Source organism: Ochrobactrum soli, from assembly GCF_003664555.1.
Taxonomy (GTDB): domain Bacteria; phylum Pseudomonadota; class Alphaproteobacteria; order Rhizobiales; family Rhizobiaceae; genus Brucella; species Brucella teleogrylli.
Genome location: NZ_RCHH01000004.1, coordinates 1 through 57,671, shown reverse-complemented (window position 1 = coordinate 57,671; position 57,671 = coordinate 1). Strand labels below are relative to the sequence as shown.

The window sequence follows — 57,671 nt, the reverse complement described above, 5'->3', positions numbered from 1 at the left end:
TGTCCGACCTTGCTTGACGGTAATTGGCAGTATCTGGCTGCTAAAGCGGCCATCTGCGATTGCTGCTGCCGCTCGACGGTGCGATTCAACCGCGAAAGAATCCTGCTTTGCCCGATCGATGCCTGACCGTTCGGCAATATTCTCAGCGGTCATGCCCATTTGACCGTGACCGAAAGGATCGGTCAGAGCCCCCACCATCATATCGATCGCGGTCACATCGCCCATCTTCTGACCGTTGCGTGCCTGCGTCAGTAAATGGCCAGAGCGGCTCATGCTCTCCGCACCGCCAGCAAGCACGATATCGGCTTTGCCAAGCTCAATCTGTTCGGCAGCGGAAACGACCGCCTGAAGGCCCGAACCGCACAAGCGGTTCAAAGTCAACGCAGGCGACGTGTGAGGAACCCCAGCACGAACCGCAACGACGCGCGAAATATACATATCTTCCGGTCTGGTGTGAATGACATTGCCGAAGACTGTCTGCTCAACCTGATCGGGCTCGATGCCAGCACGCGCGATCGCTTCGCGCGCCACTGCGGCTCCCAGTTCACACGGAGGAATACCTGCAAGAGAGCCACCAAAATCTCCGATTGGCGTGCGAACCCCGGAAGCAATAACCACTGAACGTTTCATGTTGGTCTTCCTTAAACCTTGTCAGCCATTTCAGGCAAAGCCTGGAACAAATCAGCCACCAGCCCATAATCAGCAACCTGGAAGATCGGCGCTTCTTCATCCTTGTTGATGGCGACGATGACGCGGCTGTCCTTCATGCCAGCCAGATGCTGGATCGCGCCGGAAATACCGACGGCGATGTAAAGCTCCGGTGCAACCACCTTGCCGGTCTGGCCGACCTGCCAGTCATTTGGCGCATAGCCCGCATCGACTGCCGCACGGCTGGCGCCAACCGCCGCACCGAGCTTGTCGGCAACCGGAAGGATCACCTCCTGGAACTTTTCAGCCGAACCAAGTGCACGACCGCCTGAGATGATGATCTTGGCCGAGGTCAGTTCCGGACGATCCGAAGCCGACAGCGCATTGCCAACAAAGCTCGACAGCGCCGGATCGGCAGGCACCGTTGCGTTCTCGACGGCAGCCGAACCGCCCTCGCCCGTTGCGGAGAAGGAGGCCGTGCGAACGGTGATCACCTTCTTGGCGTCGGTAGACTGCACTGTCTGGATTGCGTTGCCCGCATAGATCGGACGCTTGAACGTATCCGCTGACACCACTTCCATGATTTCGGACAACTGCATCACATCGAGAAGCGCTGCAACGCGCGGCAGGATGTTCTTGGCCGAGGTCGTCGCCGGAGCGATGATCGTGTCGTAATTGGCGGCCAGTTCCACGATGAGCGCTGCCGTTGGCTCGGCCAGACGGTTTTCCAGCGCATCGCTTTCAGCCAGCAGAACCTTGCGCACGCCTTTGAGCTTGGCGGCTGCATCGGCTGCAGATTTTGCACCCTTGCCTGCAACCAGAATATCGACATCGCCGCCGATCTGGGCAGCTGCCGTCAGCGCCTTTGCCGTCTGGTCCGAAAGGGTTGCATTGTCATGTTCGGCAATAAGAAGAATAGCCATTTATCTCGTCCCTTCCGATTTATTACAGCACGCCATCGGCTTTGAGTTTTTCAACCAGTTCAGAGACCGAACCGACCTTGACGCCAGCCTTGCGACCACCCGGCTCTTCGGTCTTCAGCACCTTGAGGCGCGGTGCAATATCGGCGCCGAAATCGGCAGGCGACTTCTCGTCCAGCGGCTTCTTCTTCGCCTTCATGATATTGGGCAACGACGCATAACGCGGCTGGTTCAAACGAAGATCAACCGTGACAATCGCCGGAAGCTTCACATCGATGGTCTGCAGACCGCCATCCACTTCGCGCGTGACCTTGGCCGAACCATCAGCCAGTTCCACCTTGGAGGCAAAGGTTGCCTGGCTCCAGTTCAAGAGCGCCGACAGCATCTGGCCGGTCTGGTTGGCATCGTCGTCGATTGCCTGCTTGCCGAGGAAGACGAGGTCCGGCTGTTCAGCCTCGACAACGCCCTTCAACACCTTGGCGACGCCGAGTGGCTCGACCGTCTCGTCGGTCTTGACCAGAATGGCGCGGTCCGCACCCATGGCGAGCGCCGTGCGCAGCGTTTCCTGCGCCTGTGCCGGACCAACCGAAACAGCCACGATCTCCGTTACCTTGCCCGCTTCCTTCAGACGGATCGCCTCTTCAACCGCAATCTCGTCAAAAGGGTTCATCGACATCTTGACGTTGGCAAGCTCAACGCCCGAACCGTCTCCCTTCACACGGATCTTTACGTTGTAATCGACAACCCGTTTTACTGCGACAAGGACTTTCATTCCTGACTCCTTCGAATTTTGCTGCCCCAATTGCATCGGTGCCAGACATAATCGCAGCCAACTGGATGGCTCCCGTCGATGCGTACATCGCGTTATGGTCTGGTTGATAAGAACTGGGGCAAATCACATTAAAAATCGATGATTTCTGCGGCTTTGGCTGCGAGTGCAAAGGGCCCCTCGCGCCAGGAATAGCCAAGCTGCATGGCGGTATCGATTGCACCAGCGTCCGACGCAATCTCGGACAGATGTGTCTCGCAGTAGCGCACCAGCTTGCGCAACACCGAACGCGCATAGTTCCCAACCGGACCTTGTTTGCTAAGCAGGTCATGCAATTCCGTAGGCAACGGCACCGGGCGAGTGGCGCGATAAAGCATTTTGTCAGTATCGAGCACTTCGAACTGCCCATCGGCGGTCTTGCGGTAGAACCCGCCGCCCGCCTTGCGCCCAAACGACCCTTTTGCCAGCAATTCAATGATGAGCGGATTGCCCGGCAGATTATAGTCCTGCAAGGCATCATCTTTCGGCAGCGCCTGCATCAAACCGCCCCATATGGTTGGCACGAGGTCAATGCCAATCAGATCGAGCAACCCGAAAACACCGGTATTTGGAACTCCGAGTACCGTCTGCACAGCGTCGGCAGTTTCGATATCCAGTCCAAAACGACAAGCTTCCGTGACCGACACCGCTATCCAGAAACAGCCGATACGGTTGGCTATGAAGCCTGGCGTGTCATGGCAATCAATCGGTGTTTTGCCCAGCAATAATCTGGCCGCTTGATGCAACTGATCGCGCAGGTCAGGATCAGCCTGATCGTCGACAACAACTTCCAGAAGCGGCATCAGTCGTGGCGGATTGAAGAAATGCGTGATGGCAAAGCGGCGTGCAAGACTGCTTTCCATATCAGCAACCAGATCATGACGCGGGATGGTTGATGTGTTCGAAGAGAGAATTGCCGACGGTTTCAGATGGGGTGCAATTTTCCGGAACAACTCGCGTTTAATGTCGAGTTTTTCCACCACCGCCTCAATGACCCAGTCTGCATCCTGTAACCGGGCGAAATGATCGTCAATATTGCCGGGGCGTATTCGGGCTGCAGCCTCCGGCGTCGTAAACCCGCCCAATTTAAGCTGGCGGGAAATCCCGGTTTCCGCCGGTTCGATACGGTTGACGCCACGGGCAATATCCAGCAGTTCAACGGCAATACCGGCATCGGCAAACTGCGCTGCAATACCCGCCCCCATTGCGCCGGCTCCGATGATCCCGACTTTCTTTATTCCGGTTGTCTCGGCACCCGCGACTTTTGCTATCAGATTCTGCATGACGTGATCTCAGTCCAGCCGTACATCGATGAGCACCGGCCCATCCTTGGCCAGAGCTTTGGTCAAGGCTAAATCCAGCTCGCTATTGGTGGTCACTGTCACCGCCTCGACGCCAAAGCCCCGTGCAATCGATACCCAGTCAATTTCCGGCCGGACCAAGCTCATCATGTCGAGCGCTGTCGGGCCGGGTTCGGCACCAACCTTGGCATATTCTCCGAGCAGAATGGCGTAGGAGCGATTGTCGAGCAGCAATGTGGTGACGGGCAAGTTTTCGCGGGCCTGCGTCCACAATGCCTGGACCGTATAGGCGGCGGAACCGTCAGCCTGCAAAGCGATGACCCGTCGTCCCTTGTCGCCGACCGCTTCCGCCCCGATGGCAGCGCCCGTTGCGAGCGGCAGTCCTCCCCCGATTGCACCGCCTGTCACAGTCAACCAATCACACGGAGCAGCCAATGGCATGACCGCAGCAAAACCGCCTCCTGAGGTCAGCGCCTCATTGACGATGATGCTGTTTTCCGGAATCTGACGCGCTACAATCTGGGCCAGAGTATCCGGCGTTACCGGACCATCCACCGGCACTTCGATCTCTCCATTCTGGATGGCGATGTCGCTTTCACGAGCCCCAAGCGCTGTGGCCAAAGCAGTCAACGCACCCTTCGCGTCCTGATGAGCGGTCGTCAGAGTCAGAACCTCGGCATCGGCGCGATGCAGCAGGCTCGGCAGACCGGGATAGCGGAAGAAGCCCACTGGCGGCGGACAATTGACCAGCACGACCAGATCATAAGGATCAAGACACCGTAGCGCTTCCGTTACCACATAAGGCACGACTGGCAGCACCAACCGCCCTTTACCCTTCGGCATGTTGGAAATGGTTGAACTTCCCATCAATTCAGCGCCGGTTTGGTCGGCAATGCCCTTGAGTAAGGGATGCAACTCTTCGACCACCGCCGGATTACCGAGGATGATGACCGCCTTGCGGCCAGATTTCAGAGCTTCGGCAACTTGCGTCACGACTGCCGGGTCCATTGGAGACGGCCCTTCTATACCCCCAAGTTCCGCCGTTACGCCGCCTTCGCTCCATGACACGTCTGCGGGCAACACCAGAGACGCGATCTGGCCATAGCCAAAAGAGGCCTCTTTCAGACCAGCCATAGCATCGGCACCGATTGATGCCGGTTTTGTGCCGAAGCGGTGCCATTCTGAACTGCCCCCTACGAGCGCTTCCACATCGGCAGTCAACGGACTGTCATGCGCAACATGATCTGTTGCATGATCGCCGACAATATTGAGCATGCCGCTGCCAGCACGACGCGCATTATGAACATTGGCAATGCCATTGGCATAACCTGGACCGCAATGCAGCAGTGTTACCGCCGGGCGCTGCGTGACGCGGAAATAGCCGTCGGCCATCCCGGTCACCACATTCTCCTGCAAACCCAGCACACAGCGGATACCGGGTATCCGATCAAGCGCCGCGACAAAATGCATTTCACTCGTGCCGGGATTGGCAAAGCAGGTATCTACCTTGGCAGCAACAAGACTATGGACGAGCGCTTCCGCTCCAGTGAGATGCGGTCTGTTCATAATGTTTCCAGTCGGACTTGAGTGAACATGGCCGCCATACGCCGACGGCGGCCAACGGCTTCATTCTAACGATGTTCTATGATGAGGGCGTCCACAGCGATGGCGCTGTCGGATCCCAGCATCAACGGATTGACGTCTAGTTCGAGCAAATTATGCCGATGATCGCCAGCATAGGCCGCAATGGCCATGACAGCATCAATAACCGGCTCCAGTTGCACCTTTGGCTTGCCGCGAAAACCGTCGAGAAGCGCAAAGCTCTTCAGTCCGCGTAGTGCATTTTCAACGTCTGCACGACTGACCGGTAACAGCAATGGTGTGGCGTCCTTCAACAGCTCCACCAGAATACCGCCTGCACCGATGACGAGAACCAGCCCAAACAGCGGGTCGCGTTTGACGCCGACGATCAGTTCAGCAAGTGGGGCCGCTTGCATCGGTTCCATCAGAAATGTCGTAAGCTCGATTGAAGCATCGTGCTGTTTGACCGATGCGACCATGCGCTCGGCTGCAGCGATGGCATCATTTCGGCTACGAATGTTGAGAGCAACACCGCCAACTTCTGTCTTATGCGCCAGCTGATCGTGCAGAACCTTCAGAACCATCGGGGTGTCGAAGGTTTCCGGCAGTTCGCGGATCGTCTCAATGGTCAAAATGTTGCCGTTCGGCACATTCAACCCATAGGAGCTCAATCGCCGCTTGGATTCCGCTTCATTCACTGTCACGCCGTTTGAAGGCAAGGCGGTGACTGCAAACGGGACTTTGGGTTCCAGGGCAGCATCGCCCTGCCGCCGGTCGCACCCAACCATTTTGCAATAATTCGCCCATTTCGCGACAACCTGCGCAGCATCATGCAGACCATTCAGAGGGACTATCCCTTGCGCGATCAGCGCTTCGGCATCTTCTGGCGGTATGCTTTCCGTATTCACCGATGCATGAAATACCGGCTTATCCGCAATCTTGCCAGCTGCAGCCAGAGCTCGGTCCATAGCCTGATGCGCGGATTTATCCTTGTAGGGCGATCCGACCGGCGGATAATCGATCACCAGCATGGCCGCATCGTAATCACCGTTCAGCATGGTGGTGAACATGGGTGTCAGCAGTTCTTCGCTGCCCCAATAGCCTGCTGTGAAATCGAGCGGGTTGGACACATGACCAAAATCAGGCAATGTCGGCTTGATGATAGCTTTCTGTTGCTGACTTGGCTGTGGCAATTGCAGGCCAGCAAAGGAACAATAATCCGCAGCCAGGCCATTATCGCCGCCGGAACTGGAAAACACGGTGATGCGCTCGCCTTCAAGCGGTGCGGCAATCGAAGCAAGCTTCATCATTTCGAGGAATTGCGGGACCGTATCGGTCTCGATCACGCCGAGACGGGCAAACAATGCTTCATAATATTCATTTTGCCCGGCCAGCGAACTCGTATGGCTGGCGGCCATCACCGCACCAAGTTCTGAACGCCCGGAACGGCAGACGATGACCGGAATGCGCTTTGCACGCGCCCGCAAGGCGGCCTGCGAGAACGCGGCCACATCACGTATGCCTTCCATAAACAGACCCAAACAGGTCACGTTCGGGTCATCGATGAGGTAATCAATATAGTCTTCAAAGCCGAGAACGGCCTGGTTGCCCGCGCTGATCAGATAGGAATAAGGCACCGAACGACCGTTGGAAACCAGATGCCCGGTGACGTTGCCACTCTGGGAAATGACCGCCGCGCCGCGACTGTTCTGCAACTTCGGGTAAAGTGCTGGCCAGATCGAGCCATGATTGACGTAATTGACGAGGCCATAACAATTCGGGCCGACCACCGCCATGTCGCCTGCAGCTTCGACAAAAGCCAGATTGCGTTCAAAACCCGCTGCGCCAATTTCGGAAAAGCCGGAAGCATAGCAAACGACACCACCCGCCTTCATGGCCGACAGTTCATGCAATGCGGTGATGGTCGCATCGGCATTGACGGCCAGAAATACCGCATCAGGCGAAACAGGCAGATCGGCAATCGACGGAATGCATTTATATCCGGCGATTTCGCTGCGTTTGGGATTCACCACATAGACATCGCCAGCATAATCCTGCTGACGCAGGGTTTTCAATGTTGCCTCGACCTGACCACCACCAATGAAGGCCATGGCGCGGGGCGCAAGAAGACGCGCAAAATTCTCTCGCAGCGTAGGGCTGATACGGCCCTCCTCCACGCTCGTACTCACCTGTAGCATATTCCTCTGCCTCTTAACTTAAGGCACTGCCAGCCCAGGGGGCTCAAACTTCCACGGCAGCGCTCGTTCCAGCTTGACTGGTAAGAGGTGCAGACGTCGGGAAATTCTCCACATCGAAATTGGGCAGCAGCGGATGATCGGCGGGATTTTCGCCAAACAGATCGCACAGCCATTTGCGGATGATGATACAGCAATCCTCGGCCGAATAGGCCTCTTCCATGACCCAGCCGTGCCATAGCCCGTCCGCCAGTTGCGTAAGAGCGATGGCCGCCAGGCGGACATCAATTTCCATATTCTTTTCTGCCGCGACCTTGGCAAGCCGACGTCCGAGAAACGCGCGGTATTTGCCCCATAGTTCGCGATGTAATGCCATGATCTCTGGAACAATCCAGGCGGCACTGTTGTAGTGAATATGAACCTGTTGATATCCGCGCCCGTGAAAAAATGGCCCGCAGGCAACAAAGTATAGCGTATCGAAATTCCCGGTCTTCACCGATGATACAAGGTGCCGGTAATAATCGTCCCCATTTTGAAGGTAATAGCGATGTGCTGCGGTCAGCAGATCTTCCTTGCTGTCAAAATAGTGGTTTATCAATCCACGTGAAAAACCAGATTCTTCACTGATCGTGTTGATCGTCGAATTCAGATAGCCATGTTTGACTATTGAATTCAGCGTCGCAAGGATCAGATCCTGTCGTCTGATTTCGTTGGTTTGCCTCTTTTTGACAGCTTTCCGCATTCTTTACCTTCTCGAAGGCCGATGACTAACGGCGACACTTATTATTGATACGGTCTCAACAGATCCTTTGCGATAATATCCTGATGGACCTCGGACGTACCTTCCCAGATACGTTCGATACGCGCATCTCGCCAGAAACGCTGGATGGGGAATTCTTCCATGACGCCCATGCCACCAAAGATTTGCACGGCATCATCCGCAACCCGGAACACCATTTCCGAGCACCAGTAATTCACCATCGACGCTTCAGTGCGGTTCATCGTCTGATTCTCAATTTTCCACGCGGCTTCTTTCACCATAAGATCACCGAGCTTTATATCAACCGCCATATTGGCAACCTTGAAACCGACCCCCTGGAATTCACCAATTGTTTTGCCAAACGCCTTGCGGGTTCCGGCCCACTCCTTGGTCATTTCGAAGATGCGTTCAGAACGACCGACACAATGGGCGGCCAAAGCAACCCGACCATCGTAGAGCCACTCATTGGCAGTATCGAAGCCCTTGCCCTCTTCGCCCAGAATATCATCGCTATGAACACGAACATCTTCGAGATAGACCATCGTCGGATTATAGCCACGGGTGACGATCGACTTCATCGGCTCTACACGCAGTCCCGGCAGGGTTTTGTCGAGCAGAAACGCCGTAAAACGCTTGCGTGGTCCGCGTGGTGTTTCATCCACGCCGGTAACGGCAATGAGAACGATGAAATCTGCGATATCGGCGTGAGAGATAAACTGTTTCACCCCGTTGATAACCCAGTGATCCCCATCGCGCACGGCCTTGGTCGTGATGCCGCGTGCGTCAGACCCCGCACCGGGTTCCGTGAGCGCGAAGGCATCCTTGCGTTCGCCTCGGATAGCTGGCTTCAGATATTTTTCAATCTGGTCGCCCTTGCATTTGAAGAGGATGCCGGTAACGCCACGGTTCATGCACATGGTGAGCGCGGCGCTCGATTTACCAAGCACGCGTTCAGCCTGCATCTTGGTCTGCTTGTCGAGACCCGGGCCACCCCATTCTTCCGGCAGATTCATCCCGGCGAAGCCCGCCTGGATCGATTTTTGCTGAATTTCCTGTTTGATTTCTTCAGGAACGTAGCGAAGTTCCTCAACGAGATTCTCGTGCGGATAAAGTTCGCGCTTGCAGAACTCTTCCAGTGAATCGATGAGCGCCTGTTGTTCGAAACTTAATGCAAAATCCATGGTGTTCCCCCTTTACGCGCCGATGAAATTCGGTGCGCGGCGCTCATTGGCAGCAGCCAGGCCTTCTTTATGATCTTGGGTCTGTGCGCAGACCTTGCCCGCCGCTACTTCTTCCAGCTGCTGATCGGATAGGCTGCGCGTATGAGCGCTGTTCAGCAATTTCTTGGTCTGCGCGATGGCGACAGTCGGCCCGCTCGCCAGTTGCCGGGCGAAGGCCAGCGTGTCCTGCCACAGATTGTCAGAGCTGCTGACGTGGCTGACGAGCCGATTTTGAAGCGCAATCTGGGCGGTCCATAATTCACCTGTATAAGCAAAACGCTTTGCCGCCTCGAGACCGATCACGCGCGGCATCAACCAGGTTCCGCCGCAGTCCGGGTTGTAGCCGACATTGGTATAGGAACAGATGAACTTGGCCTTTTCCGATGCGTAGCGAAAATCGCACGCCAAAGCCATATCAAGACCGGCACCAACGGCTGCACCGTCGATCATGGCGATAACGGGCTTGGGCATTTCATGGACTTGCTGAACCAGTCGCAGCGACTCCTCGACCCAGTTCATGTCCGGCCAATCCGTTCTGCCCGCCGCCCATTCCTTCACGTCTGCACCGGCTGAAAAGGCGCCACCGCGTCCGGCCAGAATAAGGGTGCGGAGCGTTTGATCAGCCGCCGCCTCCTTTAGTGCCTTGCGCAGTTCTATGGTGATCCCCATACCGAGCGCATTGCGCGCCTCCGGCCGGTTGAGCGCAATAACGCCCACCGCGTCATGACGTTCAATTTCAAGAAATTTGTACATAGCTCTCCCTTTCTGCCCGGCCACAAGGGTTGGGCAGTCTCAATTGTCATTCAGTTATCGGTTCAGCGTCCGCGCCAGCGCGGCGGTCGTTTTTCGAGGAAGGCTTTTTGGCCTTCGATCATATCCTCCGAGGACAGCATAGCGGCAAAGGTGGACAGCTCCGGATTATCGCCAGCTCGCAATTTCATGGCGTCGCGGTCTGACATGCCATCCACGGCACGCAACGCTTCTTTCAACGCTTGTTGTGCCAGCGGTGCAGATTCCGCAATTTTCCGGGCTATTTCCAATGCCATCGGCATAAGATTTTCTCGTGACGCGGTGCGATAAACCAAACCCCAACGCTGCGCATCCTGCGCGCTCATGGGGTCGCCGGTCCAGATCATCCCGGTTGCCACATAATAGGGAATACGGCGTGGCAGACGTTGCAGCCCCCCGCCATCGGGCAGCAGTCCCCGCTCAAGCTCGGGCAACTGGATGAAGGCGTCATCCGCCATCAACAGAATGTCGCAAGCCAACGATATTTCGAGACCACCGCCAATGGCCGGGGCGTTGATAGCGGCGATCAGCGGTTTTCTGAGTGACCACAGCGTCGTTATACCGCCGAAACCGCCCTCTTTTGCGCCTTCGGTGCTTGCACCACTGTTCTGATCCGTTCCTTCCTTGAAATCATAGCCAGCTGAAAAGGCACGCTCTGACCCGCTGGACACAATACCGACACGCAGGTCGGGATCACCTTGCAAATAGAGCGCTGCCTTCTCCAGATTGCGGCTTAGACTGCGGCAGATCGCATTGACCTTTGGCTTGACCATACGAATCTCAAGTACGGATCCGTGTCTCTCAAGGTGGACAAAGCCATCCATTTCTCGGTTAAGTTCTGCAATCATATCAACCACCGTTCTTTGCTGCCCGCTGGCTGTAAATGTGCAGCAGAAGCGGTGGTAGCGATGTGACAATCAGCATGAGTGTTGAAACCGCCGCCAATGTAGGATCGAGATCATCGCGCAGCGTGGAGAAGGTAACGCGCGGCAATGTCGACATGGGCCCCGATGCCACCATCAGCGAGATAATCAATTCGTCGAAAGAGATCAGGAAAGACAGCAGCATCGAGGTTGCGACCGAAAGCTTGAGCTGAGGCAAAGTCACAGTCAGAAAGGCTTTGAGCCGATTGGCACCGAGACTGCGTGCCACCATTTCCTGCGATGAGTCATAACTGCTGAAACCGGCCAGCATGGTCAGGATCACAAACGGCATCGCAACCACGGAATGGCCGAGGATCATGCCCCAAATGGTGTTCAACAGCATTCCGATCTTTGCATAGACAAAGAAAATGCCGACAGCGATCAGGATCGAGGGCACTGCCAGCGGCGCAACCAGCACCGTCTTCAAAAGACCCTGAACGGCGATGCGTCCCTGATTAAGAGCGTAGGATGCCGCCACGCCGGTGACAGTCGCAACGATCATGGTCCCGAATGCGACCCGCAGCGACACCCAGAGCGAGCTGATCCACTTTTCCTGACCGAAAAATGAAGCATACCAGCGTGTGGACCAGCCTGCTGGCGGGAAAACCAGTGATGTCGTTGAACTGAACGAAACCGGAATGACGATCAGGGTCGGAACGATCAGGAAAAACAGCACCAGTCCGACGAGAATGTAGAGCCAGAGACGTGCACGGTGAGAAACGTGAGCTTCCATCATACCACCTATCGATCCGACGACAGCCGGCGCACCAACACCAGACTGATCCACAAGCAAAGAGCCGTCATTGCCAGCAGCAACACCGCAAGGGCAGCCGCAGGACCCCATGTCGGGTAAAGCGAGATCATCTCCTCAATGCGCTGCGCAATCATCTTTACCTTGCCACCGCCGAGCAGTGCGGGCGTGATGTAAAAGCCGAGGCACATGACGAACACCATTATGGCGCCAGCGACCAATCCGGGCATCGAAAGCGGAAGGAAGATGCGCAGGAACGCGTGCGTTGGTGACGACCCCACATTGGCGGCAGCACGCATCAGATTGGCGTCGATGGCCTTCATCGATGCATAAAGCGGCAGCACCAGAAACGGGATCATGATATGCACCATACCGATGACAACGCCGGTGGTGTTGTTGACCAATGCCAGCGGCTGGTTGATCAAGCCAAGGCCTTGCAATGTCTTATTGACCACGCCGTTGCGCTGCAAAATGATAAGCCATGAAAAGGTGCGCACCAGCCCGGAGGTCCAGAAGGGCACCAGCACTGCCAACATCAGTAGCCCCGCCCATTTGGGGGACAGGATCGACATCAGATAGGCAACCGGATAGCCAAGCAGCAGGCAGATAACGGTGACGATGAGCGCGATCTTGAACGTATTGAGAAACATCTCGATGTAGACAGGTTCCGAAAAGAACAATCGGAAATTTCCGAGACCATGTTCTCCATTGATGTCGACAAAAGACATCGAAAGCAACCACAACAGCGGCGCCACCATCAAGATGCCAACAATAGCGAGTGCAGGGATGGTGAGGCGCACCATCGACCAGCTTTCGTATTTTTTTTCGCGGTTCAGCGCACGGCGGTTTTCATCCAGTTCCGCTTGCGTCACTGGTTTGGGGGCTGCAACAGGAAACGAGACAACAGCTTTTGTCATCATCAAGCCTCCGCGCGTACAAGCCGCGCGTCCGCCCGTTCCAGACGCAACGCCACGCGTTCACCAACCCTTGGCACTGCCCGCAGATTTTCCGAGCGGTTGGCAATGCGTGTGAATACCTTATGGCCACCATCCAGCATGACCTCGAAAAGCAGGCATTCACCCTGGTAGATGGCCGTGACGACCTGACCCGAAAACAGGTTTGCTCCCGAAGCGCGCGCCGCCGCTTCGTCTGTGGCAAAACGCAGGCGCTCGGGGCGCATGCTCAGCAACATGTCGTCGTGCAGTTCGCCAACATCATCCGACAAATTCACGTCCTGGTCGCCATAGCTGACACCTGCGTTAGTGCGCCGGAGCGGCAGAAAACTGGTTTCACCAATGAATTCCGCAACAAAACGGCTTTCCGGGTGTTCATAAAGATCGGTCGGCGACGCGATCTGGGCCAGTTTGCCCTTCGAAAATACGGCAATCCGGTCCGACATTGTGAGCGCTTCACGCTGATCATGCGTGACAGAAATGGTCGTCATGTCCAGCCGGTCATGCAGTTTGCGGATTTCGATCTGCATCGTTTCCCGCAGTTGCTTGTCGAGCGCGGACAAGGGTTCATCCATCAGCAGAATGCGCGGTTCGAACACGATGGCGCGCGCTAGCGCTATACGCTGGCGTTGTCCCCCAGACAGTTCGGTGATCTTACGCTCGCCATAGCCACCGAGTTGCACCAGATCGAGTACTTTCTTGACCCGTTCCTCGATTTCGGCTCGACCGATCTTACGCAAACGCAACGGATAAGCGACATTCTCGAATACCGACATATGCGGGAACAGGGCATAGTTCTGAAAAACCATGCCGATATTGCGCTTATGGGGCGGAAGATGCACGATTTCCTGTGTACCAATCTTGATCGAACCATCCGTCGGACGGGAAAAGCCCGCAATCATCATCAGAAGGCTTGTTTTTCCTGACCCGGAGGGGCCGAGCAATGTGAGAAATTCACCGGCTTTAATCGCCAGCGATACGTCGTCAACCGCCCGGACCGTGCCGTAATGTTTGGACAGTGCTTGGATCGTAACCGGCAAAGCCGTCGTCGAGGAGTGTTTCATCTCTGCTTTCCATCAGCGCACAACAGGACACCGCAGCATTGTCAGCTACAGACTGTAATCTTGGGCTCCATGAAGAAAATTCCGGGTTGGAGGCCGAAGCCTCCAACCTTCCAGAACCAGCTATTGCATCATAGCCTTGTCCCACATGGTCTGCGCCTTTTCGTGATTTTCGGCCCAGTACGGCATGTTGGTGATGAGCTGCTTCTTGAGATTCTCAGTGCTCGTGACAATGCTCGCCGCCTTGTCGGCGGGTACAAGCCCTTGTTTGAAGGCATCCTGATTCATCGGCCCATAGGCGATATAATTTGGCAGGTTCGCCTGATATTTTGGATCGAGCAGATGGTTGACCAGGCGCATTGCACCTTCCGGATTGGGTGAATTTTTGGGAATGACCAGGCATTCCACATCCATCACCGCGTCGTCAAGCTTATAGGTATAAGGTGCGCCTTCCTTGATGGCGGCATCTATGCGGGCTGCCCAGATCGATAACATATCGACCTCTTCGGACGTTGCGAGCTGGGTCGCCTGCGCGCCCGTGGCCCATTGAACACTGATATTCGGTTTCAGCGTAGACCATTTGGCCATCGCCCTCTCCATATCAATGGGATAAATCTTGTCCTTGGCCACGCCATCGGCCATCAGGGCAATTTCCATATTTGTCGCTGGCGAATTTCCCGAGATAGCGCGGCTGCCGGGGAATTTTTCCGTATCGAAGAAGTCGGCCCAGTTTTGTGGCCCCTTGTCACCATAAACGTTTTTGTTATAGGCAAGGACCGACGTATAGGCGGTGAATCCTACCCAATATTTTGAGCGCAGGTGTTCCGGGATTCCAGCCGCATTGGGAATTTTTGAATAATCGAGCGGAACCAGAAGCTCTTCTTTACCGGCCAGATCACACAGACCACCATAGAGTTCGGCCACATCGATATCGACCGCATTTGCACGCACCTTGGTACGGATATCGCGGATACCACCAGCCAGTACATAATCGACAACGGTCATGCCATGGTCTTGGGGCAAGTGGTCAAGAATGGCCTTTCGCACGCCTTCCTGATAGGCGCCGCCGTAGGACGCATAACTGACCTTTTCTTCAGCCCCAGCCGAACCGGCTGCCATGGCAAGCACTGCACCCAGTATGAATGTCTTTTTCATTGTTCCTCCTCCCTATGCGGCCCACTAGCCGCGTTTTTTTGCATGCAACAACCGGCAAAGGTACTTCCTCCAAAGCACCTTATTCGGCATTCCGCTGACAAAAGTCAGTTGGAAAATGCGTGTAACCCCCTTGTCATGGCAAGGCGGCAATCACTGACAATACGCTCGATAAGCTCCTGACAGCTCGGAACATCCTTGATCAACCCAAGCGTCTGACTTGCCCAGACCAGACCGCTATCCAGTTCGCCAGTTGTCAGCGCGTGGCGACCTCGCTCTCCGGAAACCAGCGATCGAACATCTGTAAACTCCGCACCGCCCGGCCGACCTTCGATAGCGACGACTTCATCGGAGATTGCATTCTTCAAAACACGACCGGTGTTTCTGAACGTTCGAAAGATCAAATTGGTGTCGCGTTCACCGGCGTTGACCAGCGCCTGTTTGATGTTTTCATGAATGGGAGCTTCTTTGGTGGCACAAAAGCGCGTCCCCATGTTCACGCCCTCGGCACCGAGCATGAAAGCTGCCGCCATGCCTTCGCCAGTGCCGATACCGCCCGAGGCGATCAATGGAATTTTGACCTGCGCCGCTGCAGTGGCAAAAAGGACCAAACCGCCAACATCATCCTCACCCGGATGCCCCGCCGCTTCAAATCCATCGATGGAAATGGCATCCACACCAGCCCGTTCCGCTGACAGCGCATGACGTACAGCCGTACATTTGTGAACGACAACCGCACCAGCCGCCTTTATTTTCTCGATGAACTCTTTTGGACTGCGTCCCGCCGTCTCTATCACCTTCACACCCGACTGTAGCGCCGCATCAAGATATTCTTCATAAGGTGGAGGCGCTGTCGTGGGGAGTATCGTGAGATTGACCCCAAATGGTTTATCGGTCATCTGCCGGCAGCGAGCGATCTCTTCGCTTAGCGCTTTGGGACTAGGTTGCGTCAGTGCTGTCAAGATTCCAAGGCCGCCCGCATTCGATACAGCTGATGCAAGTTCGGCACGACCAACCCATTGCATTCCGCCTTGAATGATCGGGTATTTCGTTTTCAATAGCTCGGTTACTCGGGTCTTCACGCCCCACTCCCTGCTGCAATCAAACCTGATGATTAGATACTGAAATTCGTCGCGGATGAAGTCAAACAAAAAATTTGCTGAACGTCCAACTTTTTATTAACATGCAGATATAACACGATGATTTTAGTCGGAGCCCCATAAAGAGGGCCAATTGGAGGGGGAACATCATGAAACTGCAAAAGATCACGCCATATCAAGGACGTAGTCTAAATCACCGCCCAGTATCTTCGAATTCACCACCCCCGGAGCAGCACGCAGGAGCCCCGAATCCCGTGTCGCCGACGGCTGGTCTGATAGTTCGGGCGTGGTCTCCAGAGCAGCAACCTGTCGCGGTCATGGCGCGTCCACATGTATGATGTACCGACCGCGACAACCCTTCCCCATCTTGAACACTGTCCTTGCGAGTATTTTCAGGTCGCGACTGACCTTGAGGGGGCCGCATGATCCCACTGCGTTTCCTTGGCGCTGCCGTTCTATGCACAAGCAGTCTTGCTTTTACCCTGAATGATACGACGACCAAGTTTCTCATCAGCGACTATGATGTGTCATCGATCATTTTGATCCGCAGCCTGATGGCATTGCCGATTCTTTACCTGTTTCATGTGCGGACAACCGGGCGAAGCAAAATATGGTCGGCCAGAATTGGGCTCCATGCGCTGCGGGGAGCCTTTGGCTTGATTGCCGCCTATTTATACATCGCTTCCCTGAAAACTCTGACTGTGGCTGAGGCGACAGTCATTCTCTTTATGACACCCGTCATTATCACTGCGATGTCCCGTTTTCTGCTCAAGGAGAATGTCAGTTTTCGCACATGGCTGTCGATCTGTTTCTGTTTCCTTGGCGTGGTTGTGGCGATCAATCCACGGGCATCCAACTTCAATTACGCTATGGGGCTGGCTGGGACAGCGAGCGTGTTTTACGCCATCAATGCGATCAGTTCGCGTTGGATTCCGTCCGAAGATAACCTGTGGACGATCTCGTTTTTTGGCGCGTTCTTTTCGGCGCTATTTGTCGCCCCGTTCGCCATAGAGCATTGGCGTGGACTGCAAGTCCCACACCTTGCCCAGTTTGGGGCTGCGGCGGCATTCTCCAGCATGGGCATAGGTTTAAGCGCCATTGCCTACCGCATGACATCACCTGCCCTCCTCGCCCCCTTCGGTTATTCGGGGCTGATCTGGTCGATTACGGTCACCTGGCTGTTCTGGGGCATTCATCCCAGTCTCAATGCCATTCTCGGCACGTTCATTATTCTAGGCAGCGTCACATTGACCATCAAAACCAGCCGCATCGATCCACAACCCAATCCGCAGAACTGTATCAAGGGATCCACAAATGACGACCCCAATCCTTGTCGATATGAATAGAGCAACCGGCATCAGCACCGTCACATTCAACCGCCCTGAAAAATACAACGCTATCGATGAGGCGATGGCAGCGGCCTTTCATGAGGCCGTGCAAGCCATAGCATCGGACAAGGGCATACGTTGCGTCGTTCTCAAAGGCGCGGGCAAAGCGTTTATGGCAGGTGGAGATGTCGCGGCTTTTGCAGCCGACCCTGATCGGGCTGATCTTGTCTTGCAGCGCATATTGCGCCACATGCACCCAGCTTTGTTAATCCTGCAGCAATTGCCAGTGCCTGTCATCGCGGCAATACACGGACCGGCAGCTGGCGCCGGATTGAGCATGGTTCTATCGGCAGACTATGCCATCTGCAGTCAATCAGCAGAGTTCATTCTTGCTTATGATCGACTGGCGACGGTGCCCGATTGCGGCGGCAGCTGGTATCTTCGGCAAAAGCTGGGGCCGCGTGCTGCTTTTGCCCTTATGCTCAAGGGTGGCAAACTCAATGCCAGTCAGGCCAAAGCAGTTGGGATCGTCAACGACGTGGTTGAGGATAGCAGTTACCAGGAACAGCTTTCTGCCCTGATACAAAAAATTGCCTCTGGCCCAACACGAGCCTTTGGACTGTTCAAGCAATTGCTGGCCGCGGATCTTTCGTTGGCGGCTCAACTTGAGGCAGAAAAGGCAGCCTTCATGGAAGCCACTTATACGCATGATTTCCGGGCTGCCATCCACAACTTCCCGAACAAGCAACCGGTTCAATTTCTCGGATACTGAAACGAGATCGTGTCCGACGGGAACCGTTGTATTCAACGTCACCCTGCAAAACCTAACAATTACCAGAGAGGGAAATATCGTGCTCCAATCCGACCAGAACACCAATTACATCGTAAAGACTGACATTTATATCGATGGCGCTTGGGTCGAACCTTTCGGAACCGACACCATTGCCGTCGTCAACCCCGCCAATGAGCAGCCTTATGCAACCATTTCGGCAGGCTCAACTCAGGATGTTGATCGAGCGGTCACAGCCGCCCGTAGGGCATTCTCTTCCTGGAGTGAAACCCCGGTTGAGGAGCGCGCCCGCTTCTTGCGCAAGATCGCAGAAATATATGAGGCGCGTCTCGAAGATATGGCCAAAGCCATTTCGCTTGAAATGGGTGCGCCTATCACCATGGCCCGTGATCAACAGGCCGCTGCAGGCTTGTATCACCTCAACGCGTTCATCCAGGCGCTGGAAAACTTCGATTTTGAAGAAAAGCGAACAGATAATTCCGGCGAGATCATCGTGCGCGAACCAATCGGCGTCTGCGGTCTGATTACCCCATGGAATTGGCCAATGAACCAGATTGCTTTGAAAGTTATTCCAGCGATCGCGGTCGGATGCACGGTAGTTTTGAAACCCTCCGAAATAGCGCCCATGTCTGCAATGCTCTTTGCCGAATTTCTCCATGAGGCAGGGCTTCCAAAAGGCGTTTTCAACCTTGTCAACGGCGAAGGTTTGGTCGTGGGCGAAGCCATGTCACGTCACGCGGACATCGACATGATGTCATTCACCGGCTCGACCCGTGCGGGCACAGCCGTCGCGCGCGGCGCGGCAGATACAGTCAAACGTGTCTCACTTGAGCTCGGAGGCAAATCCCCCAATTTGATTTTCGCGGATAGCGACATTGAAAGCGCGGTAGAGCGCGCCATTGCGGAGTGCTTCAACAATACCGGTCAATCCTGCAATGCCCCCACCCGATTGCTGGTCGAGAACTCGGTTTACGATCAGGTCGTGCAGCTCGCCGCTCGTGCCGCTGATCAGATGCTGGTCGGTGATCCGGCTCTCGAAGGAGATCATATCGGCCCGCTATCATCGAAAGTGCATTTCGACAAAATTCAAGGTCTGATCCAAGCAGGCATTGATGAGGGTGCACGTCTGGTTGCAGGTGGCCTCGGTCATCCGAAAGGATTTAACGCCGGCAACTACGTCCGCCCGACCATATTTGCGGATGTACAGAACGATATGACGATTGCGCGCGAAGAGATATTTGGTCCGGTGTTGGTCATCATTCCGTTTGCCGATGAACAGGAGGCTATCGCTATCGCGAATGATACACCATACGGTTTATCCGCTTATGTCCAAACCGGATCTGTTGAGCGCGCCAAACGCCTTGGGCGGAAGCTCCGCGCCGGCATGGTGCAGATCAACGGCTCATCGCTTGGTTCCGGCAGCCCGTTCGGCGGATACAAGCAATCCGGCAACGGCCGTGAAGGTGGGAAATGGGGGCTGGAAGACTTTACGGAAGTTAAGGTAATCTCCGGCTAAAGGCACGCGAAAAACGCCAAGCGCGGCGAGTTCAATCTATGTTGGAAATTAATCCACTCGACTGACATCATGAAGCTAACTGATTGATGATAGTGCGTTCTCGCCGCGCTCCAAATTTTTGAACAAAAGCTGAACTGTTTATTTTACCGTCATAAGTGTTGAGCAGCCCTGCCCACTTGACGATGTTTCGCGGCAATGATCGCGCGAATTTTTACGTCCGCCCACAGCGGCCCGTGATAAGGGTATCCAATTTTTTGCACCGCGCATCTGCAGTTGCTTCCAGAAAGGCAGTATCGCTTTGCGCTTTTCATTCCGCTCCCTGTGAAAAGATTTTGAGAAATTATCGGCATTAAAGACTCATTATTGCATTACAAAAATTATCCGCTATCATATTTCAATCGAAGTAATCGCATAACAATTAAATGGGAAAATGACAGTGCCAGTGATTGCGGAACTGATCGAGCTAATTGGTGCTGAGGCGGTAATCGTCGACGCTGCCGAAATGGTGCATGCCACCGAAGACTGGCGCGGTCGATATAGTGGCAAGGCGCTTTGCGTTGCGCGTCCGGCGAATACGGAACAGGTTGCGGCCATCGTTGCCTGCTGTAATCGCCACGACGTTCCCGTATTGCCGCAGGGCGGCAATACGGGTCTGGTCGGCGGGTCCGTACCGGCAAAGGATGGCCCGGCACCGGTAATCATCAGCCTGGAACGCATGCGCCGCATCCGCAATGTCGACCCCGTCAATAATACGATGGAAGTCGATGCAGGCTGCGTGCTCGCCAATATCCATACCGCCGCAACCGACGCCGGACGCTACTATCCGGTCAGCCTTGGAGCGGAAGGCTCGTGCCAGATCGGCGGCACCATCGCCACCAATGCGGGTGGCACGTCGGTTCTGCGTTATGGCAATACCCGCGAAAACATTCTCGGGCTGGAGGCCGTCTTGCCAGATGGTTCGGTCTGGTCCGATCTCAAGGCCCTGCGCAAGAACAATTCGGGCTACGATCTGAAGCATCTCTTCATCGGTTCCGAAGGCACGCTCGGAATCATCACCGCCGCCGTATTGAAATTGCATCCGCAACCCATCCGCCATGTGGTGGCATGGGCCGGGCTGCCCAGCGCCCATTCCGCCGTCAAGCTTCTGACCACCGTGCAGGAACGCTACGGCGCCAAGCTTTCCGGCTATGAACTGATGAACCGCCTCCAGCTCGATCTGGTGGTGGCAAACGTTCCGCAGCGCCGTTCGCCGGTCGATACGGAACATGACTGGCATTTGCTGATCGAACTGTCCGACAGTGGCGGCGAAGACGATCTCGACGCTGCGCTGGAAAACCTGCTGGGACAGGCTTTCGAGGATGGCCTTATCGAAAATGCCGTGATCGCCAGCAGCGAGTCCCAGCGCGCCGCGATGTGGGAAGTGCGCCATAGCGTTTCGGAAGCCAATAAGAAGGCGGGCGTCGGCCTGACCACCGACTGCGCCGTACCGGTTGCCGCGACCGCCGAATTCATCGACCGCGCCAGCGCCGCCGTGCTTGATCTCGCACCCGATGCGTCACTCGTCATTGTGGGGCATCTCGGCGACGGCAATGTCCATTTCATTCCGTTCTTTACCTTCGACGACTGGAAAGGGCTGGAAGACCGCGATGCGCTCGCAGCCAATATCCGCCATGCCGTCAACGATGCATCCTTTGCGCTGGGCGGCACATTCAGCGCCGAACATGGCGTCGGACAGGTCTCGCTCAAGGAAATGGAGCGTTACAAGACAACCACCGATCTGGCCCTGATGCGGGCTGTGAAGTCCGCCATTGATCCAAAAGGATTGTTCAATCCTGGCCGTCTCATACCGGCAGCACGGACGGAATATTGAAATCGAAAGCATTTCCAGCAGAAGCGTGAAGCGGCTTTGCGTCGGATAATGCGAAAAAACAATGAGTTAGAGCCGACCGTTGGTTGGTTCAGCATTTTTGAAAGGGAACGAACATGATAATCAAGAATACCACCTGGTCACGCCGCCAGTTTCTGAAAACCACCGCAGCAGGTGCAGTCGCTCTGGCCGCCCCTGCGATCTGGACGCCGTCGCAGGCCCAGAACAAGCGCATCGTCGTGCGCGATGACGGTGGCATCTACACCAAGGCTTACGGTGCCGTTTTCTACCGTCCGTTCCAGGAAGCAACCGGCATCGAAGTCGTGGGTGTTCAGGCCAATGCGGAGCCAACCGCGCAGATCCGTTCAATGGTCGATGCCGGGTCCTATACCTGGGACATGGCGAAGATCAGCGAACCGGCCATCCTCATGCTCACTGCGGGAGACAAGAAGTATCTCGAAAAGCATGGTCTCGAAAGCGAAGCCGTCATCGCCAGCCTGCCGAAGCAGTATCTGTCGGAATACGGCGTAGGCAACAATGTTTACACCACCGTTCTTGCCTATCGTACTGATGCTTTCGAGGGACGCGAAGCGCCCAAATCCTGGGCCGACTTCTTCAATCTGGAAAAGATTGAAGGCCGTCGTGCACTGCGCAAGCACCCGTTCGACACCATTGAACAGGCCCTGATGGCTGACGGCGTGGCCAATGCCGATGTCTATCCTTGCGATCTCGACCGCGCCTTCAAGTCGCTCGACCGCATCAAGAAGGACGTTTCGGTATTCTGGACCAGCGGTGCGCAGGTCGAGCAGATGCTGATCTCCGGCGAAGTGGACATGATCCCGACCTGGGTTTCGCGCGCGCAGTCGGCGCAGTCGGGCGGCGCTCCGGTTGAAATCGTCTGGGACCAGAACATATGGGGCCTCGACAACTGGGCTATCCTCGCCGGAACGCCGAATGCCGACGCCTGCCGCGAATTCATCAAATTCGCTTCCGATCCGAAGCGTCAGGCGCAGCTGGTTGAATATTTCGCCGCTGGCGTTACCCAGCCGGAAGCCTTCGACATCATCGATCCGAAAGTCGCGCAAAACTGCCCGACCTTCCCTGATCACATCAAGAACGGCGTCAAGATCAATGCCCAGTATTGGTATGACAATCAGGACAAGGCCATCGAACGCTATAATAGCTGGCTCCTGAGCTAACCGGAGCAGCAGGCCCGGCATCAGCCGGGCCTGTCACTTCGAGCAGATACGATGTTCGTTCAAACAAAAATTTAGAGCGCCGATCCGGTTCAAGCCGATCGAAACGCGCTCTGGCCCAGCGGAATTGCCATGTCTTCATCCAGCCTAACCATCCAGAAACTCGCCAAGCGCTATGGCGACTTCATCGCACTTGCCGAAACGGACCTTCTCGTCCCGGAAGGCGAGTTCCTGACCCTGCTTGGCCCTTCGGGATCGGGCAAGACAACCCTTCTCAGCCTGATTGCAGGTCTCGCCCGGCCGGATAACGGCGCGGTTCTGATCGGCAATGAGGACGTGACCTACAGCGCGCCGCATCTGCGCGACATCGGCGTGGTTTTCCAGAACTACGCCCTGTTTCCGCATATGACTATTCTGGAGAACATCGCCTTTCCGCTGAAGATGCGCAAAGTGGCTGCAGAAGAGGCCCGCAAGCGCGCCACCGAAGCGCTGGAAATGATCCGCCTGCCGCATATTGCGCAGCGTTATCCGAAGGAACTGTCCGGCGGCCAGCAGCAGCGCGTGGCGCTTGCCCGCTGCATGGTCTACCGCCCGTCGATCATTCTCATGGACGAACCGCTCGGCGCGCTCGACAAGAAGCTGCGCGAACATATGCAGCTTGAAATCAAGCGCATTCACCGCGAACTCGGCGCGACCATCGTTTATGTCACGCATGATCAGGAAGAAGCGATGACCATGTCGGATCGCATCTGCCTGATGAATTCTGGCAAGATCGAACAGCTCGGCACCCCTGCCGATCTCTATTTCCGCCCCCGGACACTGTTCGTCGCCGACTTCCTCGGTGAATCGAACCTGCTGCCTGCAAAGGTCGAGAAGATCGAGGGTGATGAAGCCGTAGTCCGCGTCGGCGCAAAATCCGTCGAAGCGCGCGCGCTCAGCAACGGGTCGATTGCAGCTTCGGCTTCCATCCATGTGATGATCCGCCCACAGAACCTTTCTGTGGCGCTTGCTGACGAAAGCAATTCTTCGGCGCTCCGCGCCACCGTCACCGATGTGATGGTGACGGGCAGCCTCACCAAAATCTATATGCGCGCAGAAGACGAAAGCCTGCCCGAACTGGTTGCGGCTTTCCCGACACGTATCTCTGGTCGCGCCTTCCAGATCGGCGACGTGCTGGCTCTTTCCTGGCACGGCACCGATGCGGTCACCATTGCCGGCAACGGGAAGGCCTGACCATGAGCGCGCTTCCGACCCGTACCAGCAAACCGCCGAAGCCGCTGTGGATCAAGCATTCGCTGATGATCGCGCCGCTGATCGTGCTTCTGCTGGCCTTCCTCGTTTATCCCGTTGGCAAGCTGCTGTCGCTGAGCTTTATCGGTCGCGACGGATTCTCGCTCGCCGCCTATCAGCAGCTTTTCGCCTCCAGTCTTTATCTCAACGTCCTGTGGATCACGCTGAAGATTTCGCTGGCGACGACCGCGCTTGCGGTCGTGCTGGGCTATCCCGTGGCCTATCTCATCTCCACCGCAGGCCCGAAAGCCAAGAGCTGGCTGATCTTCCTTGTGCTCCTGTCCTTCTGGACCAGCTTTCTGGTGCGCGCCTTCGCCTGGGTGGTCATTCTCGGTCGTAACGGTGCCATCAATCAGTTCCTGCTGGCCATTGGCGTCATCGACCGTCCGGCCAACCTGATCTACAGCCTTGGCGCGGTTCTGGTCGGCATGGTGCATGCCATGCTGCCGCTTGCCGTCATGACCATGCTGTCGGTCATGGAAAATATCGACCGCAACCTGCCGCGCGCCGCCTCCACGCTGGGCGCGCGTCCGGGTTCAGCCTTCTGGACGGTCTATTTTCCGCTATCCATGCCCGGTGTGGCGGCTGCCGCCATCATGGTCTTCGTCACCTCCATCGGCTTTTTCATCGTGCCTGCGCTGCTGGGCGGGCGTTTTGAGACCATGATTACCCAGCTCATCATCGATCAGGTGCAGCAGACGCTGAACTGGGGTCTGGCCGGTGCGATTTCGGTGCTGCTTCTCGTGGTCGTGCTGGCGGTCTTCGTCATCTATGACCGGATTTTCGGCTTCGAAAGCCTGACAGGCGAAACCTCGGCGACCAATGTGAACCGCGATACCGCCGCACGTCGCGCCGGTGCAAAGTTTCTCGCCATTGTCGGCGACATCAGCGACAGACTGATCGCACTCTTTCCCGGCAGCCGCAAAAGCTCCGATGCCGAAACCTCGCCCAAGTTGCTGAGCGGCTTCGTCTGGGCTCTGCTCATCATGATCAGCCTTCCAGCCATCATGATGATCCCGATCTCGTTCAGCGCCGCTGGACTGAACTGGCCGCCGTCCGGCTTCACCATGCAATGGTATGAGCAGATGTGGAACACGCCCGTCTGGTCACAAGCCCTGTGGCGTTCGCTGGTCGTGGCGTTGGGCGCAGGCATCCTGTCGATGCTGATCGGCATTCCCGCTGCCTTCCTGCTGGCCCGCGCCAATATTCGCGGCAAGGCAGCAATCCTCGCCTTCGTGCTGTCGCCCATCGTTGCGCCGCGCATCATCATCGCCGTTGGTCTGTTCTATGTCTTCGCAGAACTCGGGCTGGTCGGAACTTCACTCGGTCTCATCATTGGTCATACGGTGGTGTGTGTGCCCTATGTGGTCATGACCATGGTGGCGGTGCTGCGCAACTACGATACGCGTCTTGATCTCGCTGCCCAGAGCCTCGGCGCCAGCCCGATGAAGAGCCTTGCCTATGTCACCTTCCCGATGCTGGCGGCAGGCATGTTCTCCGCCTTCCTCTTCGCCTTCGCAACCTCGTTCGATGAACTGACCATCGCGCTGTTCTCGTCGGGCGGCCTGAATTCCACCCTGCCCAAGCAGTTCTGGGACGAAGTGACCCTTCAGGTCTCGCCGGTCATCGCTGCGGTATCGACGTGCCTCCTCGTCTTTATCTCAGTGCTGATCTTCGTGGCCGACCGCCTGCGCCAGCGCAGCATGTCCCGCTGAACCAATTATTGAATTCGCATGAAAGGACTACCCATGATCAACTCTTCCAGTCTTCGCGGCATTTTGCCTGCGCTCGTCACCCCGGTTCAAAGCGACGACACGATCGACCTGAAGGCGACCGATGCGCTGTTCGCCTGGCTCAAGCAGCAGGGCGTGGACGGTGTCGTTCCGCTTGGCGGAACGGGTGAATATGGCGCTTTGGCTCGCCGCGAGCGCAACCGCTTTGTCGAGCTTTCGGCCAAGGCGATGGAAGGAAAGGGCCCTGTCGTCGCCGGTGTGCTCGATCCCGGCTATCACGACGCCATCGCTTCGGCGAAGGACTTTGCAGCGGCTGGCGCAGACGCTCTGCTGGTGATCACGCCTTACTACACCAACCCCACGCAGGCTGGCATCCGGGACTATTTCCTTCGTTATGCGGACGAATCTCCCGTGCCGATCCTGCTCTATGAAATCCCGTATCGCACGCGCATCGCTATCGATCCGGAAGTTATTCACGAGCTGTCGCGTCACGAGCGCATCATCGGCATGAAGGCATGCAACACCGACATGTACCACTATCTGCGCGTGGTAGCGGGCATCGATGCAGCATCTTTCGCCGTACTCAGCGGAGAAGACCACCTGTTCCCGCTGCATGTTGCAGCTGGTGCAACGGGCGGCATCGTCGTGACCGCAAACCTTCTGCCGCGCGTCTGGCGCAAGATGTTTGATCTCGCCGCAGAGGGCAAGACCGCTGATGCGCTGGCGCTGCATCGCGACATGATCCCGTTGATGAATCTGGCCTTTGCGGAAACCAATCCGGGACCGATGAAGTCGGTGATGGATCTGATCGATGTCAACGCCCCCACCATGCTTGCACCACTGCGCCAGCCGAAGCCGGAATTGAGCGAAGCGCTGAAGAAGGAATATGCACGTCTTCTGGACAAGTACGAAAGATCGCCTGTCGATCTTGCTTCTTGAGCCTTTAGTTAGGCAAATACAAAGTTGAGGTCGGGTTCGCGATCCGACCTTTCGAGCGCAGGGCTTTGCGGTCCTGCGCTTTTGCAGCACATGGAAAACGAAAGAGCCGAAATGTCGATGCAGGCGGATACAGGGAAAAAATCGGGTGAAACGGGCCGCGAGGAAGCCGATCCCAAGCGCTCGTCCCTGTTCGTCGGATCGACCGAAAAGACATTTCAGATTCTGCAGGTCTTCGACGGGCCGCAGCGGCAGTTGCCGCTTTCGGAAATCGCAAAGCTGGCGGGGCTGGATCGCAGCGCCGCGCAACGTCTGGTCCATACGTTGGAGACGCTTGGATTTCTGCGCCGCGTCCACAATACCCGCAACTACGCCCTGACCTCAAAGGTTCTACAGTTCGCCTATAACTATCTTTCCGCCCATGAAGTCCTCCATAAGGCAGCCCCCTATCTGTTGGAGATCAGCCGCACGGTTGGGGAAACAGCCAACCTCCAGGAACTGGACGGGACCGAAATTGTCTATGTCGGACGCTTTCCGGGCCAACATCTCGTCAATGTCGATATCATGGTCGGCAGTCGCCTGCCGGCGCTTTTCACGGCATCCGGCACGGTCATTCTGTCCCACCGTTCGCCGGAAGAACAGGAAGACGTCTTCGAACGCTCTGTACTGAAGTCGCTGACGCCCTATACGGTGACGGACAAAGGCCGCTTGAAAGCCCGCATTCAGGAGGCGGCTGAGAAGGGTTATGCGATCGTCGCCAACGAAACAGTTCTCGGCGATATTTCGGTTGCCGCAGCCGTCACCGACGAACGTGGTCGCGCTGTCGCTGCTGTCAACATCGCCGCACCGACCACGCGCTGGTCACTCGAACGCGTCGAAGCCGAATTGGCGCATCATGTTCAAGTCGCCGCCACGTCGATCTCCATGTCGAAGTTTATTCGTTAAGACAAGACGCGTCGGCTCAACCGCCTCACGCATTGGAGGCTCATCCTCCGTTATGGAATGTAACGTCTTTCCGTCTGACATGGATTGAATTTTGCCTATCGATTAACAATATTGCTCAAAATACCGGCAAAAAGAAATAGCTTGACGGAATTGCGCTAAATTCAGTAATTTCTCAGTCAAATTGTTACTTGGCATTTGGGCCCTTCTCGGAATCTGAAAATTCCGGAGGGGTTTTTTTGTTTGGCTTTCTGCATGTCTCAAAACAACAAAATTGACATCCCTGTCGGCGTCTTGTTTTCGCACTCCGGTCCTTATCAAAAGCTGGGTTACGAGGGCTATTGCGGAGCTATGGCGGCGATCAAGGCCGTCAATGATCGTGCGCTTCCGTTCAATCTCGTGCCGCGCATCGCCGACCCAAGTGGTAACCCTGACCGTTATGCGCCGCTGAGCGAAGAACTGATCTCGCAAAAGGGTGTCAAACACATCATCGGCTGCACCACATCCTGGAGCCGCAAGGAAGTCATTCCCGTTGTCGAAAAGCGCGATACACTGCTCTGGTATCCGTGCGTCTATGAGGGATTTGAGGCCAGCGACCGCGTCGTTTATGCGGCGGCCTGCGCCAATCAGCATCTTGTGCCGCTGATCGACTTCATCGTTCCCCGCTTCGGCAATCGCGCCATATTGCTCGGTTCAAACTATATCTGGGGTTGGGAAACCAATCGCCTCGCCCGCGAAATGCTGAATGCCGCAGGCGGCGAGGTTCTCGGAGAGCGAGCCATTGCAATCGGTGACACGGATATCAGCCATCTCATCCGCGAAATCGAAAGCAAGAAGCCCGACTTCATCCTCAACAATCTGATCGGTGAATCGTCCTACACGTTCCTGCGCGCCTATGCAGAACTGGGCCGCAAAAACCGCGATTTCCGCACCGATGTCAGGCCGGTTCTGAGCTGCAATCTCTATGAAAGCGAGCTGGAGCATGTCGGCGATGCCGCCGCGGGCAATTATAGCGTAAGCTGTTATTTCCGCACGCTGCCGGGCGAAACCAATCGCGCCTTTCTGGAGGCCGTCAGAAGCAATGGCTTTGACGGTAGCCTATCGGCCATCTTCGCCCAGGCCTATTCCAGCGTCCTGATGATCGCCGCCGGTATTGAGCGGGCTGGCACCGACGATGTCGAAAAAGTGCTTGCCGCCGTCCAGACGCACCCCACCAGCACGCCGCTTGGCGATGTGCTGGTCGAGCCGCGAACAAACCATATCGCCCTGCCCGCGCATATCGGACGGGCCAGACAAGATTGCAGCTTTGAAATCGTGCATGAGGCCGAGGTCGCCATTCAACCGGACCCGTTCATGGCGCGAACGCATCTGCAAACATCCGCCAATCCCGGCCACCAACCCGGCTTTCTGAGGCTCGTCAAATGACTATGACAGACCCGGCCTTCACCGTCGCCAGTTGGGGCGCATTCGAAAACTGGACCGCGCTGATCGTTCATCGCCGCCACACCAATGTCGATGCGATTGTGCAGCAGTTGCGCCGCATCGGCGTGGACGCTGTGGAATGCTGGCCGGACCTGCCTGAGCACGCCGACATCTCCCGATTCAACGTCGTCTTTTTCGATGTCGATATGGGACATGACGAGCAATTTCCGTGGCCACCGCAGCAGGCGCCTGTGCCCACCGTCGCCCTGATCGGCTCGGAAGCGCCGGGCCGGATCGGCTGGGCGCTCAATCAGGGTGCCGATGCGCAGCTTCTGAAGCCGATCGGCAATGCGGGCGTCTATAGCGCTCTGGTCATCGCCATGCACAACTTTCAGCGTCGCCATGCGCTGGCAACAGAAATCGGTGAGCTGCGCGAAAGCCTTGCCGGGCGCGAAGCCATCGCACAGGCCACGGCAATCCTGATGTTCGCAGACAATATCTCCGCCAGACAGGCCTATCAGAAACTGCGCCTTGCCGCGATGGCGGAGCGCGTCAGTGTCGAAGCCTTTGCCCGGCGCTTTCTGAACGAAAAGCAGACAGGGAACGATCGTGAGCGCGCTTGACACTCTTCCGGTCGGCCAGAAAAAAGCCGAACGCGGCGTTCTTGGCCGCATCATCCGCCGACCGCTGGCCGCATTCGGCCTTGTCGTCATCGTCGTCACTGTCGCAGCCGCGCTCTTTGCGCCCTGGATCGTCCCCTTCGATCCGAACGAACAGTTCTTCGACGGGCTGACGCTGGAAGGCGCGCCGCTCGCGCCCAATCTGAAATTCTGGTTCGGCACCGACCTCGTCGGGCGCGATCTTTTCTCCCGCCTGATCTATGGTGCGCAGACATCGCTGATCATCGGCGTCGTGGCCAACGGCATTGCCGTGCTCATCGGTTCGACTGTCGGCATTTGCGCCGGGTATTTCCGTGGCTGGGTAGAAACCGTATTGATGCGCTTTACCGATCTGATGATGGCCTTCCCCGCTTTGCTGTTGGCGATTGTGCTTGCGGCAATCTTCAAGCCGAGCCTCTGGATCGTCGCAATGGTGATCGCCATGGTCAACTGGGTTCAGATTGCGCGCGTGCTCTATACGGAAACCCGATCTCTCTCGGAACGCGATTTCATCGAGGCCGAGCGCGCAATGGGTGCGGGTGCACCCCGCATCATCCTCAAGCATATCCTGCCGCATCTCTTTTCCACGATGATCGTCTGGGCAACGCTCGGTATCGCCACCACCGTTCTACTGGAGGCGACCCTGTCCTTCCTCGGCATTGGTGTGCAGCCGCCGACGGCCTCCTGGGGCAATATCATATTCGAAAACCAGACCTATTTCACGAGCGCTCCCTGGCTCGTCTTCATTCCGGGCGCGGCAATCCTGTTGCTGGCGCTGGCCTTCAACCTCGTCGGTGATGCCTTGCGCGATGTGCTCGACCCAACCCAGCAGGGACACCACTGATGCTCGCCTATATTGCCCGCCGCCTCATCCAGACTGTGATGATCCTGATCGGCATCAGCTTCGTGACCTTCATCCTGCTTTATCTGGTGCCCGCCGATCCAGCGCGCCAGATTGCCGGGCGCAGCGCCACCGCACAAACGGTCGAAAATATTCGTGAGCAGCTTGGCCTCAACCTGCCTTTCTATGAGCAATATCTGCGCTATCTGAAGGGGCTCGTTCAGGGCGATCTCGGACGCTCCTATCTGCAGAAAACCGAAGTGGCGTCGCTGATCTGGTCGCGCCTGCCCGCAAGCCTACTGCTGATGGCCGGAGCAATCTTTTCGGAACTCGCCATCGGTCTCACCATGGGCGTCATCGCGGCCACCCGGCGCGGCAGCCGCACCGACAATGCCTTGATGATCTTTTCCTTCGTCGGCGTTTCAGCACCGCAATTCGTCATCGGCATTCTGATGCTCTACGTGTTTGCGGTTAAGCTCGGCTGGTTCCCGATTGGCGGCTACGGAACGTTCATGCATCTCGTACTGCCTTCGCTGACGCTCGGCCTTCTGGGCGCAGGCTGGTATTCGCGCATGATGCGTTCCTCGCTGCTCGACGTTCTTCGTCAGGATTATATCCGCACTGCCCGCGCCAAGGGGCTGGCACGCTGGAAAATCCTGCTGCGTCACGCCATGCCCAACGCCATCCTGCCGATCATCGCGATGATCGGCATCGACATCGGCCTGTTCATGTCGGGCATTGTCGTCGTTGAAAGCGTGTTCGGCTGGCCCGGCATCGGCCAGCTTGCCTGGCAGGCAATCCAGCGTGTCGATATTCCCATCATCATGGGCGTCACGATTGTCTCCGCTTTCGCCATCGTTCTCGGCAATCTCATCGCCGACCTCATCACTCCACTGATCGATCCGCGCATCAAGCTGCGGTGAAACCAAAAGACTCCAGAGAAAGGGACACCAATGAAAAAGACTTTTCTATCCGGCATATCGGCGCTGGCGCTTGGCCTCGCCATCTCGTTCGGCGCGCAGGCCGCCGACATCAAGCAGGGCGGCTCGATGATCGTCACCTATAAGGACGACGTTTCGACGCTCGACCCTGCCATCGGCTATGACTGGCAGAACTGGTCGATGATCAAGTCGCTGTTCGACGGCCTGATGGATTACGAGCCGGGCACCACCAATCTGCGCAAGGAAATTGCCGAAGATTACACGATCTCTGAAGACGGCAAGACCTTCACCTTCAAGCTGCGCAAGGGCGTGAAGTTCCACAATGGCCGCGAGCTGACCGCCGATGATGTGAAATATTCCATCGAGCGCGTGGTCAACCCGAAAACCCAGAGCCCCGGCGCTGGTTTCTTCGGCTCCATTCTCGGCTTTGAAGATGTATCGACGGGCAAGTCCGAGGCACTTTCCGGCATCACCGTGGTTGATCCCTACACGATCAAGTTTGAACTGAGCCGTCCCGACGCCACCTTCCTGCATGTGCTGGCGCTGAATTTCGCCCATGTCGTGCCCAAGGAAGAAGTCGAGAAATATGGCGCTGATTTCGGCAAGCATCCGGTTGGTTCCGGTGCTTTCAAGATGACCGAATGGACACTCGGCCAGCGCATCGTCTTCGAGCGTTTCAAGGACTATTACAATCCGTCGCTGCCGAAGCTCGACCAGATCACGTTTGAAGTCGGCCAGGAGCCGGTGGTTGCGCTCCTGCGTCTCCAGAACGGCGAAGTCGACATTCCGGGTGACGGCATTCCGCCTGCGAAATTCATCGAAGTCACCAAAGATCCTAAGTTCAAGGACCTGATTATTCAGGGCGGCCAGTTGCACACCGGCTACGTGACCATGAACGTCAAGATCAAGCCTTTCGACAATGTGAAGGTGCGTCAGGCCGTCAACATGGCCATCAACAAGGACCGTATCGTCCGCATCATCAACGGTCGCGCCGTTCCGGCCAATCAGCCGCTGCCGCCGTCGATGCCGGGCTATGCCAAGGACTATAAGGGCTATCCTTACGATCCTGAAAAGGCAAAAGCGTTGCTTGCCGAAGCCGGTGTGCCCGATGGTTTCGAAACCGAACTCTTCGTCGCCAATACCGATCCGCAGCCGCGCATTGCGCAGGCCATCCAGCAGGATCTGGCCGCCATCGGCATCAAGGCCTCGATCAAGTCTCTGGCGCAGGCCAATGTCATCGCGGCTGGCGGCGAGCCCGAAGGCGCACCGATGATCTGGTCCGGCGGCATGGGCTGGATTGCCGACTTCCCCGATCCGTCCAACTTCTACGGCCCGATCCTGGGTTGCAGCGGCGCGGTACAGGGTGGCTGGAACTGGTCATGGTACTGCAATGCAGAGCTGGACAAGAAGGCGCAGGAAGCTGACGCCATCGTTGACCCGGCCCGCAAGCAAGAGCGCGAAGCCATGTGGCGCGATATCTATCTGAAGATCATGGACGACGCGCCGTGGGCGCCGATCTTCAACGAGGAGCGCTTCTCGGTTCGCTCCGAACGTCTGGGCGGCCCCGACGCGATCTTCGTCGATCCTGTCCACATCCCGGTCAATTACGACGAGGTTTATGCAAAAGATGTGCAATAATTGCCATTACACCATTCATGGTCGGCATCATCATTTCGGCTGGGACAACTCGTTCCGGCCGGCTGAAACGGTTGCGCCCGGCTCGACCCTGAAATTCGAATGTCTGGACAGCGGTGCAGGCCACTATCATCGCGGCAGCACGGTCGCCGATGTGTCGACGATGGACTTTTCCAAGGTCAATCCCGTTACCGGCCCCATCTTCGTCGATGGCGCCAAGCCGGGCGATATCCTGAAAATCACCATTCACCAGTTTGAGCCTTCGGGCTTCGGCTGGACGGCAAATATTCCAGGCTTCGGTCTTCTTGCTGATGACTTCAAGGAGCCGGCGCTAGCATTGTGGAACTACAATCCCACAACGCTGGAACCAGCACTTTTCGGAGAGCATGCGCGCGTTCCGCTGAAACCGTTCGCCGGAACCATCGGCGTTGCACCGGCGGAAAAGGGCCTGCATTCGGTTGTGCCGCCGCGTCGCGTCGGCGGCAATCTCGACATTCGCGATCTCGCAGCCGGAACCACGCTTTATCTGCCGATCGAAGTCGAAGGCGCTTTGTTCTCCATTGGTGACACCCATGCGGCACAGGGCGACGGCGAAGTTTGCGGCACCGCCATCGAAAGCGCGATGAATGTCGCTCTGACGCTGGATCTCATCAAGGATACGCCACTGAAGATGCCCCGGTTCACCACGCCGGGGCCAGTGACACGGCACCTCGATACCAAGGGTTACGAAGTCACCACCGGTATCGGGTCCGATCTGTGGGAAGGCGCGAAAGCCGCCCTCTCCAACATGATCGACCTTCTTTGCCAGACGCAGAACCTCAACCCCGTGGATGCCTATATGCTCTGCTCGGCTTGCGGTGATCTGCGCATCAGCGAAATCGTCGATCAGCCGAACTGGGTCGTGTCGTTCTACTTCCCGCGTTCCGTTTTCGAATAAGGCATAAGGGGGCGGCTCCGGTCGCCCTCTTCCATCACTCAGCGAGCACAAATATGAACACGCCTTCTCCGCTTCTGCAGGTAAGAGATCTGGTGACGCAGGTTGCGACACCTGACGGTGCACGCACTGTCGTCGACCGGCTTTCCTTTGATCTGCAATCCGGGGAGACCTTGTGCATTGCCGGCGAAAGTGGCTCCGGCAAATCCATGACCGTGCTCTCGCTGATGCAGCTTTTGCCAAAGTCCTTGGCGCGCGTGACCGGTGGCACCGCCATGATGAACGGTCGCGACATTCTCAAGCTCAACGAAAACCAGATGCGTAGCGTGCGCGGGCGTCATATCGGGATGATTTTTCAGGAACCCATGACCTCGCTGAACCCGGTTCTGACCGTTGGGCGACAACTGGCGGAAGCAGTCGCCAATGAAGCTGGCCCGAATGGCAGCCTGTCCAGTGCCGCGCTGAAACAGCGTTGCAAGGACTTGCTCGATCAGGTGCAGATTTCCGATTCCAGTCGTCGTTTGCTGCAATATCCATATGAACTCTCCGGCGGCATGCGCCAGCGTGTCATGATCGCGATGGCGCTTGCCCAGAAGCCCGAAATTCTCATCGCCGATGAGCCGACAACGGCACTCGACGTGACGGTTCAGTCGCAGATCCTTGCGCTCATTCGCAAGCTGCAGGCAGAGAACGGCATCTCGGTCATTCTTATCACCCATGATATGGGCGTCGTCGCAGAAATGGCAGACCATGTTCTTGTGATGAACAAGGGCAGGCAAGTGGAGCAAGGCCCGCTTCGCGATGTCTTCCATCACCCTCGTGACGAATATACGCAGCGATTGCTCGCAGCCGTACCGCGGCTGGGCGAAATGACTGGCACCGATAAGCCGAAGCGCGCGCCAGCCGAACCAAAGGCCGAGCCAGCGCCCGCTCCATCCAGCCCTATTCTCGAAGTCGAGAATCTGGTTGTTCGCTTCGACATAAAGGGCGGTATCTTGCAGCGCCCTGTTCGGCGCGTTCATGCTGTGGAGGGCGTATCCTTTACTGTCAATCGCGGTGAAACGCTGTCACTGGTCGGTGAATCGGGCTGCGGCAAGTCCACGACGGGTAAGGCCCTGCTCAATCTGGTGCCATGGAGCGGTGATATCCGCATTGACGGCAAGAGCACAAAGGGCCTGAGCCGCACGGCGATGCGGCCAGTGCTTCGCGACATTCAAATGATCTTTCAGGATCCCTATGCTTCTCTTGATCCGCGCATGCGGGTTGGCGACCTTGTGGGTGAGCCGCTGACGATCCATGGTCTGGCATCCGGCAGTGAGCTGAAAGACCGGGTCGAATATCTCTTCCGTCGCGTCGGCATGTCTGCCGACCAGATGAAGCGCTATCCGCACGAATTCTCCGGCGGCCAACGGCAGCGCATCTGCATCGCGCGCGCTTTGTCGCTTTCACCGAAGCTGATCGTAGCGGACGAAAGCGTGGCCGCTCTCGACGTCTCCATTCAAGCGCAGGTTTTAGACCTTCTGCAGGATATCCAGAACGAGACAGGCGTGTCCTATCTTTTCATCAGCCACGACATGGCGGTTGTCGAGCAGATCAGCCACCGTGTGGCGGTGATGTATGCAGGTCGCTTTGTGGAAACCGGGACACGCTCGCAGGTGTTTGAGCATCCCGCCCATGACTATACGCGTCGGCTGATGTCGGCGGTTCCCGTAGCTGATCCAGATCGTGAGCGTCGATTGTTTGTCGCCAATGAGGGAGAGCTTCCAAGTCCCGTCAAGTCGCTCGATTATGTAGCGCCACATCTTGATTGCGTGGAGCTAGGCGGCGAACACTTCGTTTGGCGGGAAGCTGTGGCCTGATGCTGGGAGCGCCCACCCATGACATTGCTTTGGGCACTGGCTTTTAGTTGAAGCGGTCAATCAGCTCTGAAATTGACCCCAATCCCAGCTGCCCCATAGCATTGATCAATTCGGCACGCAGCAATTCAGCCATCTGTTCCGGCCCCCTGGCAACACCGGCCGCAGCGACGGCGTAAAGAAAAGGACGGCCAATAAAAACGAAATCGGCTCCGCGATCGAGTGCAGAAATGATATCGGTCCCTGAGCGGATACCGCCATCCATTAGCACCGGGATCTGTCGTCCCACGGCTGCGCGAATTTCCGGCAACGCAGCTAATGGCGCCGGTGCCGCTTCGAACTGCCGTCCTCCATGGCTGGAAACAATCAGTGCATCCGCCCCTGTGTCGACAATTCTTCGGGCGTCGGACGGATTCAACACACCTTTGACGATGAATGTTCCTTTCCAGCGTCGCCGCAGGTCGCCCAGAATTGTCCAGTCGAGCCTGCCCGAAGTCTGGCGGGCCATCAATCGCGCCAGCGATGTGCCGGACTGCGACCCCGATGCATAGTTCGCAAAATTAGCAACTTTCGGTGACCCCGCACGCAACGTGGCAAGACACCAGGCTGGGTGGGTCGCAAAGCTGAAAATGCTTCCAAGACTGGGACGCAAGGGCAATGTAAAACCATTCGCCAAATCCCTCAGCCTTCTGCCGGGAGCCGGTATATCAACCGTGACGACAAGTTTTTTGATACCGGCAGATTCCGCACGATCAATCAGATTGTCCACGATAGACTGATCTTCGCCCACATAGAGCTGGAACCAGGCATCCGGGTTAACCTTGGTGATATCTTCAATGGTTGTCGATGCCGCCGTCGAAAGTACGTATGGAATGCCAAGCCGATAGGCAGTCGCTGCCAAGGCTATATCCGTTTTTGGCCACACAAGATCGGCAAGCCCTATCGGTGGAATACCAAAAGGCAAAGACTGTTCCGTACCAAAAAGGCGGCAGCTCGTGTCGAATTCAGTATGACCCCGCAGAACACTCGGCACGAGTTCCACGGCATTGAATGCAGCTTCGGCCCGACGCAACGCATTCTCGCGCCCGGCACCGCCATCGATAAAATCGAACGCTATGCGAGGCAGGCGCCGTTGAGCCGCCTGACGTGTGTGTGAAACGCCGATCAAACCCATGGCGCGTCCTCAAACTTCTTCTACGAGTGACGGTCGGCGGCGGCGCCACAAAGCGATGAGTGCAGGAATGGCAATCATCGCAATCCCGGCGGTCATAACACTCCCGACGAGCCAATTTGAAAAGAAGACTGAAAGTGACCCTTGGGAGATCATCAAGGACTGACGAAAGGCGTCCTCTGCTTTCTGACCGAGCACCATGGCGAGCACAAACGGAGCGATGGGGTAGTCCAGCTTCTTGAAGAGATAACCTACTACGCCGAATATCGCCAGCAACACCATATCGAATGATGCGCTCGCCACCGTATAGGCACCAATCAAACACACAAACATGATCAGCGGTGCCACGATGGCAAAACGGACCCGTAGAATGACAGCAAAGAAGGGAACCGTTGCCAGGGCGAAGATGACACCAATGACATTGCCGAGATACATTGAGGCAATCAAACCCCAGACGAAGTCCGTATTCTGGACAAACAGCATCGGACCGGGATTGAGCCCCCAGATCAACAGCCCCCCCATCATGACGGCAGCCGTCGCTGAACCTGGAATTCCAAGTGCCAGCATCGGCAATATTGCCGAGGAACCGGCGGCATGATCGGCGGTTTCCGGCGCGATGATACCTTCTGGAATACCGGTTCCGAATTTCTTTTTGCCGGAGCGTTGCGCGACACCATAGCTCATGAAGGAAGCCGCCGTTGGCCCTCCCGGTGTTATTCCCATCCAACAGCCAATGGCGAGGGAACGCAGATATGTTGCCCAATATCGCGGCAGCGTTGCAATCGTTTTTAAAACGCGACGGATTTCAAGCTTTGATTTCACGGAATCGAATTTCAGGTCTTCCTCCATCGTCAGCAACAGCTCTCCGATGCCGAAGAGGCCTATCACGGCAACGAGGAAGCTGATCCCGCGCAGCAGTTCAGAAAAGCCATAGGTCAACCGCACTTCACCTGAAACGGTATCCATTCCGACCGATGTGAGTGCAAAACCAAGCGCAATTACTGCAGCGCTCTTCAGCATCGACCCGGAACCGAACCCGATAAAGCAGGAAAAAGCGAGAAAATAGACGGCGAAATATTCCGCCGGTGAAAAGCTGAGCGCGAAGGAAGCAATCCAGCTCGATAAAACCGTGATCAGCGCCACCCCGCACAACGCACCGATACCTGCGGAGGAAAATGCATAGGTCAATGCTTCGGTAGTCTCACCGCGCTTGGCCATGGGATGACCATCGAATGTGGTTGCCACCGAAGATGGTTCGCCGGGGATGTTGAACAAGATCGATGTGGTCGATCCACCAAAGAGTGCGCCCCAGTACATACTGGTTAGCAGGATGATGGCCGAGACGGGCTCCATCGAGAATGTCAAAGGCAACAAAAGCGTCACGCCATTGGGCGCGCCCAATCCCGGCAAAACGCCGACGAGAAGCCCCATCATGACGCCTGCAATCATGAGGAATATATGATAGCCGCTAATAGCGATCGAAAAGCCGTGCAGAAGATTTTCGAAGTTTTCCATCATTTCCACCTCACAATCCGAGAAGAGGTTCGATCGGCCCCTTCAATAGCGGGATACGGAACCAGAACTCAAACATAACATAGAAAAGACCAACCGCGAGAAGAGCGATCAAAAGCGCATTCAAAGTCGAAGCCTTGGCTTGAAACCGGATAGTCAAAAACAGATAGATCAGGCCCGCGCAGTAGATGCCCAGAAGATAACTGGCAACGACCAGTCCTATGATGGGCAGGAAGAACGACAGGACATCGCGTGCGCCATCGAGTGTCAGAAAAACTCTGGCTCTATAACGCTCGCGTTCGAGATAGCTCGAAATCGCGATCCCCATACCGGCGAGCCCTATTCCCCATCCAAGATAGAATGGTACATAGCCTGAGTCCGGGCCACTGGATGTCCAGCCATAACCCAGACCGGCGGCACCGTAAGCAACGAGTACGCCTATAGCGACGAGCAGTGCTGCCACAAACATTTCGGCAGCAAAGCGCGTTAGCAATACCTTCCTGGTATCGTCCATATCGGTCTCTCCCATTTCCAGTAGACAGCGCGGCCTGAAGGCGACCGCACAAAGCTTGCCCTATTTGACAAGCCAACCTTCACGCTCAAACACCGCTCTGGCTCTCGCACTATCTTGATCGATATAAGTCTGAAGTTCAGACCCCTGCAAAAACAGATCGCCCTGCATGGTTTTCTGCAGATAGGCCTGCCATTCCGGCTTCTCGCGCACTTTCGACAGAAGATCGCGGAAATAGGCCTGTTGCTCTTCGGTTAATTTCGCTGCGGAAAAGATTGTTCGCGGAATCTCGTAGGATTGTATTTTGCTGCCCTGACTTGCACAGGTTGGAATATCTCCAAAGCCCTGCTCGTCATATACTTTGTTCGTGTCCTCAAGCTTGGCGTCTGCAAAAACGCAGATTGGCCTCACTGCCCCACCAGCCCACTGTCCCACATTTTCCGACGGGTTATTGGTATTGATGTCGATATGCCCGCCGGCCAGCTGTACAGCGGCTTCACTTCCACTCTTGAAAGGAATGTAAATGAAATTGCCGCCTGCCTCTGCCGCAATCATGCGCACGAGAATCTCATCACCGTCTTTGGACTGCGTGCCACCAGACTTCAAAGGTGCGGACTTATCTTTAGCGGCGTTCGCCACATCCTGATAGATCTTGTAGGCGCTATCTTTGTTGGCCCAGAGCAGGAAAACATCTCTGGCCATGCTGGCGACTGGTGTCAGATCGTCCATCGAATAGCCGACCCTTGCCTTCATTGGCAGCAGCCACGCATTATTGTTTCCGAACAATAGCTTATAAGGATCCTTGCCACCGGTGACACCATACATGAAGGCTTCGCTTCCAGCACCGGCTGGCTTATTCGTCACGACGACATCCACATCCGCCAAATCATACTTCTGAATTATAGACTGGATTGTGCGCGCAAACAGATCGGTCCCACCGCCCGGCCCCGCACCTGCCACGAATTCAAGATCCTGTGTCGGTTTCCATTCCGCCTGTGCGATGTCCGAAAACGACATAGCCGCGATCAATGCCAAAAATGCAGTCGAATAACGCATTCCATCCTCCCAGTGGTTTGCTTTCCATCAGTATTCCTGCTCATCCCAACAGATGAAGCAGAGGTACAATCATCCTTTTCCACGTCCCATCGACGTCGGCATTTTCAACAGTTCCGCTTTGCGTTCAGGCGACATCGAAAAGCCCAGCCCCGGAGTTTCCGGCAGAGCAATCTCACCTTCTCCCAGAGCTGTCAGTCCTTCAAAGACCCCTTTGCACAGTTCAACCGAGATCAGGTGCCATTCAACCAGACCGCCATTGGCCATGGCTGCGTGCAAATGCATATTATGAAAAGGAAATGCCCCGCCATTGTCGATTGTGGTGTTAAAAGCTTGCGCCATACCCGCGATCTTAGCGCCCATTGTATAGCCGCCACCGATACAGACATTCGGTTGCAAAACATCGACGGCCTGATGCATGAGAAGATCACGATACCGGAACAGCTGTCCCTCGTTCTGGCCCGCAGCTACCGGAATTCTAATCTTGCGGCGAAAGTCCGCCAGACTTCCAACATCGTTTCCACGCAGGGGCTCCTCGAAGAACCGAATATCGCAATCGGCAATCCGTTCTGCCAGAAGTTGCGCGTGAAATTTGTCCAAACTGCAATTGGCATCAATGAAGAGGTCGACATCGTCACCAACCGCCAGGCGCACTGCGCGAATTCTGGCCTCATCTTCGCGAATGACCGCATCAAGCGAACGACCACTATCACGACGCGCCAGCGCATGATGGCCAACGACCATTTTCAACCGTTTCTGCCCCTGCCGGGAGAGGTGAGCTGCCGCTTCCGCGAGTTCCTCCCGATCAAGCGCGGCGAAACCAAACGTTACATAGGTTTCGACCTTGCTGCGCGCACCACCCAACAGACGCCAAACCGGCATCTGCAGTTTCTTTCCCGCTATATCCCACAGTGCAATGTCGATTGCGGAGGCGACGTGACTTGCATAACCGGTTTGCCCACGAGGGCTGAGCAACCAATAAAGGCGTTCTGCCACGGCCTCACGCGACATTACAGGCATGCCGACAAGATTGGGTGCAACAAGGCTGTTGACGGCAGCGCTCACCACCTCTTCATCGGTAATCGCCGTAAAACCGTGTCCAATGGCACCGTCGGCGGTTTCAATCTCAACCACCACGGCAGACAATTCAGTCGAGCGATGAATTGCACCGATTTTCAACTCGCACGGCAGAAAGACCGGGATAGCCTCTACCCGCGCAATTGTATCGCCTGCTAAATCGCTTCTAACCAGCATATTCATGGCTTCCTCCCAAGTGCCGAGCAGTCATAATGCTCGACAACCATTCACGGCTTGACGTTGACCTCTACCAGCGCCAGCCCCTTGTTCGCTGACGCATGGGTGACAGCAGCCTCCAAAGCCGCCGGCAAATCTTCCGCTCGTTTAACGTGCTGTGCAAAAGCGCGACTGGCTTGTGCGACCATCGCAAAATCGGGTGTCGGTCCCAGAGAGGTCAGAGGCATGATATTGGCCTGCGCTGCATAGCCTTCCGGGTAAAGGTCGGCGACCGACTGCCGCACCGCACCCCATTCGGAATTGTTTACCACCACAACCACGATCGAAAGACCCAGGGCTTCTGCAATCTGATGACAGACCACAGGGTTGGCGAACATGTAGGAGCCATCGCCCATGGTCGCGACGACCAGTCGGTCAGCTTTTGCCAGTTTCATGCCCAGAGCGGCTGGAAACGACCAGCCCAAACCACCAGAATGCGGTTCCTGAAACCAGCTTCCATGCCTGTTCAATGTCAGCGGCTCCAACGGGCAACCGAGCTCCGACAGAACCGACGCTTCGTGGTTTTGTACAGCTCGCGAAAGGCAGAGACTGACATAATCCTTGGTTATACCGGAGTCCTGCCCGGTCTCAGCCTTGGAAATCACCTTTTCGCGTCGCGTGCGACAACGGCCCTGTGCGTCTTCGCGGCGGGTTTGGATATAATGGCCGCTTTCGACGCCCAACTCCTCCAAGGCCTTTTCCAACGCAACAAGAAAGGCACCAACCTCGCTGGTAATGGTCCGATCCGAAGGAAAATTCCGATATGGGAACCTTTCGTAGAGCGGATCCGCGCCGACCTGAAAAATCCGGCAATCTGCTTTCGGTTCATGGATTGCAGGAGACCACGGCGCCAGACAATCCAAGACGACGATCAGATCAGCATCGTTGATCCATGGCGCGATTTCCGCACCGGTCGAAAAAGGATGATCAGTCGCAAGTGCAAGCTGCACTGCCCAATACTGGCTGACGGGGATAGCCCAGTTTCGGGCTATGCGATCAAGGGCAGCAAAACCCTGTTCTGTCCCAGCACCTTTTTGCGCCACGAATAGCGGCCGCCGCGCATCCCGGATGGCTTGCGCCAGCTCAGCCACGCCATCAAAATCGAGCGCAGAAACAGACGACGCCACTCGACTGGGCGCGGTCAGGCCTTCATAGTCAACAACCTCGCACAACACTTCGCGCGGAACACTGACGTAAACCGGACCTCTCGGTGTGGAATTTGCAATGGCAAATGCCCGATCAACGACATCTGGTATCTGCTCCGGAAAGCGGAGTTCATAGTCCCATTTGGAAGCTTCACGGACCAGCGCATGCTGATCGCGCATCTCCTGCCCCCAACCGATGGGCACTGTTCGGGCACCGAACCGACCCTTTTCAAGCGTTGGCGTTCGCCCCGACAACAGCAGCATGGGGATTTGTTCCGCCGCGGCGTTGATGGCGCCCATGGCGCAATTTGCAAGGCCAACATTGGTGTGCGCCATCACCGCTTGAGGGCGGCCTGATGCGAGATAGTATCCATGCGCCATTGCGACAGCGGCTGACTCGTGGGGAATAACAAGCGCCTCCGGCAAAGCTATTCCATTCGCCTTGGCTTCAGCCAGCCCCTCAATGATCGGGGGAAAGTCAGTACCGGAATTGGCAAAAATATAATCCACGCCAACAGCTTTCAAACGCGCAAGGAGCGCACCTCCCGCGGTCATGGAATGGCTAGTCTGGGGACGAACATCCACGCGTTTTCCTCCTCCCGAGAATTTGCGTCTTGTTCTGCTTCTCGCAGATATTTCTATATGTGAAATTTATATTGCAATTAATGATAGGTATGTTACGCTTCGTTTGTCAACACGCTTCGGAATTTTGCGGATATCGCGTTCTGTAGGGAGAAAAATGCGTCATGAGCCAGGCCAATGGATCGGTTATTAAGGCCTTCCAGATATTGGACTTATTCGACGATCAGCTGCTCCAGATTGGATCAAGCGATGTCGTATCGCGCCTGGGGTTGAATACGATAACAGCGCACCGTTTTCTGAAAACCCTCGAAGCTGCAGGCGCACTCGTGGCGGTTTCGCGTGGACATTATCGACTGGGCTACAAACTGGCCGAACTGGGAAAACGCGCCGCCGGAGCAGACAATTTGCGCAGCGCCTTGCAGCCTGTGCTCGACCAACTGACGAAGGACGTTGGCGAAGCAACACTTGCGTCCAGTTTTGACGGTGAAAGCGCGATTTGTATCGCCCGTGCCTTGCCGGATCGGCCGATGTTCGTATCGATACAGCTTGGCAGTCATCTTGAAGCCTATGCCAGCGCGCATGGCAAATTGTGGCTCGCCCATTTAAGTGAAACCGCGCTTGATGCCTATCTTGAGCGCGTTGAGCTCAAGGCGATCAATGAGGGCTTTGTGCCAAACCGGTCGGGGCTCATCGCCGAACTGCAGGATATTCGAGAGTCCGGCCTTGCGTTTAATCGGGGTGAACGGGAGCCCGATGTCTATGCGCTGGCTGTGCCAGTCCTTAACCCCTCCGGCAAAATGATCTGCGGCCTTTCAGTCTTCAGTTCAAAAAGCCGGATGGAACCGCTGATCGCCAATGATCTCGCAGCCAAACTCCGGGCTGCCGCAAAGAAAGTGCAGATCGCCTTCTACGGAACGGCAACCCACGCCAGTTGAACACACCTCAATTCCAAAAATGGGAGGATTAGATGAATATTGGACTGCTGATAGATGGCCAGGATGTTCCGGCACTGGGCAGCGCGACCTTTACCCGTATTGACCCCGTCACCGGAGAAGAGGCCACTGTAGCGCCCGCCGCCCGGCAGCCTGATATCGACAGGGCCGTCAAGTCATCGGCAACAGCCTTCGCAGAATGGTCCGAAGTCGGCCCGAGCGAGCGCCGCACCATCCTGCTCAAAGCAGCAGATCTTCTCGAAGCCAGGATCGGCGAATTCACCGCCTGCGGCATCGCTGAAACCGGGGCGACTGCCCCGTGGATCGGATTCAACGTCGGGTTGGCTGCCAAAATCCTGCGCGAAGTCGCCGCCGCAACAACCCAGATCAAGGGCGAGATCATTCCATCCGATAAGCCTGGAACCCTTTCCATGGCCGTACGCGAACCTGTTGGCGTCATGGTTGGAATGGCGCCATGGAATGCCCCTGTCATTTTGGCGGTACGCGCCTTTGCGATGCCCATTGCCTGTGGCAATACGGTTGTTCTCAAATCGTCCGAGATGTGCCCGCGACTGCATCGCATGCTGGGCGACGTAATGATTGAAGCGGGTCTGCCAAAAGGTGTTCTCAATATTGTCAGCCACAGCGCTGATGACGCACCGGAAGTTGTCAACGCGCTTGTAACGCATCCTCTCGTTAAGCGGATCAACTTCACGGGTTCCACGCGGGTGGGGAAGATCATCGCTCTTGAAGCTGCCAAACACCTCAAGCCTGTGCTTCTAGAACTGGGAGGCAAGGCGCCATTGGTCGTACTGGATGATGCCGATCTTGATGGCGCCGTCAACGCGGCGATTTTCGGTGCCTTCATGAATCAGGGGCAAATCTGCATGTCCACCGAACGCATCATTGTCGATGAAAAAATCGCCGATGAATTCGTGACCAGGTTTACGGCACGGGCTTCAGCATTGCCAAGCGGCAATCCACGCGAGAAAGTCGCTCTGGGCGCTGTCGTCGCGCAAGGCACAGTTGATCGGGTGCTCGAACTGGTTGCCGATGCCAAAGAATCCGGTGCCACAATCACAACTGGGGGCACGGCAAGCGGAACAATCATGCCAGCCACGATTGTCGACAGGGTTACACCCGCAATGCGTCTGTTTCGCGAGGAGTCATTCGGACCGGTCGTCTGCGTGGTGCGCGCCCGCGATGACAATCATGCCGTCGAGCTTGCAAATGACACGGAGTATGGTCTGTCCTCTGCCGTATTCAGCCAGAATATCGACCGCGCGCTCAAGGTTGCGCGTAAAATTGATGCCGGCATTTGCCATATCAATGGGCCGACGGTGGGAGATGAACCACAAATGCCTTTCGGCGGCGTCAAAGACAGCGGCTCTGGTAGATTTGGCGGGTCCGCAGGCATAGACAGTTTTACCAATCTTCGATGGATCACAATCGAAGACCCCAAGCAGCATTATCCATTCTAGCATCAGCTCCATCAAACCGGAGCCATATCAGACCCGATATGGCTCCGGCCAGCATCTCAAGAGGTCCCTACATTACAGCCAGCAACATTGTTCGCCAAAGGCGTCCTACCTCTCAATCTAACCCAGGAGTGGTATCACGATGACCAAATTGACCCGACGCAATGTGAATACTCTTATCGGTACACTTATAGCCGGTGGCATAGCACCGAACAGCGCCTACACACGGAATTACGGTAGTGGCGGCACAAGACTGGCGATGACCAATATACGCATGCTGATAGGCCAGGAGATGTCTGGCCCCGGCGCGATCCTGATTGAGAATGGAACTATTTCAGCGGTCCTTAACGAAACGGACAATACGGCAGCAGCTTTGCAGAATGCGCAGATTGTCGATTATCAAGGACGATATCTGATCCCCGCATTCACCAGCAACCACGCCCATGTCGGGCTTATCAAGGGCACGACGGGCGGACGACATAATTTCACACCGGAAAACGCTTATGCAGCGTTACGCCAGTTTCAGGCTTACGGTATCGGCACGGTGGTTTCGCTGGGCATGACCCCCACGCCCGAGCCCAAAACCCGCGAAAACATGCGCAATAACCCGCAATACGGTGCGTCCTTCATGACAGCAGGTGCGGGAATATTTGCCCCTGACGGTCTGTCACCACGTCCGCAGATACCGGAAGAAGCGCGTCAGGTCGTTCGCCAAATGGCGCAGCAACCGATAGATATCATCAAGCTATGGATCGACACATTCGGACCTATCCAACCGATGAGCGAGGATTGTTTTCGCGCAGCAATCGATGAAGCACACCAACTGGGTTTCGCTGTCGCCGCCCATGTCTACACACTCCACCACGCCAAAAAGCTGGTCGCTGCGGGTGCTGATATTCTAGCCCACGGTGTTCGCGACGTTGAGATCGATCAGGAGTTTATCGATGCTCTTCGCGAGAAGGGTACGTGGTATATTCCAACGGTGCACATGGACGAAGCAACTTATATTTTCGCCGACCAGCCTTCGCTACTGGAAAACCCCTTCCTGCAATCGGCTTTAAGCCCTGAACTGAAAGACCAGTTTTCCAGCGCAGAATGGCGCGAAAAGACAGCTACCAGCGAACGGGCACAAAAAGCGCGACGAGATGTGGAAATGAACCTCCGCAATTTGTCAAAATTGATAGAGGCTGGCGGTGTAAAATTCGGCTTTGGTGCGGATGCAGGTGCATTTCCAGAACGTATACCTGGCTTCGCCGAACATCGCGAGTTGGAACATCTGGTCAATGCAGGACTCTCGCCCGTTCAGGCAATCGGCGTAGCAACCGAGCAGGCCGCGGCGCTGCTGAAATTGACCGACAGGGGCAAGATTGCCGAAGGACAGCGGGCCGATCTGATCGTCCTTGATGCCAACCCGCTGGATGACATCACCAATACGCGAAAAATTCATGCCGTCTGGCAACAGGGCGAGCTGGTTTCCCTCGGCACTCCGTAATCGGCAGACTGTGTCGCATTCAACCGCCGCCAGATCGGTCTCATAGCCTCGTCTATATCGTTAAAAAGGGCATAGCGCCGGGCGTAATGCCCTTCCAGCGACGCGTCCGGAAGGTAATGCCGCTCGGCCTTGACCATGGCGGCTGCACCTTCGCTGAAATCGGCAAAAAGCCCGACACCGGTTCCGGCGGCAATCGCCGCTCCGAGCGCACCAGTTTCACGCGAACGGCTGACGGATACAGGAAGGCCGAGTATGTCCGCGAATATCTGAGGCCATATCAGGCTGCGAGCCCCACCGCCTGAAAGCACGGCTTCGTTGAACACGGCACCCGCTCTACGAATCCTCTCGACATGCTGGCGATGACCGAAAGCCACACCTTCGAGAAGCGCCCGAACAAGATGTCCTTTGGTGTGCCAACCCGCGATACCGTAGAAACCAGCGCGAGCGTGACCGTCTTGCTGGGCACCATAGAGGTAGGGATGATAAAGCGGATCGTCCGCTGCTGGCGTGATCGCTCCGGCCAAGGCACAGCACGCATCGAAGGGTGAACCACCGTCCGCATTCTCACCTTCGAAGAACTCCTTGACCAGCCATTCCAGATTGGCGGCCGAGGTCGCGCTGTTCTCCATCGCCATGTAGCGGGTACGATCAAATGTCGAGGACATGAATACCGGTTCATTGAGGTCCGGTCCGTCGATAATGACCTGATTGATGCTCCAGGTGCCTGCAATGATTGAGGCGCTACCGGTGCGCGAGACGCCTGAGCCGAGCGCCGAAGCGACAACGTCGAATAGCCCCCCAACCACCGGCGTTCCCGCAGCGAGCCCCGTCTGCGCCGCAACTTCTTGCGTGACAGTACCCGCGATATCAGCGCTTTCGATCAGCGGAGGAAGGAGGTCGATACAATCTTCAAGGCCATAGGCTGCCATCAAGGTCTTGTCATAGCGGCGCGTCGCCAGATTGAGCAGACCCGCGCCGGACATGTCCGAAACCTCGCTGACGCGTTGGCCAGTCAGGCGATTGACGACGAAATCCTTCGAGAAGAACACCGTGCCGATGTTGCTGAACAACTCCGGCCGGTTTCGTTTCAACCATGCAAGCAAGGTCGGCGTCTGCGATGGCCAGGGGCGCTGGCGCGCGATCGGCTGGGTGCGCTCGCCCACACCCCGAGCGGCCCATTGCTCGACCAGCCCGGTCGCACGCGTATCGATCGACTGGATGCCGATGAGCGGCGCGCCATCCCGGTCCAGCGCATAAAGTCCGTTGCCATGGCCTGCGCAACCGATTGCGATAATTTCAGCCGGCGATATCCCTGCACGCTCGATACAGCTACGGATCACGTGCCGTGCGTTCGTCCATAGCTCATCCAGACCACGCTCTACATGGCCCGGGCATGGCATGCGGTTGCGTCCCTCCTCGGAAGCAGCCGCAATTTCATTACCTGTTCGGTCGAAGATCACCGCCTTGATAACGGTGTTTCCAGCGTCGAGCCCTAAAAGATATTCTCCCATACAGAACCCCTCCCAAGGTCCAAAATCTCTGCTTTAGCCCTTCAGATAAAGTTCGAATGCCTCTTCTCCGCTCGCATTCCCATGGATAAGGGCCATCAACCCTCGCACGACCGCATTGGGATTGGCATGCTGATAAATGTTGCGCCCATAGACCATGCCCAACGCACCTTGCCGCATCAAGTTCGCAGATTTGTCGAACACCGCACGAAGATCTTCCTTGCCGCCACCGCGCACCAGAACCGGGCACCGTGCGGCTTCGACCACGCGGTGGAAATCTTCCACATTATTCGTCGGGTCCGCCTTGATGATATCCGCGCCCATTTCGCGCGCAAGCCGCGTCAACGTCACAATTTTTTCGGCATCACCGTCGACCATATAGCCGCCCTTTTCGGTGACCGGCTGCATGACCAGTGGCTCGATCATAAGCGGCATTCCGTATTTGTCGCAATCGGCTCGCACGCGGGAAATGTTCTGCACACATTGACGGAACAACTCAGGCTCGTCCGGCAGCATGAAGAGGTTGACGACGACGCAAGCCGCATCCATCTCGATTGCACCGATCAACGGCTCTGCTTCGTTCTGCAACACCGCCCACATGTCACGGTGGCGGATGCGATTATAGGGGTTGCCCATATCGATACGCATGACCAAAGCCGGTTTGTCCTTCCCCGGAATGTCCTGTAGAAGGTCTGACTGGCCGTAATTCATCTGGATCGCATCCGGTGCGGCCTCGACCAACGCCTTGACGACAGACTGAATATCTTCCAGCCCATCCAGAAAGGACGGCTCGTTGCAGACGCCGTGATCGATAGCTACGTCAAGGCAGCGCCCGCCGCCAAACAGCCTGTTCATCCGGACTTTGCTATTGTGTCGCATTCTGTACTCCTTTGTTCGTTCCTTGCGGAAAGCATGATTTCGCTGACGCCGTGACGCTCGCTGAGAAGGTTGAGAAAACGGGCGCGCTCAATGGCACGCTGTGTGGTGGTCCAGCGCTTTTCTTGAGAAAGCAGGTCGAGAACGGCATCCATCATGTCGAGCGAAAGCTCACCCGAAACGGCCAGCGTCGTTCGTCGCAAAAGCAGATCATCGAGATGTTCGACTGCCTCGTCCCGGATCAGGAACAGGATTTCACGCTCGGAATAACCGGGGTGTGGCAGTGGCCTTTCCGGTCCTGCAGTGATGAAGTCGGTGACTGTCTCGGCATGCGTACCATAACGCTCGAACAATTGAGCCATGCGCACCTCGGACATACGCCTCGCTGTCGCCAGGCCAGCCAGCCAAACCGGCGCGTTTGTGGGAAATGCGCGACCGCCGCCGATTGCGCGATCAGTTGTCGAAACAAGTCGTTGCCGACCAAGCTTTTCCAGAACGATATCTGCTGCCATTTCACCAAACGAGCGGAATGTCGTCCATTTCCCACCGATCATGCACAACACTGACGGGCCGTCGTCGCTCTGTTCGATGACCTTACAGAAATGGTCCCGTGGAATGCGACCGGTAAAGCTGTCAGTGCTGGTGGGCAATGGCCTTACGCCAGAAAACTGGAAGACGATCTCGTCAGGCCTGATCCTGATGTCTGGCAGGACGAAGGCGAGTGATTGCAGGATATAGTCACGCTCATCCGCCTCGCAACGCACCGCTTCGGGATTGTTCACCCGGATATCCGTGGAGCCGACCAGAACCTTGCCGAGATAGGGAAAGAGGATGCAAATTCGCCCATCCTCGTTCTCGTAATAAATCATGTGATCGGCAAGCGCGTCACGCAATTGCGCATTGTCGATGATCAGATGCGAGCCCTTCGTGCCGCCCATCAAGGGCGCCGGGCGCGCTCGCGGGGAAAAAAGTGTTTCATTGGCAATGTCGATCCAGCCGCCAGTAGCGTTGATGATCAACGCCGGATCGATGGCAACAGAGGTGCCACCGAGATGGTCTTCAACGCGATAGCGCCCATCCTCTGTGCGGCGCAGTTCTGCGTAATTCAACGCCCAAACATCACCGCCCGCCTCCAAACCATCCCTCAGCAGTTCGATCCCCAATCTCTCTGGATGGCTCACCCAGGCGTCAAAATAGGTTGCGGAACTTTTGATATTGCGGTTGAGCGCGGGCCATTTTTTGAGCGTCGTGCGACGACCGCGAAACTGGTGACGCGGCATCAGTGCCCGCTTTCGCGTCAGGAAATCATAGATGCAGAGGCCTGCTTTGATTGCGAGGGCACCGCGGCGACTGGGCCGTCGGCTTAACCCCAGGAACCGGACGATGCCGTTGCCAAGACCGGAGAAGATATCGAACACAGGTACTGTCGTCGGGAGCGGCGCAACATAATGCGGCGCATTGCGTAGCAGACGGTCACGCTCGGCCAGCGACTCCTTCACAAGCTTGAACTCGCCATTTTCCAGATAGCGAAGCCCTCCATGGACCATGCGTGAGAGGGCCGAACTGGCGCCCGAGCAATAATCGTGCTTCTCCACCAGCAATACATTTAGCCCTTGCAACGCGAGTTCCCGGAAGACGCTGACGCCATTGATGCCGCCGCCAATCACGCACACGTCCACCTTCGGGATCTGGCGGATCCCGTCCAATATCTCTTCACGCTTCATGATGGCGATCCGTTACCTGTCCATGTCAGTCAGTTTCACCGCTATGGCCGTATCGATGGCGGCAAGATCGGCAGCGTCCAGCCGGATTGTTCCAGCCCGTGCATTGTCCATCGCCTGTGCCGGGTTACGCGCTCCACAGAGCGCAAAGGTCACGCCGGGCTGCGCAAGCGTCCAGGCGATCACCGTTTGAGCGATACTGGCACTGTGCTTTTCAGCAACCGGTCGGATCGTTTCGGCAAATGCCGTCGCCTTCTGCCGATTGCCGACGGAGAAGCGCGGATTGTCCTTGCGCTGATCGTCGCCAGAAAACACCCGGTCCGCACCTATCGCGCCGGACAAGAGCCCTAACGCCAGCGACGAATAGCTCAATGTCGCGATGCCCTTGTCCCGGGTGAGCGGCAAAAGGTCGGCTTCGATTTCACGATCGATCATGCTGTATCGTTCTTGAATGGCATCCAGACCGCCAACCGCAATATAGGCATCAAGATCATGGCGACTGACATTGCTCGCTCCAATCGCCCGGATCTTGCCGGAGGTTCGAAGATCCTCCAGCGCCCGCATCGTCTCCTCAACCGGTGTCGTCGGGTCCTGCCAATGGGTGATGTAAAGGTCGATATAGTCGGTTCCAAGCCTTCTCAGGCTTTCTTCAACCTCGTGCTGGATCGCATCGCGACCGAGGTATCGGTGGACCGGCTTGCCGTCCTGATCGAAAAAGTGCCGCCCCTTTCGCGTATGCCAGACAAGGCCGCATTTGGTGGCAATAACCGCCTTCTCGCGGCGTCCGGCCAATGCCTTTCCGACGATCTCTTCGGAGCGGCCAAGCCCATAGGCTGGCGCAGTGTCAATCAGCGTGACACCGGCATCGAGCGAAGCCTGTATCGCAGCGATAGATTCTTTTTCGTCGGTGCCGCCCCACATCCAGCCGCCGATCGCCCAGGTTCCCAGCCCGACTGCCGAAGCGAAGACGCCGGACTTGCCGATCTCTCTTATCAACTGTTGCCCGCTCATATCCATTTCCCCTCGCCATTCGCCAGTTCCAATACCCGAGCGCCCGTTGCCTCGTCAGTCACCAGCGTATCCAGATGATTGCCGCGCAGAACGCTGAGGATCGGCGCTGCCTTGTTCGGCCCGCTCGCCACACCGATCTTGGTCGGGATCGAAGCGAATTCGGGCAGCGTCAATGACACCAGCGAACGGTTGAGGCTGTAGTCGCAGACCTGCCCCCGATCATCGAGCAGATGTGCAAGAAGTTCGCATGCCGCGCCAGAACGCTCGATTGCAGCGCGATCCGTGCTGGAAGATGGGTGCAGGTCGTAATAGCTTGAATCATCAGTCAGGATCGAACCGATGCCGACCACTGCGATCTTGGCTTCGCGCGCTCGTTCGAACACGTCGGCAACAGAGCGCATATTCATCAGCATGTCACGCTCAGCCGCACTATCGGCAAACAGCGGCGCATGGATTTGGTAGGAGTGACCGCCCAGCCGATCCGCCATCAACGTTGAGACGTGATTGACGTCGGTATAATGCTTTCCCTGCACACAACCGGTCGCCGGGATCACCTCCACAGCGAAGGGCCGCTGCGCCTGAAGCCCGGCCACTACGGCACTGACGCCCTTGCCACCGGTGATGCAGATCGTATCTCCGTCGGTAATCTCTTCAAGCAGCAAACGGGCTGCCGCCTCACCAACCGCCTGAAGAGCCGTTTGCGGATTGTCAGACACGGTCGGTACGATCACGGCACGACCGATGCCGCCGAGCGCCAGAAGCTGTTCCTCCATGTCGACCAGCGGTTCGACGGGCGACTTGATCTTGATTTCGACGAGGCCGAGCTGGCGACCACGCTTGATGAGGCGGTTTACCGTCGCATGCGAGATGCCAAGCTGGTCGGCAATTTGCGCCTGTGTCAATCCTTCGAGAAAATGCAGGACCAGGGCCTGATGCATCTGCCTTGCGACGACAATTTCCTCGCGCGGCGCGTTAGCGGGTTTCCGTTTGGCAATCGGCATGTCAGGCAGCCTTCCGCTTATGAAGGAAATGGTCAATCGATACGGCGGCAAGCAGAATGCAACCCTTGATCATGTCTTGCCAATAGACAGAGACGTTTAGCAAGATCAGCGAACTTGTGACCACCGAAAGCAGGGCAATACCGAGAATTGCCCCCAGGATCGTGCCTGAGCCCCCACTCAACGAGGCGCCCCCGATCACGGCAGCGGCAATGATGTTGAGTTCCATGCCAACACCGAAGGTGGGCGTCGCTGCACCGAAGCGGGACATGTAGATAACGCCTGCCACACCCGACAGCGTGGCGCAAAGTACTGTTACCCAGAATTTCACCTGATTGGTCTTGATGCCGGAATAGAGCGCTGCCTTCTCGTTGCTGCCGGTGTAGAAAACCTTGCGGAAGGCCGTTGCACGACGCAGCAGGAAATCGAAAAATACGACCACGGCGACGAAGATCAGAATGACAATCGGGACGCCCTGAAACGTGCCCTGCCCGATCGCCTTGAACGATGGCGGCAAGGTGAAGAGCGACAGCGGGGTGCCTTTGGTTATGATCAGGCAGACGCCGCGTACGATCACCATCGCTGCCAGCGATGTGATGAAGTGGTTCAAGCCCACGACCGTAACGAAGAAACCCATGACACAGCCGATCAATCCGCTGGCGATAATGCCGATCAGCGATGCGCTCCAGGGGTCGAGCCCCATCAGAAACAATGTCCCCGAAAGAACCATCGAGAAGCAGACGACCGAACCCACCGACAGGTCGATGCCGCCGACGATCAACAAGATCGTCATACCAACAACGACAATGCCTTCTACCGAAAACGACATCAGCATGGCCCGAAAATTGCCAAATGTCAGGAAGTGCGGCGACGCGAAGCTCATGGCGATGCAAAGCGCCAGAATGATCGCGATCAGTCCCGCTTCGCGCATCGTGCCCAGCCGTTTCCAGCCTGAGGCGCCTTTTCCATAGGTTGTTGTCACTGTTGCGCTCGTCATGACCGTCTTCCCAGCCCCTGTTTCCTGTTCATGCGACATGCTGTGATGCCTTCGAATTCTTGGGGTCATCAATGCCCGACGCAAGCCGCATGATCGCTTGTTCCGTCATCGCTTCGCCCTCGACTTCACCCATAACCCTACCCTCCCGGATGACCAGCACCCTGTCGCAAAGGCCGAGAAGTTCCGGCAGTTCCGATGAAATCACAATGATGCCAATTCCGGAGCGCGCGAGATCACGCAGCAGCCGGTGGATTTCCGATTTCGCACCAACATCGATGCCTCGCGTCGGTTCGTCCATCAGGATGACCTTCGGATTGACCGCCAGCTGCTTGGCTATGGCCACCTTCTGCTGATTGCCGCCCGAAAGCGACGAGACAGGCATGCCGATCCCGCCCATTCGCACGCCGAGCCGACGGGTGAGTTCTTGTGCGCGTTCGGCTTCAGCCTTGGAGTTCAATAGACCTAGCGGTCCGGTCAGCGATTTCAGGTCCAGGACAGCAATGTTTTGGGCAATAGAAAGATCGAGGAAGACCCCGGAACCCTTCCGGTCTTCCGAGAGATAGACAACCCCCGCCTGCACTGCGTCGGCGTAAGACTTCGCCCGAAGCTTCTGCCCATACAGAAACACCTCGCCCTCGTGAACAGGGCGCAATCCGCAGATGCCTTCGGCGATTTCGGTACGTCCCGATCCAATCAGCCCACCAACACCCAGAATTTCGCCTTGTCGCAAGTTGAAACTGACGTCTTTGAAACGGCTGTTGTCCCCAAGACCACGGACACTCAGAACGGTTTCTTCCGTACGCTCTTCCAAAGCCTGCTTTTCAGGATAGAGCTGCGTAATCTCGCGACCGACCATACGACGCACGATATCATCCGGCGTCAGGTCCGCGACGTTCTCTGTCGAAACATAGCGCCCATCGCGCAGCACGGTGACCCGATCACACAGGCTGAAGATTTCGGCCATGCGGTGGCTGATATAGATGATCGATATTCCCTGGGATTTCAGGTTTCGGATAATACCGAACAGAACCTTTGTCTCGGCTTCCGTCAGCGCCGCCGTTGGTTCATCGAAGATCAGAACTTTGCAATCGAGCGTCAATGCTTTTGCAATTTCGACCAGTTGCTGGTTGGAGATCGACAGTTCCGAGACCTTGCGGCGCACATCAATCGGTGCCAGCCGGTCCATCACTGCCTGCGCGGTCCGCTGTAACTCGGCGTAGTTCATGAAGGGCGAACGGCGACGATCTGTTGTCGCCATGAACATGTTCTCGGCCACGGTCACATCGGGGCAGAGCGCAATTTCCTGATGGACAAGACCAAGCCCAAGAGCCTGCGCAATGGTGGGCGACGTTACCCGGACCGGCGAACCCTCTACGCGGATTTCGCCTTCTGTCGGCTGCACCACACCGGCAATGATGTTCATGAGCGTCGACTTCCCCGCGCCATTTTCGCCGCAGATCGCATGAACTTCGCCCTTCGCGAGGCTGAAGTTCACGTCCGTTAACGCTTTCACCGCACCGAAATGCTTGCTCACGTTGCGGATTTCCAAAACGGACACAGACACCATGACATGCTCCTCCCCAAGCGTGCGGTGGCCATACGGAACTTAACCATCCCGGATGGCCGACACAAAAGGTTACTCGTCGATCCCTTTGGTGCCCCGCCGCTTCAGGTACTTGTCCCAATAAAAGTCGTCCGCATTCTCTGCCGTAACAATCGACAGCCCATTGTCGACGAATGGAATGCTCATCGGATTGAAGCCGGAACGCTTGGAGTCGTTCATCGGGTCAATGAGTTCGGGATGTTTGGCGAGCCACAGCATAAAGAAGCCCATATAGCCTTGCATGCCCTGATTAGGGTTGATCGAGCCGAACACTTGTCCAGCCTTGATCATATCGAGAATGTTGGCATTGACGTCGGCACACATGACGAGGATCTTGCCGCCGCTTTCCTGATTGGCCTGGGAGGCTCCGATCGCCGAGTTGGCTTCCGGCATGAAAACCGCGCCCAGGTTTGGGTGTGCCTGAACCAGACTCATAAGCCCCTGATAGGCCTTGTTAGGGTCCTGGTTGGAGGCCGCCCGACCAACGAGCTTCATGTCTGGATATTTTTCATCCATCCGGGCGATGAAAGCCGCTATGCGCTTGTCATGGTTATCCTGACCCGGATTTTCGAGAACGGCATATTCGCCCTTGCCACCCATCTTCTTTGCAATCGCGTCAGCGGCATAGGTGCCTTCGCGGGTATTGTCCGAAGTGATGAACGAAATACGTTTCGAGAGTGGTGAGTCCGCAGCGAAAGTGACGACGGCAGTGCCCTGATCAATCGCCCGGTTGATCGGCTCAACGAAGGGGTCCGAGTTCATCGGGTGGACAAGAATGCCCGCCGGATTTTGGGCCAGCGCCTGATCGAAGGTAGCGATCTGCTTGTTGACGTCATATTCCGGCGTGCCGGTATAGGCTGTCTCGCAACCGAACTGCTGACCGGCTTGTTTGAACATTTCGTAAACCGGGAACCAATATTCGACGCCCGAAACCATGACGTTCATGACATATTTTTCGCCCGGCTTGCAGCGAAACGGGTTTTCCGTTTCCGCCCTTGCCACGCCGGTGAATAGCGTCGTTGCTAGGATCGCCGCTGCGGATGTGCTTAGAAAATTGCGCAAGTTCCCTCCTTGAGGCCGAAGCCCCTCCCAATATCCTTTGTCGCCCTACCGAGCGGCCGATGAACCCTGAAGACCGAACCTCCTCCTCGAAATCCGGTAAAGCCAGATAATCGGAAGAAATTTGCTATGTCAATATAATTCACATAATGAAATATATTTCACACCACTCCGAGAAGCGTCGAGTACAAGTTGCTAATCCTGCGCGGGAAAAATCTTTGATGTTGTTATAAGCGCTGATGAGGAAGGCAGGCATGCGTGACGCGGATATGTGGCAGAACCATCAAGCAAAGTAGAATGATGGTGAAACGCCTATTGAATAGATGCGGTGCAAGCGGCACTAAAGCATGTCGCTGTTAACCGGATTCGGGATTCCCGTTTGGCTTGATCTGTGATTCACTTGTCTCATGGAAGGAGATGCACCATGGGCAAGCCGCATCCGATTGAGTTGCGTGAGCGTGTCGTTGCGTTTGTGAATGAGGGCAATAGTCACCGGGAAGCCGCTCGGCATTTCCGTGTTTCGCCTCGGTTCGTCAACAACATGATGATCCTGTATCGGTCATCCGGCTGTCTGGCCGCCGCCAGGCAGGGCCACCCGCCTGGAAGTGTGAAGCTTTTGGCTCATGGTGATTGGGTCCGCGAGTAGATGTCCGCCCGTGGCGAAACGACTTTGGACGAACT

At 56.4% G+C, this 57,671-nt stretch carries 49 protein-coding genes (1 of these 49 running past the window's edge); 20 read left to right on the top strand and 29 right to left on the bottom strand.

Going from position 1 to position 57,671, the window contains the following annotated elements; all coding sequences use genetic code 11:
- The 15 genes from bktB to D8666_RS09755 all read right to left on the bottom strand — a co-directional run.
- A protein-coding gene (gene bktB, locus D8666_RS09825) for a beta-ketothiolase BktB (RefSeq protein WP_121537529.1) crosses the window boundary here: on the bottom strand, positions 1-630 show its 5' portion. The gene continues 552 nt to the left of window position 1, outside the view; 630 of the gene's 1,182 nt are visible here — the first part of the coding sequence; its start codon is at positions 628-630; its stop codon lies off the left edge, out of view.
- Positions 631-641: 11 nt separating this feature from the next.
- Positions 642-1,571, bottom strand: a complete 930-nt coding sequence (locus D8666_RS09820) for an electron transfer flavoprotein subunit alpha/FixB family protein (RefSeq protein WP_121537527.1) — start codon at positions 1,569-1,571, stop codon at positions 642-644.
- 22 nt (positions 1,572-1,593) lie between these two features.
- The gene (locus D8666_RS09815; protein ID WP_121537525.1) at positions 1,594-2,340 is read right to left on the bottom strand and encodes an electron transfer flavoprotein subunit beta/FixA family protein; all 747 of its coding nucleotides are present in this window, start codon (positions 2,338-2,340) and stop codon (positions 1,594-1,596) included.
- A gap of 128 nt (positions 2,341-2,468) precedes the next feature.
- Positions 2,469-3,659 (bottom strand): 3-hydroxyacyl-CoA dehydrogenase family protein, encoded by a 1,191-nt coding sequence (locus D8666_RS09810; RefSeq protein WP_121537523.1) that lies wholly within the window; start codon positions 3,657-3,659, stop codon positions 2,469-2,471.
- Positions 3,660-3,668: 9 nt separating this feature from the next.
- Positions 3,669-5,243: an acetolactate synthase large subunit gene (locus tag D8666_RS09805; protein ID WP_121537521.1), complete on the bottom strand. Its 1,575-nt coding sequence runs from the start codon at positions 5,241-5,243 to the stop codon at positions 3,669-3,671.
- Between the two features lie 65 nt (positions 5,244-5,308).
- Positions 5,309-7,456: an acetate--CoA ligase family protein gene (locus D8666_RS09800; protein ID WP_121537519.1), complete on the bottom strand. Its 2,148-nt coding sequence runs from the start codon at positions 7,454-7,456 to the stop codon at positions 5,309-5,311.
- A 43-nt stretch (positions 7,457-7,499) separates the two neighbouring features.
- Positions 7,500-8,195: a TetR/AcrR family transcriptional regulator gene (locus D8666_RS09795; RefSeq protein WP_006188557.1), complete on the bottom strand. Its 696-nt coding sequence runs from the start codon at positions 8,193-8,195 to the stop codon at positions 7,500-7,502.
- A gap of 41 nt (positions 8,196-8,236) precedes the next feature.
- Positions 8,237-9,394, bottom strand: a complete 1,158-nt coding sequence (locus D8666_RS09790) for an acyl-CoA dehydrogenase family protein (RefSeq protein WP_006188555.1) — start codon at positions 9,392-9,394, stop codon at positions 8,237-8,239.
- 12 nt (positions 9,395-9,406) lie between these two features.
- Positions 9,407-10,186 (bottom strand): enoyl-CoA hydratase/isomerase family protein, encoded by a 780-nt coding sequence (locus tag D8666_RS09785; RefSeq protein ID WP_094513508.1) that lies wholly within the window; start codon positions 10,184-10,186, stop codon positions 9,407-9,409.
- A 62-nt stretch (positions 10,187-10,248) separates the two neighbouring features.
- Positions 10,249-11,070, bottom strand: coding sequence for an enoyl-CoA hydratase-related protein (locus D8666_RS09780; RefSeq protein ID WP_121537517.1), 822 nt, complete (start codon positions 11,068-11,070; stop codon positions 10,249-10,251).
- A gap of 1 nt (position 11,071) precedes the next feature.
- A complete protein-coding gene (locus D8666_RS09775) occupies positions 11,072-11,881 on the bottom strand; it encodes an ABC transporter permease (protein ID WP_235858923.1) in 810 nt (269 codons plus the stop codon).
- Between the two features lie 5 nt (positions 11,882-11,886).
- Complete coding sequence (locus D8666_RS09770; protein WP_121537515.1) at positions 11,887-12,816, bottom strand: ABC transporter permease; 930 nt, start codon at positions 12,814-12,816, stop codon at positions 11,887-11,889.
- Positions 12,816-13,913 (bottom strand): ABC transporter ATP-binding protein, encoded by a 1,098-nt coding sequence (locus D8666_RS09765; protein ID WP_121537513.1) that lies wholly within the window; start codon positions 13,911-13,913, stop codon positions 12,816-12,818. The genes D8666_RS09770 and D8666_RS09765 overlap by 1 nt, the downstream gene beginning before the upstream one ends.
- A 120-nt stretch (positions 13,914-14,033) precedes the next feature.
- Positions 14,034-15,065 (bottom strand): ABC transporter substrate-binding protein, encoded by a 1,032-nt coding sequence (locus tag D8666_RS09760; RefSeq protein ID WP_109366243.1) that lies wholly within the window; start codon positions 15,063-15,065, stop codon positions 14,034-14,036.
- 104 nt (positions 15,066-15,169) lie between these two features.
- On the bottom strand, positions 15,170-16,144 hold the full coding sequence (locus D8666_RS09755) for an NAD(P)H-dependent flavin oxidoreductase (protein WP_121537510.1): 975 nt from the start codon (positions 16,142-16,144) through the stop codon (positions 15,170-15,172).
- Between the two features lie 440 nt (positions 16,145-16,584).
- Between D8666_RS09755 and D8666_RS09750 the strand changes: the two genes are divergently transcribed.
- From D8666_RS09750 to D8666_RS09670, 16 genes are all read left to right on the top strand, one after another.
- Positions 16,585-17,508, top strand: coding sequence for a DMT family transporter (locus tag D8666_RS09750; RefSeq protein ID WP_235858922.1), 924 nt, complete (start codon positions 16,585-16,587; stop codon positions 17,506-17,508).
- Positions 17,477-18,262, top strand: a complete 786-nt coding sequence (locus D8666_RS09740; protein ID WP_121537506.1) for an enoyl-CoA hydratase/isomerase family protein — start codon at positions 17,477-17,479, stop codon at positions 18,260-18,262. Before D8666_RS09750 ends, D8666_RS09740 begins: the two co-directional genes overlap by 32 nt.
- Positions 18,263-18,341: 79 nt before the next feature.
- On the top strand, positions 18,342-19,796 hold the full coding sequence (locus tag D8666_RS09735) for an aldehyde dehydrogenase family protein (RefSeq protein ID WP_121537504.1): 1,455 nt from the start codon (positions 18,342-18,344) through the stop codon (positions 19,794-19,796).
- Between the two features lie 430 nt (positions 19,797-20,226).
- Positions 20,227-21,666, top strand: coding sequence for an FAD-binding oxidoreductase (locus D8666_RS09730; protein WP_167836056.1), 1,440 nt, complete (start codon positions 20,227-20,229; stop codon positions 21,664-21,666).
- A gap of 113 nt (positions 21,667-21,779) precedes the next feature.
- Complete coding sequence (locus D8666_RS09725) at positions 21,780-22,862, top strand: ABC transporter substrate-binding protein (RefSeq protein WP_109366248.1); 1,083 nt, start codon at positions 21,780-21,782, stop codon at positions 22,860-22,862.
- Positions 22,863-22,991: 129 nt separating this feature from the next.
- Positions 22,992-24,092 carry an ABC transporter ATP-binding protein gene (locus D8666_RS09720; protein WP_121537500.1) on the top strand — a complete coding sequence of 367 codons (1,101 nt, stop codon included), beginning with the start codon at positions 22,992-22,994 and terminating at the stop codon, positions 24,090-24,092.
- A gap of 2 nt (positions 24,093-24,094) precedes the next feature.
- Entirely contained in the window at positions 24,095-25,864 is a 1,770-nt protein-coding gene (locus D8666_RS09715) for an ABC transporter permease subunit (protein WP_121537498.1), read from the top strand.
- Positions 25,865-25,897: 33 nt separating this feature from the next.
- Entirely contained in the window at positions 25,898-26,821 is a 924-nt protein-coding gene (gene dapA / locus D8666_RS09710) for a 4-hydroxy-tetrahydrodipicolinate synthase (RefSeq protein WP_121537496.1), read from the top strand.
- Positions 26,822-26,911: 90 nt separating this feature from the next.
- Positions 26,912-27,763: an IclR family transcriptional regulator gene (locus D8666_RS09705; protein WP_235858921.1), complete on the top strand. Its 852-nt coding sequence runs from the start codon at positions 26,912-26,914 to the stop codon at positions 27,761-27,763.
- 252 nt (positions 27,764-28,015) lie between these two features.
- Entirely contained in the window at positions 28,016-29,185 is a 1,170-nt protein-coding gene (locus tag D8666_RS09700) for a transporter substrate-binding domain-containing protein (protein ID WP_121537494.1), read from the top strand.
- Between the two features lie 2 nt (positions 29,186-29,187).
- Positions 29,188-29,805: an ANTAR domain-containing response regulator gene (locus D8666_RS09695; protein WP_109366253.1), complete on the top strand. Its 618-nt coding sequence runs from the start codon at positions 29,188-29,190 to the stop codon at positions 29,803-29,805.
- Between the two features lie 49 nt (positions 29,806-29,854).
- Complete coding sequence (locus tag D8666_RS09690) at positions 29,855-30,685, top strand: ABC transporter permease (protein WP_371830809.1); 831 nt, start codon at positions 29,855-29,857, stop codon at positions 30,683-30,685.
- Positions 30,685-31,605 (top strand): ABC transporter permease, encoded by a 921-nt coding sequence (locus D8666_RS09685; RefSeq protein WP_040129398.1) that lies wholly within the window; start codon positions 30,685-30,687, stop codon positions 31,603-31,605. Before D8666_RS09690 ends, D8666_RS09685 begins: the two co-directional genes overlap by 1 nt.
- Before the next feature lie 30 nt (positions 31,606-31,635).
- Positions 31,636-33,261, top strand: a complete 1,626-nt coding sequence (locus D8666_RS09680; protein WP_121537492.1) for an ABC transporter substrate-binding protein — start codon at positions 31,636-31,638, stop codon at positions 33,259-33,261.
- Entirely contained in the window at positions 33,251-34,195 is a 945-nt protein-coding gene (locus D8666_RS09675; RefSeq protein ID WP_109366255.1) for an acetamidase/formamidase family protein, read from the top strand. Before D8666_RS09680 ends, D8666_RS09675 begins: the two co-directional genes overlap by 11 nt.
- Positions 34,196-34,248: 53 nt before the next feature.
- A complete protein-coding gene (locus D8666_RS09670) occupies positions 34,249-36,051 on the top strand; it encodes an ABC transporter ATP-binding protein (RefSeq protein ID WP_121537490.1) in 1,803 nt (600 codons plus the stop codon).
- A 43-nt stretch (positions 36,052-36,094) separates the two neighbouring features.
- On the opposite strand, the gene D8666_RS09665 is transcribed toward D8666_RS09670, so the two are convergent.
- The 6 genes from D8666_RS09665 to D8666_RS09640 form a co-directional block, all read right to left on the bottom strand.
- A complete protein-coding gene (locus D8666_RS09665) occupies positions 36,095-37,222 on the bottom strand; it encodes an alpha-hydroxy acid oxidase (protein ID WP_109366257.1) in 1,128 nt (375 codons plus the stop codon).
- Between the two features lie 9 nt (positions 37,223-37,231).
- Positions 37,232-38,734 carry a tripartite tricarboxylate transporter permease gene (locus D8666_RS09660; protein WP_121537946.1) on the bottom strand — a complete coding sequence of 501 codons (1,503 nt, stop codon included), beginning with the start codon at positions 38,732-38,734 and terminating at the stop codon, positions 37,232-37,234.
- 10 nt (positions 38,735-38,744) lie between these two features.
- Positions 38,745-39,245 (bottom strand): tripartite tricarboxylate transporter TctB family protein, encoded by a 501-nt coding sequence (locus D8666_RS09655; protein ID WP_167836055.1) that lies wholly within the window; start codon positions 39,243-39,245, stop codon positions 38,745-38,747.
- 60 nt (positions 39,246-39,305) lie between these two features.
- Entirely contained in the window at positions 39,306-40,298 is a 993-nt protein-coding gene (locus D8666_RS09650; RefSeq protein WP_121537488.1) for a tripartite tricarboxylate transporter substrate binding protein, read from the bottom strand.
- A 69-nt stretch (positions 40,299-40,367) separates the two neighbouring features.
- Entirely contained in the window at positions 40,368-41,555 is a 1,188-nt protein-coding gene (locus tag D8666_RS09645) for a mandelate racemase/muconate lactonizing enzyme family protein (protein WP_235858918.1), read from the bottom strand.
- Between the two features lie 44 nt (positions 41,556-41,599).
- Positions 41,600-43,318, bottom strand: coding sequence for a thiamine pyrophosphate-requiring protein (locus tag D8666_RS09640; protein ID WP_328589812.1), 1,719 nt, complete (start codon positions 43,316-43,318; stop codon positions 41,600-41,602).
- A 161-nt stretch (positions 43,319-43,479) separates the two neighbouring features.
- On the opposite strand from D8666_RS09640, the gene D8666_RS09635 reads away from it, so the two are divergent.
- The 3 genes from D8666_RS09635 to D8666_RS09625 all read left to right on the top strand — a co-directional run bounded on the left by D8666_RS09635 (position 43,480) and on the right by D8666_RS09625 (position 47,217).
- Positions 43,480-44,250: an IclR family transcriptional regulator gene (locus tag D8666_RS09635; RefSeq protein WP_109366261.1), complete on the top strand. Its 771-nt coding sequence runs from the start codon at positions 43,480-43,482 to the stop codon at positions 44,248-44,250.
- Positions 44,251-44,282: 32 nt separating this feature from the next.
- Entirely contained in the window at positions 44,283-45,728 is a 1,446-nt protein-coding gene (locus tag D8666_RS09630; RefSeq protein ID WP_121537484.1) for an aldehyde dehydrogenase, read from the top strand.
- Positions 45,729-45,867: 139 nt separating this feature from the next.
- The gene (locus D8666_RS09625) at positions 45,868-47,217 is read left to right on the top strand and encodes an amidohydrolase family protein (protein ID WP_109366263.1); all 1,350 of its coding nucleotides are present in this window, start codon (positions 45,868-45,870) and stop codon (positions 47,215-47,217) included.
- On the opposite strand, the gene D8666_RS09620 is transcribed toward D8666_RS09625, so the two are convergent.
- The 8 genes from D8666_RS09620 to D8666_RS09585 all read right to left on the bottom strand — a co-directional run bounded on the left by D8666_RS09620 (position 47,169) and on the right by D8666_RS09585 (position 56,993).
- Positions 47,169-48,728, bottom strand: a complete 1,560-nt coding sequence (locus tag D8666_RS09620; RefSeq protein ID WP_121537482.1) for an FGGY-family carbohydrate kinase — start codon at positions 48,726-48,728, stop codon at positions 47,169-47,171. The genes D8666_RS09625 and D8666_RS09620 overlap by 49 nt on opposite strands.
- Positions 48,729-48,761: 33 nt before the next feature.
- Positions 48,762-49,604: a class I fructose-bisphosphate aldolase gene (locus D8666_RS09615; protein WP_121537944.1), complete on the bottom strand. Its 843-nt coding sequence runs from the start codon at positions 49,602-49,604 to the stop codon at positions 48,762-48,764.
- Positions 49,577-51,325 (bottom strand): glycerol-3-phosphate dehydrogenase/oxidase, encoded by a 1,749-nt coding sequence (locus D8666_RS09610; RefSeq protein WP_121537480.1) that lies wholly within the window; start codon positions 51,323-51,325, stop codon positions 49,577-49,579. The genes D8666_RS09615 and D8666_RS09610 overlap by 28 nt, the downstream gene beginning before the upstream one ends.
- 12 nt (positions 51,326-51,337) lie before the next feature.
- Positions 51,338-52,333, bottom strand: coding sequence for an aldo/keto reductase (locus D8666_RS09605; protein ID WP_109366267.1), 996 nt, complete (start codon positions 52,331-52,333; stop codon positions 51,338-51,340).
- On the bottom strand, positions 52,330-53,334 hold the full coding sequence (locus D8666_RS09600; RefSeq protein ID WP_109366268.1) for a sugar-binding transcriptional regulator: 1,005 nt from the start codon (positions 53,332-53,334) through the stop codon (positions 52,330-52,332). Before D8666_RS09600 ends, D8666_RS09605 begins: the two co-directional genes overlap by 4 nt.
- Before the next feature lies 1 nt (position 53,335).
- Positions 53,336-54,328, bottom strand: a complete 993-nt coding sequence (locus D8666_RS09595; RefSeq protein WP_109366269.1) for an ABC transporter permease — start codon at positions 54,326-54,328, stop codon at positions 53,336-53,338.
- A 28-nt stretch (positions 54,329-54,356) separates the two neighbouring features.
- Positions 54,357-55,895, bottom strand: a complete 1,539-nt coding sequence (locus D8666_RS09590) for a sugar ABC transporter ATP-binding protein (protein ID WP_109366270.1) — start codon at positions 55,893-55,895, stop codon at positions 54,357-54,359.
- Between the two features lie 69 nt (positions 55,896-55,964).
- On the bottom strand, positions 55,965-56,993 hold the full coding sequence (locus D8666_RS09585) for a substrate-binding domain-containing protein (RefSeq protein ID WP_121537478.1): 1,029 nt from the start codon (positions 56,991-56,993) through the stop codon (positions 55,965-55,967).
- A gap of 421 nt (positions 56,994-57,414) precedes the next feature.
- On the opposite strand from D8666_RS09585, the gene D8666_RS09580 reads away from it, so the two are divergent.
- Positions 57,415-57,636 (top strand): helix-turn-helix domain-containing protein, encoded by a 222-nt coding sequence (locus D8666_RS09580; protein ID WP_235858917.1) that lies wholly within the window; start codon positions 57,415-57,417, stop codon positions 57,634-57,636.
- The last annotated feature ends 35 nt before the right edge of the window (positions 57,637-57,671 follow it).

Bases quoted from the DNA above. Each gene is read 5' to 3' on its own strand.
- D8666_RS09820 (WP_121537527.1), bottom strand. From the start codon at position 1,571: ATGGCTATTCTTCTTATTGCCGAACATGACAATGCAACCCTTTCGGAC.
- D8666_RS09815 (WP_121537525.1), bottom strand. From the start codon at position 2,340: ATGAAAGTCCTTGTCGCAGTAAAACGGGTTGTCGATTACAACGTAAAG.
- D8666_RS09810 (WP_121537523.1), bottom strand. From the start codon at position 3,659: ATGCAGAATCTGATAGCAAAAGTCGCGGGTGCCGAGACAACCGGAATA.
- D8666_RS09805 (WP_121537521.1), bottom strand. From the start codon at position 5,243: ATGAACAGACCGCATCTCACTGGAGCGGAAGCGCTCGTCCATAGTCTT.
- D8666_RS09800 (WP_121537519.1), bottom strand. From the start codon at position 7,456: ATGCTACAGGTGAGTACGAGCGTGGAGGAGGGCCGTATCAGCCCTACG.
- D8666_RS09795 (WP_006188557.1), bottom strand. From the start codon at position 8,195: ATGCGGAAAGCTGTCAAAAAGAGGCAAACCAACGAAATCAGACGACAG.
- D8666_RS09790 (WP_006188555.1), bottom strand. From the start codon at position 9,394: ATGGATTTTGCATTAAGTTTCGAACAACAGGCGCTCATCGATTCACTG.
- D8666_RS09785 (WP_094513508.1), bottom strand. From the start codon at position 10,186: ATGTACAAATTTCTTGAAATTGAACGTCATGACGCGGTGGGCGTTATT.
- D8666_RS09780 (WP_121537517.1), bottom strand. From the start codon at position 11,070: ATGATTGCAGAACTTAACCGAGAAATGGATGGCTTTGTCCACCTTGAG.
- D8666_RS09775 (WP_235858923.1), bottom strand. From the start codon at position 11,881: ATGATGGAAGCTCACGTTTCTCACCGTGCACGTCTCTGGCTCTACATT.
- D8666_RS09770 (WP_121537515.1), bottom strand. From the start codon at position 12,816: ATGATGACAAAAGCTGTTGTCTCGTTTCCTGTTGCAGCCCCCAAACCA.
- D8666_RS09765 (WP_121537513.1), bottom strand. From the start codon at position 13,913: ATGAAACACTCCTCGACGACGGCTTTGCCGGTTACGATCCAAGCACTG.
- D8666_RS09760 (WP_109366243.1), bottom strand. From the start codon at position 15,065: ATGAAAAAGACATTCATACTGGGTGCAGTGCTTGCCATGGCAGCCGGT.
- D8666_RS09750 (WP_235858922.1), top strand. From the start codon at position 16,585: ATGATCCCACTGCGTTTCCTTGGCGCTGCCGTTCTATGCACAAGCAGT.
- D8666_RS09740 (WP_121537506.1), top strand. From the start codon at position 17,477: ATGACGACCCCAATCCTTGTCGATATGAATAGAGCAACCGGCATCAGC.
- D8666_RS09730 (WP_167836056.1), top strand. From the start codon at position 20,227: ATGACAGTGCCAGTGATTGCGGAACTGATCGAGCTAATTGGTGCTGAG.
- D8666_RS09725 (WP_109366248.1), top strand. From the start codon at position 21,780: ATGATAATCAAGAATACCACCTGGTCACGCCGCCAGTTTCTGAAAACC.
- D8666_RS09720 (WP_121537500.1), top strand. From the start codon at position 22,992: ATGTCTTCATCCAGCCTAACCATCCAGAAACTCGCCAAGCGCTATGGC.
- D8666_RS09715 (WP_121537498.1), top strand. From the start codon at position 24,095: ATGAGCGCGCTTCCGACCCGTACCAGCAAACCGCCGAAGCCGCTGTGG.
- dapA (WP_121537496.1), top strand. From the start codon at position 25,898: ATGATCAACTCTTCCAGTCTTCGCGGCATTTTGCCTGCGCTCGTCACC.
- D8666_RS09705 (WP_235858921.1), top strand. From the start codon at position 26,912: ATGGAAAACGAAAGAGCCGAAATGTCGATGCAGGCGGATACAGGGAAA.
- D8666_RS09700 (WP_121537494.1), top strand. From the start codon at position 28,016: ATGTCTCAAAACAACAAAATTGACATCCCTGTCGGCGTCTTGTTTTCG.
- D8666_RS09695 (WP_109366253.1), top strand. From the start codon at position 29,188: ATGACAGACCCGGCCTTCACCGTCGCCAGTTGGGGCGCATTCGAAAAC.
- D8666_RS09685 (WP_040129398.1), top strand. From the start codon at position 30,685: ATGCTCGCCTATATTGCCCGCCGCCTCATCCAGACTGTGATGATCCTG.
- D8666_RS09680 (WP_121537492.1), top strand. From the start codon at position 31,636: ATGAAAAAGACTTTTCTATCCGGCATATCGGCGCTGGCGCTTGGCCTC.
- D8666_RS09675 (WP_109366255.1), top strand. From the start codon at position 33,251: ATGTGCAATAATTGCCATTACACCATTCATGGTCGGCATCATCATTTC.
- D8666_RS09670 (WP_121537490.1), top strand. From the start codon at position 34,249: ATGAACACGCCTTCTCCGCTTCTGCAGGTAAGAGATCTGGTGACGCAG.
- D8666_RS09665 (WP_109366257.1), bottom strand. From the start codon at position 37,222: ATGGGTTTGATCGGCGTTTCACACACACGTCAGGCGGCTCAACGGCGC.
- D8666_RS09660 (WP_121537946.1), bottom strand. From the start codon at position 38,734: ATGGAAAACTTCGAAAATCTTCTGCACGGCTTTTCGATCGCTATTAGC.
- D8666_RS09655 (WP_167836055.1), bottom strand. From the start codon at position 39,245: ATGGACGATACCAGGAAGGTATTGCTAACGCGCTTTGCTGCCGAAATG.
- D8666_RS09650 (WP_121537488.1), bottom strand. From the start codon at position 40,298: ATGCGTTATTCGACTGCATTTTTGGCATTGATCGCGGCTATGTCGTTT.
- D8666_RS09645 (WP_235858918.1), bottom strand. From the start codon at position 41,555: ATGAATATGCTGGTTAGAAGCGATTTAGCAGGCGATACAATTGCGCGG.
- D8666_RS09635 (WP_109366261.1), top strand. From the start codon at position 43,480: ATGAGCCAGGCCAATGGATCGGTTATTAAGGCCTTCCAGATATTGGAC.
- D8666_RS09630 (WP_121537484.1), top strand. From the start codon at position 44,283: ATGAATATTGGACTGCTGATAGATGGCCAGGATGTTCCGGCACTGGGC.
- D8666_RS09625 (WP_109366263.1), top strand. From the start codon at position 45,868: ATGACCAAATTGACCCGACGCAATGTGAATACTCTTATCGGTACACTT.
- D8666_RS09620 (WP_121537482.1), bottom strand. From the start codon at position 48,728: ATGGGAGAATATCTTTTAGGGCTCGACGCTGGAAACACCGTTATCAAG.
- D8666_RS09615 (WP_121537944.1), bottom strand. From the start codon at position 49,604: ATGCGACACAATAGCAAAGTCCGGATGAACAGGCTGTTTGGCGGCGGG.
- D8666_RS09610 (WP_121537480.1), bottom strand. From the start codon at position 51,325: ATGAAGCGTGAAGAGATATTGGACGGGATCCGCCAGATCCCGAAGGTG.
- D8666_RS09605 (WP_109366267.1), bottom strand. From the start codon at position 52,333: ATGAGCGGGCAACAGTTGATAAGAGAGATCGGCAAGTCCGGCGTCTTC.
- D8666_RS09600 (WP_109366268.1), bottom strand. From the start codon at position 53,334: ATGCCGATTGCCAAACGGAAACCCGCTAACGCGCCGCGCGAGGAAATT.
- D8666_RS09595 (WP_109366269.1), bottom strand. From the start codon at position 54,328: ATGACGAGCGCAACAGTGACAACAACCTATGGAAAAGGCGCCTCAGGC.
- D8666_RS09590 (WP_109366270.1), bottom strand. From the start codon at position 55,895: ATGGTGTCTGTGTCCGTTTTGGAAATCCGCAACGTGAGCAAGCATTTC.
- D8666_RS09580 (WP_235858917.1), top strand. From the start codon at position 57,415: ATGGGCAAGCCGCATCCGATTGAGTTGCGTGAGCGTGTCGTTGCGTTT.